This is a genomic window from Sulfitobacter sp. G21635-S1 (assembly GCF_027213915.1).
Classification (GTDB): Bacteria; Pseudomonadota; Alphaproteobacteria; order Rhodobacterales; family Rhodobacteraceae; genus Sulfitobacter.
In genome coordinates this window covers 55333-113003 of sequence record NZ_JAPWGV010000016.1, presented here as the reverse complement: position 1 = coordinate 113003, position 57671 = coordinate 55333, and the positions used below count along the sequence as shown (strand labels likewise).

Below are 57671 nucleotides of genomic sequence, written 5' to 3'. Positions count from 1 at the left end.
AAATGTTCCTCGACCGCCGCACAAAATGCCTGCGCCTGCTTTTCATGCAATGTCTGTTCCTGCCGCGCAGGCAATGTCCCTAAAGGACGCGCCTCGCTCCGGTCGCTCTCAAGATAGATCAGCATCAGACGGATCAGTGTTTCAAGCAAGACCGCGCGCCCGGTCCCGAAGTTGCGCAGGGCCTCGCGCAACTGGCCCATCAGCATGTCTATCACCGCGAAATGGGGGGCATCCGGTTCGGGCAGCACCGCGCCACCGGTATCGGCAAACCGCCGGATCCGCGCGATATTGTCGTCATCCAACAGGGCCAGCCGCAGGCTGATCACATCGCCTTCGATGTCCGGGGGAAACCGGAACCCATGCGCCAGACCCGGCGGGACCACCAGGATCACCGGCCCGGCGCTGCGAAAATCCATATCGCCAAGGCGCGTGAACACACCCGGCGTCTGGAACAGGAAAACCTGCGCAAGCCTAGAGTGGCGGTGCAGCCGGATGTTCCAGTCATGTTTCATGCTGCGTTCTACGATGGTCTCATGATGCACCGGATCCGCGCGGGTACCCGCCAGATATTCACCATAAAGTTCATATGTCGGAACCGTATCTGGCAAGAAAACTACCTTTTCCGGGACGTTTCCGCCCCTATCAGCGCCACTTTGATCGGATAGTACAAAAATTGGTTGGTGCTGTCCATTCGGCGCCCTGCAATTTGCGTTATGATTGGCCGGATAAGGCCGCGCCTGATCGGCTTTTTGATGAAACAACAAAGGCCGCGCGATGACCCGTACCATCAAAACATCCGTCTGTATCATTGGCTCCGGTCCCGCCGGATTGTTGTTGTCGCAGCTGCTGGCCAATGCCGGGATCGACACTGTCGTGCTCGACCGAAAGGACCGCGCCTATATCGAAGGGCGCATCCGCGCCGGCGTGCTGGAACAAGGGACAGTCCAGGCTCTGGAAGAAGCCGGTGCCGCTGAGCGCCTGCACCGCGAAGGGCTGCCGCACGACGGGTTTGAACTGGCCTTTGACGGCGACCGGCACCGGATTGACCTGGCCGGGCTGACGGGCAAGACAGTGATGGTCTATGGCCAGACCGAGATGACCAAGGACCTGTTCGACAAACGCACGGCCGAGGGGCAACAGTTCTTTTTCAATGTCGATGACGTGGTGCCGACCGACCTCAAGTCTGACCGGCCTTCCGTCCATTTCACCCATGACGGCGCAAAAATTGTTGTCGAATGTGACTATATCGCAGGCTGTGACGGATTTCATGGTGTCTCCCGCCAGGCGATCCCGGCTGACGTGCTGAAAACGTTCGAGCGGGTCTATCCCTTTGGCTGGCTCGGCATCCTGGTGGAAAAGCCGCCCCTCGCGCATGAACTGATCTATGCCAACCACGAACGCGGCTTTGCGCTGGCCTCCATGCGGTCCAACACCCGGAGCCGGTACTACATTCAATGCGATGTGAACGACCTTGTGGCGCAATGGTCCGATGACCGCTTCTGGGAGGAATTCGCCACGCGCCTCGGCCCGGAAACTGCAGCCAACCTGCAAACCGGCCCGTCATTCGAGAAAAGCATCGCGCCGCTGCGGTCTTTCGTGGCCGAACCGATGCGCTATGGCAATCTGTTCCTGGCTGGCGATTCCGCCCATATCGTGCCGCCGACCGGGGCCAAGGGCCTGAACCTTGCCGCTGCCGATGTACGCATCCTGCACCGCGCGCTGGTGGCACATTACAAGGACAACAACGACAGTCTCATCGACAGCTACTCCGAGACCGTGCTGCGGCGGGTCTGGAAGGTCGAACGGTTCTCCTGGCAGCTGTCCACGCTGATGCACCAGTTCCCCGAGAATTCGGAATTTGAAAAACGCATGCAGCGGGCCGAGTTCGATTATCTGCGCAGCTCAGAGGCCGCATCACGCGCCATTGCCGAAAACTACGTCGGCCTGCCACTCGACTGATCCAACGGGGCGGGCCGCCACAAGCGCCCCGCCCGGTCTGGCATCTCACATCAAACAGACCCCATGCCGGACCTCCGCCGCGCTGTCCCTGAACCTCCGCGTTCGGGCGCGACGCAAGCAATCCCGTTGCAGGGCTTGGCATCCGTTTCAAGATACGCGAGGTTCGGGCGCATCGCACCGAACATCCTGATCCACGGAAGCACCAATGAACTTTGACGCCCGGATTCACAAACTCGCCGCCATTTTGCAACGCCATGACTGTCCGGCCATTGCGATGGTGCCGGGTCCGAACTTTTTCTACCTGACCGGCGTGCGGCTGGGCCTGATGGAACGGCCCACGATCCTGGTCGTCACGGCGGCAGGCGAGGTTCATGCCGCAATTCCCGCGCTGGAAAAGGACATGTGGACCGCCCGGATGCCGCAGGCCCGGACCGTCTTCTGGCAGGATGCCGACGGCTATGCCGATGCGCTGGCCCAGCTTGCGCGGCAAACCGGGCTGACCCGCCTCGCGGTAGAGGGAAACCGCATGCGCCATTTCGAGGCGGCGGCCCTTGCCCGCGCCTTTGGCACGGCACCGGAAGACGGGACAGACATGTTGCTGCCGCTGCGGCTGAACAAGGACGCCTCGGAAATCGCCGCCATCGAAAAGGCGGTGCAGATCAGCGAAGATGCGCTGGCCGCGACCCTGAAACAGATCGGTGCGGGGCTGACAGAGACGGAAATCCGCGCCAGGCTGCTGATCAACATGCTGGAAAGAGGGGCAGATGGGGCCGCATTCGACCTGATCGTGCTGGCCGGTCCGGCGGCGGCGGATTGCCATGGCGTGCCGTCATCCGACCGCCGGCTGAAGCGCGGTGACACCTTGCTTTTCGACTTCGGCGCGACCCTGAACGGTTACAGCGCGGACATCACCCGCACCTATTTCTGCGAGGAAATCCCGCAGGAACACCGCGCATTCTATGAGGCCGTGCAAGAAGCAAACCGTCTGGGCCGCCATATGACAGCGCCCGGCGTGACCCCGCATGATCTGGACACAGCCGTGCAACAGGCGCTGAGCGACGCGGGTTTCGCGACGGATATCCGGCACAAGCTTGGCCACGGACTGGGACTGGATATCCACGAAGCGCCGCAACTGATGCGGGGCAACCATGCACCGCTGGAGGCCGGTATGGTCATCACCATCGAACCGGGCCTTTATCGCCCCGGCGTGCTGGGTGTCCGTATCGAGGATGACGTACTGGTCACCGAAGACGGCGCCCGGTCCCTCACCCAGTTGCCGCGTGATCCGCAGGTGATCGGCTGACCCTCAGTCCTTCATTGCCCTGGCGCGCAAGGCAAAGCGCTCAACGGGACTGAGGCAAGCAGCGGGTTGCCGCGACGGGCACGGATAGTGTAACCACCCGCCAGCCATCGCCACAAACAGAACGCCCGATCCATGGTGAGGCAAACCGCGTTTCCAACCAAAGGGAAAGGTAACCTGATGGCCAATCCACTCTATGATCGTCTCTTTGGCATCCATGCGGGAAAGGTGACGCCGTTCCTGCATCTTCCGGACGGGCAGACAATCAGCCATCAGCAGTTCCTCGAAACCAGTTCCCGCATTGCACATGTGACCAGGGAAATCGGGCTGAAGCCCGGAGATCGCGTCGCCGCCCAGATCGAGAAATCGCCGGAAGCTCTGGCGCTCTATGCCGCCTGCGCACAGGCGGGGCTGATCTTTCTACCGCTGAACACGGCATATACTGTCGACGAATTGCAGTATTTCATCGAAAACAGCGGCGCGTCGCTGATTGTCTGTGACGGCAGCAATGCGGAAAACCTCGCCCCGATCGCCACCACGCTGGGATCAAGGATCGAAACCCTGAACGGCGATGGCAGCGGCAGTCTGATGGATCGGGCGCGCGAGATGGATACGGTCTTTGCCACGGTGGCGCGGCAGGGCGAGGACCTCGCGGCATTCCTTTATACCTCGGGGACAACCGGGCGTTCCAAGGGCGCAATGCTGACCCAGAACAACCTGCTGTCGAACACCTGGACCCTCATGGAAGAATGGCGGTTCACGGCAAGCGACGTTCTGCTGCATGCCCTGCCGATCTTTCACACCCATGGATTGTTTGTTGCCACCAACATCACGCTGGCCGCTGGCGGCAGCATGATCTTTCTGCCGAAATTCGATCTGGACCAGATGATCGCCTGGATGCCCCGCGCAACCACCATGATGGGTGTTCCGACCTTCTATACCCGCCTGCTGGGGGACGCCCGTTTCACCCATGATCTGGCCGCGCATATGCGCCTGTTCATTTCAGGTTCGGCCCCCCTGCTGGCCGAAACCCATGCAAGGTTCGAAGCCCTCACCGGCCATCGCATCCTTGAACGCTATGGCATGACAGAAACCAACATGAACACATCGAACCCCTACGATGGCGAACGTCGTGCCGGAACGGTGGGTCATCCATTGCCGGGGATCGAACTGAAAATCACCGATCCCCAGACCGGCACGACCCTGCCCGAAGGTGAGATCGGACAGATCGAGGTGCGCGGCCCCAACGTCTTCAAGGGGTATTGGCAGATGCCGGAAAAAACGGCAGAGGAGCTGCGCGCGGATGGATTCTTTATCACCGGTGATCTGGGCAAGGTCGACCAGGACGGATATGTCCATATCGTCGGCCGCAACAAGGACCTGATCATTTCCGGCGGATTCAACGTCTACCCAAAGGAAATCGAACAGCTGCTCGATGATCAGCCCGGCGTGCTGGAAAGCGCAGTAATCGGCGTGCCGCATCCCGATTTTGGCGAAACCGTGCTTGGCGTGATTGTTCCCGCCCCGGGTGCCGCGCCTGACAGGCAGGCCATCATGGACAGTCTTCGCCGGTCCCTTGCCCGTTTCAAGCACCCCCGCGAACTGGTCATCATGGACGAACTGCCGCGCAACACGATGGGCAAGGTTCAAAAGAACATCCTGCGCGATCAATTCAGAGAGATGTTCACATCCGGGGATGTCGGCCAGACGTAGCGATCAGCCGCGAGATACCACCGCCGCTATTACCCCTGTGTCAGGCCCGCATCCTGCAATTCCTCCCGGTCCGGCAGATCGCGCAGGCTTTCCAGCCCAAAGGCCAGCAGGAAGTGTTCCGTGGTGACAAAGGTAAAGGGCGCGCCCCGGCTGGGGCTGCGCGGCCCGGTCCCGATCAGCCCCCGCGCATGCAGCCGCCCGATCAGATCGCGGCTGATCTCCTTGCCGAAAATGTCTTTCAGCATGTCGCGCGTGGCGGGCTGGTAATAGGCAATGGCGGCCAGCACCGCGATATCGAATTCGCTGAGGTCCAGCAGCTGATCGTCCAGATCGGCCGCAGCCCGGATCGCCGGGGCAAAGGCCGTCCGCGACCGCAGCACCCAGCCATCGGCCACCTGCGCCAGTTCGAAGGCGCGCCCCTCAAGGTCCGCGGCAAGATCCCCGATCAGCAGATCGACGGAGGCATCCTGCCCGACCACCCGAGCCAGATCCTGCCTTGGCACCGGGGTGGCGCTGGCAAACAGCACGGCCTCGATCCGCAGCATCCATTCCCGCCAGCGCAGCTCCGGCGGCAGGTCGGCCAATTCGCGGTCAAGCTCTGGTTCAGGTCGGACACCGGCCACGCCTACACCCCGTAAAGGCGAAAGGTGTCGCGCCCGGTCAGCTCGCGCACCGCACCCAGATCGACGAGCCTGTCGCAGAGGCGGCGGGCGGCCCGGTCCGGCATCGGCAAGGCCGAGGGTGCAACGGCATCCCGGCTCAGAAAGACCTCGACCGCGGCGGGCGCTGTCTTGGCCCGCAATTTGGGCGCAACCGTCTTCAACCGCGCCGCCCGCCGCGACAAATCTGCTGCCATGCGCAGGGCCTGCGGGGTCGCGGTGGTCACCGCGCCGTGGCAGGCCAGCCGCAATGCATCGCCACGTCTGGTCAGGTCAACACGTGCCAGACCCGACGCGAACAGGGGCAGGATGTGATCCCATCCCAGCGCCTGCGCCAGGGCCGCATCTGCCAGGATCAATGCAGCCACCTCAGCCCGCGGCATTTCCGTCAGAACGGCTTCCAGTACCTTTGCCACGCGCGTGATGGGCCCCGCCTGCCCTGCGCCGCGTTCCTTTCCGGCACTCAGCCAGGCCGCGATTCGTGTGGCCTCCACCTCGGGCAAGGCACGGTGCAGCGCCTTGACAGAGAGGGGCCGTTCCGCCGCACGCCGCCAGGCCAGATAGGTTTCTCCTGCGGGGCCCGGCAGATCACCGGGACGCAGCAGGTGGATGGCATCCCGCAGCTCCCCTGCCCGTTCGGGCCGCCCGGAAAACAGGATACAGGCCTCCGCCGCCTGCAACGCCAGGCGATCCCGCAACAACGCCTGCGGCACATCACTCTGCTTGATGACCTGATGCAGACAGCTCAGCGCGCCACCGGACAAGAACGCCATATCCTCAAGCGATTCACTGCGGCGGGACGTCACCCAGGACGGCAACAGAAGTTGCATGGCAGGGTCGTCCTGGATGTTCGATAGGGTGAATGTCATGTCCAGAGCTTATCCGACCACCGCAGGCTTCGCCACAAGATGTCTGAGCGCAGCGTAGATTTTAGGATTGAAACATTCGAGGGTTTCCGGATCGCCCTGAATGCAACCCTCATCCATTAATCGCAGATCGACGGCGCATTTTCTCCTTGCGGCGCCTGACATCCCGATGTGGAATGCAGGCATCGTGTGGTATTTAATGGTGATGAACAGATGGCGACCAAGGGGGTTGGCCCGGCGGCATGCCACCGCGACGCATCCCGTGCCCGGTTCAACAATCAACCTCTTGACGGATTTTTATTTTATATATAAAACTATGCAAAAGCATAGAGTGGGATTAAGGGGGCGTCATGCCGTCCATAGGCTACGAAGTCATCGCCGTTTCGAGCGAGACCAAAGATGTTAAACGGATCGAAGTGAAGCCGTCGGCGCCGATCCCCATGGTATGGACCGCGGGCGCACATGTTCGCGTCAGCCTGCGCGACGGCGGTGATCGTTCGTACTCCCTGCTGCGGCTGCCGGGCCTGCAACCCGGACATCTGGCGCTTGGCGTGCTGCGCGAGGCGCAAAGCACGGGCGGGTCGATCTTCATGCATGAGCTCAAGCCCGGTGACAGGGTTCAGATCTCGAACCCGACCAATCATTTTGAACTGGGCGACCATGCCGAACCGGCCGTGCTGATCGCAGGCGGCATCGGCATCACGCCGATCCTGTCCATGGCGGCGGAACTCGCCGCGAAAGGGCGCGCATTCGAGGCCCATTATGCCGGGCGTTCCGAAGGGATGCTCGCCTTTGTGAATGAAATGCAGGAAATCTGCGGCGACCGGCTGCATCTGCATTACGACGATCAGCCCAGCAAGATGGATCTGAACGAAATTCTCGGGCAGGCCCCCGATGGTGCCCATGTCTACTTCTGCGGACCGGCTGGCATGATCGAGGCGGTCAAATCCGTCGCCACCGATCTGGGCTGGCCCGTCGAGCGGGTGCATTACGAGCTGTTTTCGGTTGCAGCCAATACGGCGGAGGACACGGCATTCGACGTCGAAATCCACAGCACCGGCCAGATCGTGCATGTCCCGTCCGACAAGACGATCATCGAGGCGCTGGAAGATGCGGGTCTCGACCCGCTTTACGACTGCCAGCGCGGCGACTGCGGGATCTGCCAATGTGATGTGATCGACGGCATCCCCGACCACCGGGATGTCATCCTGACCGACAGCGAAAAGGCGGCTAACAACGTCATGCAGATCTGTGTATCGCGGTCGAAAACGCCCAAACTTGTCATTGATATCTGATCTTTACTGGAGACTGCCATGGACCGTTATCGCGGAAATTCCCAAGCCATCGCCGATTTGGTCAAAGGCCACGCCGTTCACCGCGACGTCTACGTGAACGCGGAAATCTTCGAGTTGGAAATGGAGCAGCTCTTTCCCAATTCCTGGATCTACATCGGGCATGAAAGCCAGCTGAAGAACACCGGCGACTTCATCACCTCCAAGATCGGAAACCAGCCGGTTCTGGCATCCCGTCACCGAGACGGGCAGGTCTATGTGCTGCACAACCGCTGCCCGCACAAGGGCGTCAAGATTGCGTCCGAGCCTTGCGGCAACACCGGCAAGTTCTTCCGCTGCCCCTATCACGCATGGTCGTTCAAGACCGATGGTTCACTTTTGGCGATCCCGCTGAAGAAGGGCTACGAAGGCACCGGATTTGACGCGGATCAGGCGGCCAAGGGCCTGACGCGGATCGAGAACGTGAAAATCTACCGCGGCCTGATCTTCGTGCGGCTGGCGAAAGAAGGCCTCAGCTTCGAAGAGTTCTTTGGCGAATCCCTGTCCACGATCGATAACATGGCCGACCGCTCGCCCGAGGGTGAGCTTGAGGTGATCAGCCAGCCGATCCGCTACATGCACACCTGCAACTGGAAGATGCTGGTCGAGAACCAGACCGACACCTGCCATCCGATGGTCGCGCATGAAAGCTCTGCCGGGACGGCGGTCAGCGTCTGGGAACGCGAGAAGGACAACTTCACCGAAACCCCCATGGCCGTGCAGCTTTATGCACCTTTCATGAGCCCTTATGAGTTCTATGAAGGGGCGGGCATTCGCGTCTGGCCAAATGGCCACGGCCACACCGGCGTTTCCGGCTCGATCCACCAGGACTACGAAGACGTGGGCGGCTATCAGGACATGATGATCGAGGCCTATGGCAAGGAACGCGCCCAGGAGATCCTGGGCGATATCCGTCACAACACGATCTATTTTCCCAACATCATGGTGAAGGGGCCGGTCGGCATCCTGCGCAACTTCATCCCGCTCGGGGTCGACAAGACCCTGGTGGAAAGCTGGGTATTCAAGCTGAAGGGTGCCCCCGACAAACTCTATGAGCGCGGCTTGATGTATAACCGCTTCATCAACGCGCCGACGTCGATTGTTGGTCATGACGATCTGGAGATGTACGAACGCGCACAGGAAGGTCTGCACTCCAACGGCAACGAATGGGTCAACCTGCGCCGCCTGTGGGAAGATGACGAGCCAGAAGAGACGACCGAAGTCGTCAACGGCACATCCGAACGCCAGATGCGCAATCAGTTCTATGCCTGGCGCAAGTTCATGGTTCAGAACATGGACCAAGCCGTGGAGGCCGCAGAATGAACCGCGATGACCTGATCGATTTTGTCTATGACGAGGCCGCCACGATTGACCAGATGCGCTGGGACGACTGGCTGGCGCTGTTTCACAAGGACGGACGCTACTGGATGCCACTTGAATGGCAGCAGGAAGATCCGATCCTTCAGCCCTCGCTGATGTATGAGGACCGGTTGCTGCTGACCGTCCGGGTGGAGCGTCTGGCAGGTGAGCGCACCTTCAGCCAGAAACCCAAAAGCCGCTGCCATCACCTGATGGAACGGCCGCGCATCCTCTCGATGGGCGAAGACGGGGGCGTGCATAGACTGCGCACATCATTCATATATACCGAAACGCGGGGTGACCTGCTGGAACGCTATTCCGGCTGGGTCAGTCACGAGTTGGTCGAGGTGGACGGGGCATTGCAGATCAAGCTCAAGCGCATTGATCTGATCAACTTCGATGCGCCATTCAGCAACATCCAGCTCTTTATCTGAGGCAGGCATGAACACCGAAACAGTATACACCCGATTCAAGAGCACCGCCGCGATGCAGGGCGATGCCCCCTTTCTGCATGTGCTGGAGGAAACGGCACAGGTCTATGGCATCCCGCAGGGCGACATCAGCTATGACGAGATGGCGCAAAGGGTGGAGGACTGGCGCAACCGGTTCCTGGATGCCGGATATGGCGCGGGCCATCGCGTCGGGCTGCTGTTGGAAAACCGTCCCGTGTTTCTGGAGATCTGGCTGGCGCTGAATGCGCTCGGGGCCTCCGTGGTGCCGATCAATCCGGACCTGCGGCTGGCGGAACTGGAGTATCTGGCCGAACACTCTGAAATGATCCTGGCGATCGTCCTGTCCGACCGGCTGGAAGAGATGAAGACCGCCGTGGAAAACGCCGGCATTCCCACCCTTGTCACACCGCCCGAAGGCGCGTTGCCAAAGGCCATCCGGCCCGCCGCGGCAGAGGCGGCGCCGAACACGGCGACGGAATGTGCCTTGCTCTATACCTCCGGGACCACGGGCAAGCCCAAGGGCTGCATCCTGTCCAACGAATATTACCTCTATTCCGGTGACTGGTACGCCGGCGCCGGCGGCCACATCAGCCTGCGTCAGGGCGCGGAGCGGATGCTGACCCCCCTGCCCGTTTTCCACATGAACGCGATGGCCGTTTCGGTGATGGCCATGATCACGGTGGGCGGCTGCCTGATCATGTTGGACCGGTTCCATCCGCGCAGCTGGTGGGCTTCGGTCCGCAAAAGCGGCGCGACGGTGGTGCATTATCTGGGCGTGATGCCGCCCATGCTGATGCGCGCCGACCCTTCCGAAGACGACCGCAATCACAATGTCCGTTTCGGATTTGGCGCGGGCGTGGACGCCAAGCTGCATGACCCTTTCGAAGAACGCTACGGTTTCCCCCTGATCGAGGCCTGGGCCTGTACCGAGACCGGATCGGGTGGGGTCATCTGCGCCAATGAGGAGCCGCGCAAGACGGGAACCGCCTGCTTTGGGCGGCCTGCCAAGGAGGTTGAAGTTCGCGTCGTCGACGATGCGGGCAAGGACGTGGCACCAGGCGCACCCGGCGAAATGCTCGTGCGCCGCGCCGGGGACAATCCGCGCTACGGCTTCTTCTCGGGCTATCTGAAAAACCGCGAAGCAACCGACGAGCTTTGGGAAGGCGGCTGGCTCCATACCGGTGACGTGGTTCAGCAGGACAAAGACGGATCGCTGCACTTCGTCGACCGCAAGAAGAACGTGATCCGCCGCTCGGGCGAGAACATCTCGGCGGTGGAAGTGGAATCGATCCTGAACCGTCACCCCGAGATCGCCTCCTGCGCCGCCGCTGCCGCCCCGGACGATGTACGCGGCGACGAAGTGGCCGTGTTCATCATTCTGGACGGTGCCGAAGGCAACAGCGCCAAGGCCGAAGAGATCGTGACCTGGGCCCTGGATCAGATGGCATACTACAAGGCCCCCGGCTGGATCGCTTTTGTCGAGGATCTGCCACTGACCGCCACGCAGAAAATCCTCCGGGGTCAGTTGAAAGACCTGCTGGTGAAGACCTTTGAAACAGACGGGTTCATCGACACCCGACACCTGAAGAAACGCACAACCTGATGGCCCGGCAAAAGCCCTATGACGGCGTTGCCGTCTGTGCGCCGGTCACCGTTCCCTATGCGCGGTATTCCGACAAGACCGCGCACTGGTGGACCGGCAGCGCCCTGGCCGCCCTGTCGCGCCAGACCGGGCTGGGGCCAGAAGATTTCGACGGTTTCTGTTTTGCCAGTTTCTCTGCCGGGCCGGACACGGTTGTCGGCATGGTGCAGCATCTGGGGCTCAGCCCGCGCTGGATGGATCACATCCCCACCGGCGGGGCCAGCGGCGTCATGGCCCTGCGGCGCGCGGCCCGTGCGGTTCAGATGGGCGATGCCGACATCGTGGCCTGTGTTGCCGCCGACACCAACCAGATCGACAGCTTCCGCCAGACCTTGCAGGGCTTTTCGCGGTTTTCGCAGGATGCCACCTATCCCTACGGCTTCGGCGGACCCAACGCGACCTTCGCGCTGATCGCCGATAACTTCATGCGGGAATACGGCGTCTCGCGCGATGATTTTGCCAAGCTCTGCGTCGCGCAAAGGGACAATGCGCTGTCCAACCCCTTCGCACTGATGAAAAAGCCCCTGACCCACGACCAATACATGCAGGCGCGGCCCATCTCCGACCCGATCCATCTGTTCGATTGTGTCATGCCCTGCGCCGGGGCCGAGGCCTTTATCGTGACAACCCCCGAAAAGGCGGAACAGCTGGGCCTGTCCACCGCGCGGCTGGCCGCGACGATCGAACGGCACAATGCCTTTCCCGAAGACCCGGTGCAGACGCGCGGCGGCTGGGCGCGCGACATTGACGATCTGTGGTCGGCGGCGGGATGTGGCCCGCAGGATATGGATATGGTCCAGCTTTATGACGACTATCCGGTGATCGTGGCCATGCAACTGGCCGATCTGGGGATTTGCGAAAAGCCGGAGCTTTCCCGGTTCATCGCAGACAACGATTTCACGATTTCTGGCTCTCTGCCGCTCAATACCAACGGCGGGCAACTCTCTGTGGGTCAGGCCGGCGCCGCCGGCGGATTTCAGAACGTCACCGAAGGGTTGCGACAGATCCTGCAGACGCCCCTGGGCGATCAGGTGCCCGACGCCAGACGCGCGCTGATCTCGGGCTTTGGTCTGGTGAATTATGACCGCGGCATCTGCACCGGTGCCGCCGTTCTTGAGCAGGAGGTGCTGCGATGAGTGATCCGCTGACACCGCCAAAACGCAAGGACCCGCTGGTCGTCACTCGTGCGGGCCATGTCCCTCCTGCCCTGCGCAGCCGCGCGGCCACGGCGATGGCGGCGCGCGCCGGTCAGGGGCGCTTTGTGCTGCAGGTCTGTGACGATTGCGCGCGGGCAACCTATCCGCAGCGTGACCGCTGCCCGTTCTGTTGGGGCGAATTGCGCTGGCAGGATCAGCCCGACGGCGCAGTGATCGAGGCGGAGACCACGATACGCAGCTCCATCGACCTCTTCTTCAAGGACCATCTTCCCTGGCGCATAGGTTCCGCCCGGCTGGATGCGGGGCCGATGGCAACCGTGCATCTGCATGGGGATGTGGGTCAGGGTGACCGCGTCAAAATAGAACTGAAGCTTGACAGATCAGGCAATCCGGCACTCTTTGCCATGCCGGAAAAGGAGACGCCACATATGGCTGACGATCCCCAATTGCGGGTCTTTACCGCCGACCCGAAATATCGGCGCGTTCTGGTGACCGATGGCCGGACGGAAACCGGACAGGCGGTGGCCGAAGCCCTGCTCAAGGCGGGCGCAAAGACGGTCTTCCTCGGCAACGCGGACCCCCTGATGCGTTATCCCGGTCAGGACCGGATCGAGGCCACCCCCGGGATCGAACCTGTCCGGCTGGGCCTGACCGACACCCGCAGCATCGAGGCGCTGGCCGGGCAGTTGGGCGGACGCGTGGACATCGTGGTGAATACGGCGCAGTTCGCCCGCCAGGGTGGCGTCGGTTTCGGGGGAAACCTGAACGATCTGCAATCCGGGCTGGATCTGGAAGTGACGGGCCTGATGCGGCTGGCGCAGGGGTTTGCCCCTGCCCTTTCGGGGCGCTCGGACGATGGCGATCGCTCCGCCGCGGCCTTTGTCGATATCGCCTCCATCCACGGGCTGACCGGACGGGCAGGCTTTGCCGGGTCCTCCGCCGCAGCCGCCGCGCGGCTTTCCCTTCTCGCAAGCCTTCGGGGTGAGATGGCCCGGACCGGCATACGTGTGATCTCTGTCCTGACGGGCCCGGTGGATGACGGCTGGCATCAGAACGTTCCGCCCCCCAAAACCGCACCCGCCCAGATCGCGCGCGCCGTCGTGACCGCCCTTCAGCAGGGGCAGGAAACCATCTGTGCCGACGAGGTCGCAAAGGATGTACTGACCCGCTGGCAGGACGATCCGCTTCTGACAATTCGTGAGGAAAACAAATGAGCAAAACCGTACTTGCGGATCTTGCGGTGGCCCTGGCGTCTGGCCAGGTGCGCGTCATCGACCTGACCAACACGCTCAGCCCGGATTTCCCGGTCATCGTGCTGCCGGCCGAGTTTGGCCAATGCGCCCCGTTCCGCATGGAAAAGCTGTCGCGCTACGACGCGGACGGGCCGGCCTGGTACTGGAACAACATTTCGATGAACGAACACACCGGCACGCATTTCGATGCTCCCGCGCATTGGGTGACGGGCAAGGATCTGCCATCGAATACGGTTGACGCCATCCCGGCGCAGAAATTTGTTGCACCTGCCGTGGTGATCGACATCTCGGCGGAATCCGCGGCAGACGCGGATTTTGTCCTGACACGCGATTTCCTCGAAAACTGGGAAACGGAACACGGCACAATCCCCCCCGACCACTGGATCGCCTTGCGCACGGATTGGTACAAACGGGTCGGCACGCCGGAGTACCTGAACCTGCTCGAAGACGGCGCGCATTCGCCCGGGCCGGATGCAGGCGCTGTCGAGTTTCTGGTTCACGACCGCAAATGCGTCGGCCTGGCGGTCGAGACGGTCGGCACCGATGCCGGACAGGCAAGCACATTCAATCCGCCCCTGCCCGCCCATTCGATCCTGCATGGCAACGGCAGGTTCGGCCTGCAATGCCTGACCAACCTGGACAAGCTGCCGACCTTCGGCGCGATCATCGTGGCATGCCCGCTCAAGATCGAGGGCGGTTCGGGCAGCCCCTTGCGCGTGGTCGCCCTCGTCGAAGGAGAAGCCGCGTGAAGACAACTCTGATCACCGGGGGAAACTCCGGCATCGGCGCCGCAATCGGCGATCTGCTGCGCGCGCGGGGCGAAAAGGTCGTGTCGCTGGGGTTGGAAATGCCCGCTGCCGGGCAGGAAAATCTGTATGGCTATACGGTCGATCTGACAGATGCGACGGCCACCGCCAAGGTGGCAGCAGAGATTGCCGCCGATCATGCAGTTGATGCCGTGGTCCACAACGCAGGTGCGATCCTGCCCGCCCTGTTGTCCGATGCAAACCCGAATGACGTTCTGACATTGGCGCAATTGCATCTGGCCGCCCCCATGGCGCTGACACAGGCTGTCCTGCCGGGCATGACGGAACGTCGGTTCGGGCGCATCCTGTTCATCACTTCCCGCGCCTCGATGGGGATGCCGACCCGCTCCGCCTATGCCGCGACAAAGGCCGGTGTGCACGGTTTGATGCGCACCTGGGCGCTTGAACTGGCCCCCAGCGGGATCACGGTCAACGCCATCGCCCCCGGCCCGGTCCTGACCGAGAATTTCTGGGGCATCGTGCCCAGGGACGGCGAGTTGCAGGAAAAAATCGCCAATGGCGTGCCGGTCCGGCGCATCGGCACACCCGAAGACATCGCCAACGCGGCCGGGTTCTTCCTGGATAGAAATGCCAGCTTTGTCACCGGTCAGGTGCTGTATGTCTGTGGCGGCGCAAGTCTTGGCGGGCAGCCCTCCTGACCTGGCCTGAGTGGTTGGCAGGCATTCCGGCCATCCCTTACGCCTGAAACAGCGATGGCCGGGCGAGATTTATGAGGCCGACCGCGACGCATCGTCAATGATGAACTGCCATCCGGCAGCGCCGTAATCACGCAGCACTTCGATGCCGCCGCCGGTGAGGTTCTGCACTTTCCCTTCCGGATCGGTAAGCTCAAGTGTCCAGTGATTGGTCGACAGCGCAATGTCCTGATGGAGGACATGGATGCGGTTGCCGATCTCGATCCTGGGTTTCAACGCCAGAAGCCCCTCGTAATCGCCCCTTGTGGCCGCCTTGCCGTGAAGCGTTGCACCGTCCGGATTGATATAGGTGACATCCTCAGCATAAAGCGCAACCAGACCTTCAAGGTCGCCTGCATTGAATCTTTCCTGCCAGGCGTCATAGACTTTTTCCAACTCGGTGACCGGCGCAGTATCGCCCGTGGTCTGTGCAAAGAGGTCATTTGCAGACAGCCCCGCACCACTGGCCAGAAACCCTGCACCCAGGAGGCGGAGAAAGCGGGCACGGGTCACGCCCTCTGCTGCGGCCTCATCTGTTGCGCGGGGTCCAGGGACGTCGGAGGGTACTTCGCGGCATCCGTTTCTGATCGAATTCAACATCTGTATGGCCTTTCCCAAAGCATATGTAGTCAAAAGGCTAGTGATGCGAAAAATGGCGGTCCATTTCGGATCAGGTTGATTATTGTGCGCTTTCGGCCAGCGTTGATGCCATCGGCCCCCTGCCAGGTTCAATCAGATCATCCCTCCGGCACGTTGACAGCAATTTATTTTATATATAAAATAAATTCAGCCGGTATCTTCGGAAATCCGGCAAGACGCCTTATTGGAGATCCTTCCGAACCGGGCGACGATCCGCAAAGAGAGATATGACCAACCGTATGGGAAAGTTCAGTATCGACCGTCGCGCCTATGACGACGTGGTGATCACGACGCCCGTCAGTCTTCCCTACGTCAGGTTCAGCGAACAATCCGCGCATTGGTGGATCGGACGGGCCTTGCGGGCCCTGGTGGACGGATCGGGCATTGAAGCGCGCGACATCGACGGTTTCTGCCTGTCCAGTTTCACCACAGCGCCCGACACCGCGATTGGCCTGGCCGAACATCTGGGGCTCAGCGTCCGGTGGCTGGACCATGTACCCCTTGGCGGTGCCAGCGGGATCACCGGGGTCCGACGTGCCGCACGCGCCGTCCAATCCGGTGACTGCGATGTCGTGGCCTGCATCGGTGCCGACACCAACCAGCGCGGGTCATTCGGCAATACCTTGGCCAATTTTTCACGGTTCTCGCAGGATGCGGTCTATCCCTATGGCGCGGGTGGCACCAATGCCAGCTTTGCCCTGATCGCCCGCAATTACATGGAACAATTCAATGTAAGCCGCGAGGATCTGGGACGCATTGCCGTGGCACAGCGGTCCAACGCCATGAAGAACCCAAATGCACTGATGAAAGAGCCACTGACGCTCGATCAATACATGAACGCACGGCCAATCGCCGATCCGATCCATCTGTTCGACTGCGTGATGCCCTGCGCCGGGGCCGAGGCGGTGCTGGTCATGCGGCAGGACACGGCCCGGGCCTGCGGCATTGCCGGTGCCAGACTGCGCAGCAGCATCGAACGCCACAACGCACGGTCGATTGATCCCATGCAGACCTCCGGCGGCTGGGTGGAGGACGTGGGCGAACTCTACAGTATGGCCGGTGTCGGACCCGATGACATCGACGTGGTGCAGACCTATGACGATTATCCGGTGATCTGCATGATGCAGATGGAAGATCTGGGCTTTTGCAGGAAGGGTGAAGGGGCGGAATTTGTCCGCAGCCATGATCTGCGGATCGAAGGCGACTTTCCCCATAATACCTCCGGCGGCCAGCTGTCCTGCGGACAGGCCGGCGCAGGGGGGTCCTATGTCGGGTTGACCGAAGCGGTGCGCCAGGTTCTGGGAACGGCAGGCGATACGCAGGTCAAGGGCGCAAACCTTGCCCTGGCGTCCGGCTTCGGGATGATGACCTATACCAGGGGTCTGTCCTCCTGCGCGGTCATTCTGTCGGGGGAGGGCGCATGACCGACCACCCCTCAGATCAGAACCTGCCGCCCTACCCGCCATCCGCCAGCGGCGCATTCTATGATGCGATTGCCGCAGAGGGGCGGTTCGCATTGCAAAGATGCGCGGATTGCGCGCAGTTCCTCTATCCCGCACATGATGTCTGTCCGTCCTGCCTGTCGACCGATCTGCCGCTGGCTGACGCCCCGCCGCAGGGGCAGATCGCCAGCGAAACAACGATCCGGGCCACCACCAACCCCTATTTTCAGGACCGCCTGCCGATCAGGATCGGCCTGGTGATCCTCGACTGCGGACCCTCGATGATCGCCTTTCTGGACGATGGCGCGGGAATGGGCGACCGCATCGGCGTGTCTTTCCGCCCGGATACCTTCGGCCGGGCGATGGCCTGGGCGAAGTGACCCGGAAATCGTCGGCGCAAATTGCAGGTAAATGGCCACGTCGCCCGGGTCTGTCAGGATAATTCCCGCCGCCATATAATATGCTGAGAAATATTTTTACTTGTAAAATACTTTGATGCCGTCATTATCGGTTAACAAGGATTCGCCCGAAGAATGCAAAAAAGCCGGGTCCGGACAGCATGATTTCATGTTGAAGACCGCAGGGCAGCGCAGACGGCATTTCAATTTCATCACTCAAGGGGAGAAAAAATGATGAAGACCAAGACAGTATTTCTGAAAGGCCTCGCCGCGATCATCGCGACGGGCACAATTCTTGCCACGCCACTGGCCGCCGAGGAGGTTACTCTGCGCGGTGTGAGCTGCTTTCCAATCGGCGCCCCTCCCGGCGTGCCCTTCGAAAATCTCGTGACCGAGATCAACGAAAAGGGCAAAGGGATCGTTCAGATCGACCTTCTGGGCGGCGCGCCCGCCATCGGCAGCCCGTTCCAGGTTGTCGAACGCATGGCCCAGGGGGCCTATGACATTGCCGGCTGTCCCGAGGCCTTCTTTGGCAATATCATTCCCGAAGCGCCCGCGCTCCGGCTTCAGGAGAAGACCTTTGCCGAACTGCGTGAGAATGGCGCGATCGACTATTTCCAGGAGATTTCGAACAAGAAGAACGTCCAGTTCGTTGGCCGCCACCATGATGACGGCGCGTTCAACCTGTTCCTCGCCGAGGGCAAGGCCATCGACAAGGCCGACCTGACCGGTCTGAACCTGCGGGTGTCGCCTGTCTACACGGCCTTCTTCAAGGCACTGGGCGCCTCGGTACAGCGGTCCTCCATGCCCGAGGTTTATACCCTGATGGAAAGCGGCGCGGTTGACGGCTACGGCTGGTCGGTGCGCGGCATCTCTCCGTCCTGGTATCCGGTCACGAAATATCGTGTCGAACCCGGCGTCTACCGCGCCTCCATCCATACGGTTGCAAACATGACCAAATGGAATGCGCTCAGCGACGAGGCCCGCGCCGTCATCAACGACGTGGTGATCGGTTGGGAGAACAAGATGGAAGGCACCAGCGACTATGCCAAGCAGCTGGATGCAGAGATGCTCAAGGTGTTCGAGGAAAACGGCATCGAAACCATCACACTTGAGGGCGAAGAAGCCGACAAATGGGTCAGCATGGCGCGTGAAACCGCCTGGGACGAATTCATCGAGCAGAACCCCGAGACCGGGCCAAAGCTGAAAGAGCTTTTCACAGCAGCCCAATAAACCAACCAAACGCAAATTCCGGCAGACCGTCGCCTGATGGTCTGCCGGGCTTGCCTGCCTGCAACACGAGCCGGAGAACGTCATGCCTTCGCTTATCGACAGATTCGAAACCGTCTTTGAGAAATTCAACCTGTTTGTCGCCATCTGCGTGGCCGGGTCGATCGGCGTTTTCGCAATCCTCGTCCCCCTCGATTTTTTCTTGCGCAAACTGGGCCTGCGCGGTCTGGAATGGTTGAACGAAGGCGCTGAATACGGGCTTTACGCAGGGGTGTTCCTGTCGTCGGCCTGGGTGCTCTACAAAGGGGCCCATGTGCGCGTCGACATCATCCTGACCGCAATTCCAGCCTGGCTCGGCGCCAGGGTGGAACGTGCGATTGATCTATTCGGCTCGCTGCTATGCCTCTGCATGGCCTATTTCGGGGCCAACGGCACGCTCAGCAGCTATGCCTTCGGCTCCCTGCCGGACAAGGACCTGCAAATCCCCAACTGGATCGTTCTTGCCGTCTTCACGCTGTCATTCCTCATGCTCGCCATCGAATTCCTGTTCCGGTTTCGACGTGCGGGAATGTCCGACCATAAAATCTCTACAGACATAGGATTCTGATGATGGAATGGTATTCTGCCCTTGTCCTGCTGCTCGGGATCGTCTGCTTCTTTCTATTCCTCGGCCTGCCGGTTGCCTTTGCCTTCATGGCCGCGAACATCATCGGCACCGCCCTGTTCATCGGTGGCCTTGCGACAATGGGGGACTGGACGATTGCCTCCCTGTCGCTTCAGAGCATGCCGATGGAATTTCACGAGGCGATATCCTATTCACTCGCGACCATCGCCCTGTTCCTGCTAATGGGGGAAATCCTGCTTGAGACAGGGGTCGCCTTCAAGGCCATCGGCGCAATCGAGCGCATGATCTCGCGGGTGCCGGGCCGGCTGGCCATCGTGTCCATCGTCGGCGGAACAGTATTTTCCTCCCTCTCCGGATCGACCGTGGCCAACACCGCGATCCTGGGCAAGGTCCTTTTGCCGGACATGCTCAGGCGCGGCTACAAACCTGCCATCGCGATGGGCCCGATCATGGCGGTGGGGGGCATTGCCATGCTGATCCCGCCCTCGTCGCTGGCGGTGCTGCTGGCAAGTATCTCGCAGAAATCCGTGGCCCTGCTTCTGGTCGCCGGTATCATTCCCGGCTTTCTGATGGCGATGAGCTTCTTTGCCTATGTGATCATCCGGTGCACCATCAACCCTGATCTGGCACCCCCTTTCGAAACCGATACCAGCTATCTGGACAAGCCGCTGACCATCACGGTCAACAGCCGGCGCCGCACCCTGTGGTCCTGGACATACCAGGGCCGCTCGCTGCGCATGGTGAACCGTCTCTTGCCGACGATCATCTACATCCTCCCGCTGTTCAGTATCTTCATTGTTGTGGTCGGCAGCATCCTGACGAACTTTGCTTCGCCGACCGAAGCCGCCGCAATGGGCTGCCTCGCTGCATTCGGCGCCTGCCTGTTCTTCCGGCTGTTCAAGAGCACGATCACGATCACCGGCATTGAAGGCGCCGATTTCGGCTGGGCCGAGGTTGGCAAGGCGCTGATGGAAACGGCCAAGGTCAACACCATGATCATTTTCATCATTGCCGGGTCGCTGGTGTTTACCCAGGCGATGGCCGTCTCGGGCGCCACTCAGGGGTTGCTCCAGGCCATGACCGCACTCGATCTTTCGGCGCTCTCGGTGGTGCTGTTCATGATCCTCATCCTGCTCTTTCTCGGGGCCTTCATGGATCAGGTCAGCATGTTGCTGCTCACCCTGCCGTTCTTCCTGCTGGGGCAAACCTCGCTTCAGGCGATCTATGACATTGATCCGATCTGGCTGATGGTGCTGATCCTGATCACGATGGAGATCGGGCTGCTGACGCCACCCTTCGGCCTGCTGCTCTTCGTCATGCGGGGCGTCGCGCCGGAAGGGATCACGATAGGCCAGATCATCAACTCGGCACTGCCCTTCATCCTGATCGAACTGGCGGTGCTTGCGCTTCTGATCTTCGTGCCGTCGGTCGCCACATGGCTTCCCAACCTGATCAAGTAGGACTGCAAACCATGTCTGCAGACACACCGCCCGTCACGCATCCCACCTGCCATGATCGTTACGACGACGTCGTGGACGGATTTGCGCCACAGGACCGGACACTGCGGACAATGCTGCAACGTCAGGCCGACCGCTACGGCGACCGGCCTTTCGTGACCTGCGGCGGCGTCAGCTGGACGTTTGCCCGCACCGCCGAGGTCGCCCGCGACTGGGGCACGCGGCTGGGTGCGGCGGGGATCAGCGCGGGCGACCGCGTGCTGATCCACTGCAGCAACCGCGCCGAATTCCTGCAGGCCTACCTGGGGGCCACCTGGATCGGGGCCATCGCCACCCCGGTCAATACCGCCTTTCGCGGCGCACAGCTTGCCCATGTTCTGGCAAACGCCGGGCCCAAGCTGCTGATCGTGGAAGAGCAGTTTCAGCACGCCTACGACGATCTGGGCGCAGATGCGCAGCTGTCCCCGCTGCTTTGGCCCGTCACGGCGGAGGGCATTCAGACCAGCGGTTCAACGGCGCAAGCGGCGGACATTCTTGCCGTGCAGCCGGGCGATACCGCCGCAATCCTCTACACCTCGGGCACCACCGGCCCGTCAAAGGGCGTCTGCTGCCCGCAGGCGCAATTCTTCTGGTGGGGCATCTATTCGGCCCGCGCACTGGGCGTGCGCGAAGGCGATGTGCTGATGACCGCCCTTCCGGTGTTCCACACCAATGCGCTCAACGCCTTTTACCAGGCGCTGCTGATGGGTTGCGAATATGTGCTGCTGCCGAAATTCTCGGCCTCCGGCTATTGGACGTCCGCGGTGGAATGCCGTGCCACCGTGACCTATCTGCTGGGGGCAATGGCCGCGATCCTGATGGCCCAGCCTGAGCGGCCCGGGGACCGCAAACATGTCATCCGCACCGCCCTGGGTGGCGGTGTGCCCGCCCGGGATCAAGAGACGTTCTTTCACCGTTTCGGCGTTCCGCTGGTCGATGGCTATGCCTCCACCGAAAGCAATTTCCTGTTCTACAACCCCTACCCCTCTCCCCGTCCCGGCAGCATGGGCAAGCTCGCCAAGGGGGCCCATGCCATGGTGGCCGACGAACACGACATGCCGGTCCCCGACGGCACGGCAGGCGAACTGCTGCTGCGCCCGACAGAGCCGCATTCCTTTGCTTCGGGATATTTCGGCATGCCGGAAAAGACGGTCGAGGCCTGGGCCAACCTGTGGTTCCACACCGGTGACCGGGTGGTGCGCAACCCCGATGGCTATTTCAGCTTCATCGACCGGATGAAGGACGCGATCCGCCGCCGGGGCGAGAATGTATCGTCATGGGAGGTCGAACAGGCCATCATGACCCATGACGCGATTGAGGCCTGCGCGGTCTATCCGGTGCCATCGGAACTGGGCGAAGACGAAGTTGCAACGGCAATCCAGCTGAAGGACGGGCAAACCCTGCCCCCGCTGGACCTGATCCAATATCTGGAAACACGCCTGGCCCATTTCGCGGTGCCGCGCTACGTCCGGCAGATGCAGGCGATGCCCCTGACCGAGAACGGCAAGATCAAGAAGGTCGTGCTGCGCGAGGAAGGAATTGTGCCGGACATGTGGGATCTGGAAACCACCGGCTACAAGGTCAAACGCTGACCGCTGCCCGCCTGCGGCCCCTCTCGACCAATAATGTCTATGTAGAACGCGGCCTGGCCCGGGTACAGGTCAGGCCGCGTTCGATCCTGTCTGTTTACAGGTATTTGCCTGACAACAACGCCCCGCAACCCGGCACATGCGGCTTGAGGTTCAGCTTTGTCAGCATCTGATGGGTTGTCGCCACGGCGGCCGACACCACGGGAATCCCGCATTCAACCTCGACCTTCTGGATCGCGGCAAGCGAGGGCATTTGCACACAGGCCGACAGCACCAGCGCGTCGATGTTCTTGAGGTTCGCACGTTTGTAGATCTCGGTCAGGTTCATCGGATCCTGCGCGGCAACCTCAAGGTTGTCGGGAATCTCAAGCGCGATACTGTCGGTCACCTCGATCCCTTCCGCCGTGATGTAATCCGCGACCATATCAGTCAAGGGGCGCATGTAGGGCGTCACGATCGAAACCCGCTTGGCCCCCATCAGGTGCAGCCCGTCGACCAGCGCTCCGGCAGAGCTGACAACCGGCGCGGGGTGGCCGTTGTCCACGGTCACCTGATGCAGGCGCTTCTGGCTTTCGCGGTGATATCCCCGCCCCATCGACATGATCGCAACCAGACAGGCATAGCCCATCACATCGACCGCCGCATCGCTCAGCTCCAGCGCGCAGCGGTCGCTGTCCTTGTCCATCGCGGCCAGCTCTTCCTTGGTCACCTTCTTCATCCGCATCCGGCTGGAGTGGAAGGAAAACCGCTCAGGATAGAGCGTTTCACGCGACCGCAGCATCGCCGGGATTTCACGTTCCATCGTCAGGTTCGATGACGGAACGATCTGCCCGATCTTCAGGGTCTGATGCATGTTTTCCATGTCAGTCCCCGATCTTCACAACCGGATTGCGCAGCACGCCGATGCCATCGACACCGCATTCGATCACGTCACCGGGCCACATCCATTCCTGCGGATCGCGCCCCGCACCCACGCCTGCCGGGGTGCCGGTGGCGATGATATCGCCGGGCTCCAGCGTGATGCCAGACGAAATATCGGCAATCAGCGTCGGGATATCGAACAACAAATGCTTGGTGTTGGACCGCTGCTTTTCCTCGCCGTTCTTTTTCAGCCAAAGCGTCAGGTCATGCGGGTCCGCAATATCCTCCGCAGTCACGATCGCGGGGCCAAAGGGGCAATAGCTGTCCTGCCCTTTCGAGAAAATCCACTGCCCCGCGCGGCGGTTGTCGCGGGCCGAAACATCGTTGATCACCGAATAGCCAAAGACATGGCTCATCGCGTCATCCTTGGAAATCCGCGTCGCGCGCTTGCCGATGATCACCGCCAGCTCCACCTCCCAATCCAGCATTTGCGTCATCGACGCATTGTGCTGGATCGGCTCACCGGTTGCGATCACGCTGGTTGGCGGTTTCGAGAACACCACCGGTTCCTTGGGCAGATCCTTGGAGGTGTCCAGCGACTTGGCGCTTTCCGCGACATGTTCGACATAGTTCAGACCGATGCCAAAGATGTTCTTGCGCGGACGCGGGATCGGCGCCAGCAGGCGCACGTTTTCCTCCGGCACCGCAATCCCTGCGGGCCGCGCATCCGCCGTATCCGACAGGGCCTGCTTGATCGCCCGAAGCGCATCGGGACCAAGGTCGATCAAGGTCAGCATGTCAGCGGGCAGCGCCGCGCCAACCGCCTCGCCCAGATATTCAACGTCGATGACAAGGCCGTCCTGCACGACGCCAAGACGCCCTTCGCCTGCGACGCCGTCGCGATAGGTAACTAGTTTCATTTTGGTATCCTGTATTTATCCGCTGACGACCTGATGGCCGCCGTTGTCTTCCAAAGCCTGTTCCGCGTAGAAGCCGAGCTTTCGCATGGTCGGCAGATCGTGGAACGAGAACAGGCAGGCATCCTCGCCGCTTTGCGTGTTGCAATGCTCGTGCCACATCCAGGGCGGCACGCAGAAGATGTCCTTTTCCTTCCAGTCGAACCGCTTTCCGTTGATCACGGAATAGCCTTCGCCCTTGGCCACCTGATAGATGATGTTGCCGGTATGGCGGTGCGCCTTGGTGTGCTCGGACGGGCGCAACAGTTGCATGTTGGCACCCATGGTCAGCATCGGATCCGCCCCGGTCTTGGGGTTGATGTAGCGCATGATCACCCCGTCATAGGGCGACCCGTCAGTCACCTTGGCGTAGTTCTGCAACGCCTCATAGGTCTGGTCCCAGCGGAATTTCAGCAGCGGCGAATAGGGCTGGTCCCATTTGTCCAGCTCGGGCATCAGCGCGGGGGAACCATAGGTCGCCGGGCTGTCGTCCAGCGGCAGGTTGCTGGCCTGATAATCCTCCGGATGCACCTCGTAGAAGTTCGCTTCAAGCGCGTTGGTCAGCGGAATGTCCAGCCCGTCCTGCCACAGGCAGGTGCTGCCGTCTTCCTCGATCCCGTGCTCATGCCATGTGCTGTTGGGCGTCAGCACGAAATCCTTCGCGCCAAGGCTCATCTTGTGGCCCTCGACAATCGTATAGGCGCCGGTACCTTCCATGATGAACCGCAAGGCCGAGGCCGCGTGGCGGTGGGCGCCTGCGCGTTCGCCCGCTTTCATCGTCTGGATGCCCGAGAACAGCCAGCCGCAGGCGGCGCTGACCTCGCGCCGCTTGGGGTTGCGCAGATAGACAACACGCCGGCCCGCATCCTCGGGGCGCACCAGATCAATGGCGCGCAGAACCTGCGGACGCAGGTCGTCCCAGCGCCACAACACGGGATCGGACGTCGGCGTCGGCTCCCAGGGCTCGATCGAGTTGGCAACGGTCCAGAGCGCGCCGGTGTCCTGCTTTGCCAGATCCTCGTAATAGGCCTCCAGCTCCGGCGTGTCGCGCACCCGTGCGCGGCCCAGAACGTCGTCTTTATCGGCAGTATCAGTCATGGTTTCCTCCAGTCTTGATTGGATTAGGATTCTTCGCTGTCGTCCGGCATCGGCACAGCGTTCAGGTCCGGCGCGGGGGCCGGGCCGGTTTTCAGATTGACGGCAGCCTGCGGCACCTGATTGACCCGCAGGTCGAAAATATCGAACCGGTTATAATGGCCGGTGATGTCATGCATCTGCTTGGGCTGGATGCATTTGCCCAGGTCGATCTCGGCATAGACGATGCCTTCGTCGTCGATCAGGCCGGGGACAACCTCGCGCCCGTCGGGGCCGATGATCCCGGAATAGGCACTGGATTTGCGCTCCAGCATATCGCGGGCATCCGGTCGGATCTCTTCCATCGCCGTGATGATCTCGTCCGAGACCGTCGAGGTAGCAGTCACCGTAAAGACCTTGCCTTCAAAGCTGTGCGACATGCTGCGCAGCTTGATCGCCTCGGCCATGTCGTAATCCTTCGGTGCCACCGGCAGCGAGATATAGCTGGCGGTATGTACCAGTTCGCCCTGCGCCAGCAGGGTGAACCGCGCCAGCGTATTGGTGTTCTCACCACAGGCGAGCCCGCCCAGCGGGCCAATTTCCGTGTCATAGACCCTGAGGCTGGACCCATCCCCGCCCGTCCAGGTCAGTTTCTCCGCCCAGGTGGGCACCAGCTTGCGGTGCTTGCCCAGGATCGCGCCATCCGGCCCGATGAACAGCAATGTATTGTAAAGCGCGCCCAGCGACACGGGGCTGCGTTCGTTCAGCCCCATCACCACATAGCAATTGTTCGCCCTGGCGGCGGCCTGAACCTTCGCCACTTCGGGACCATCGGCAAAGACCGAGGCCCGCACAAGTTTCTCGAACCACGCGCTGCCCGTCACCGGATCGGTGATCCAGTTCCAATAGGGGTATCCGGGGATGAACACCTCCGGAAACACCACAAGCCGCGCGCCGTTTCCGGCGGCCTCGCCAATCAGGCTTACGGCCTTTTCCACGGTCTTGCCCGCATCCAGAAACACAGGGCTCGCCTGAACCGCCGCAGCCGTGAACTTCGGAAAGTCATTCAATGGCAACATTTCGTCTTCACCTTCCAGATTGGATTGCGCCGACATGCGCAAGGGCGCGGGAATCGGCATCAAGGATGTTCGTGTCCGGGCCCGTCCGCCTGCGCGCCGCCCGACTGAGCGGGCAAGTGGCACGACTCACCTGACCCCGTGAATCGATCATGAAGGACAACGCCGCAGCTGACGAGGTCATCTTGACACCTCTGGCGTTATCCACATGATTCTGAATTGTTTTTTTCCTCATATTCGATTTATTCGCTCGAAGTAGAAAACTGATCGTTGACTTATTTTACATATAAATCTATTCATTACCATACTTTTTTTGGAGAGATGATGATGGCTGAACGATCCTTTGCGAAAGAAGTCGAAGACCTGAAGCTTGGAGAGGGCGACCTGTTCCGCGGTGAGGGCATTCTGGCGATCACAAAGGCCCTGCTGCAATCCGGTGTCGCCTATGTCGGCGGCTATCAGGGATCGCCGATTTCGCACCTGATGGACGTGCTGGCAGATGCCAATGACATCCTCGACGACCTCGGCGTGGTCTTTCAAAGCTCGGCCAGCGAAGCAACCGCAGGCGCGATGCTCTCGGCTTCCGTCATGTATCCCCTGCGCGGTGCTGTGGCGTGGAAATCCACCGTCGGCACCAATGTCGCCTCCGACGCCCTGTCAAACCTTGCATCCGGCGGCGTCACCGGCGGCGCGATGGTGATCGTCGGCGAAGACTACGGCGAAGGCTCCTCCATCATGCAGGAGCGCACCCACGCCTTTGCAATGAAATCCCAGATGTGGCTGCTGGACCCGCGCCCCGATCAGGCCTGCATGGTCAATCTGATCGAAAAGGGTTTCCAGTTGTCGGAAGCCTCCAACACCCCGGTGATGCTGCAGGTGCGGGTGCGGTCCTGTCACATGACAGGCGAATTTGAATGCAAGGACAACAAGCGCCCCGAATTCACCCTGCGTGACGCGATGAACAATCCCGAACGCGATCTGGGCCGCATCGTTCTGCCGCCCGCCGCCTATGAGCATGAGGTCGAAAAGATCAAGGTGCGCATGCCCGCCGCCATCGACTTTATCCGCGACCAGAAGCTGAACGAATTCTTCGGCCCCACCGGCAAGGAAAAGACCGGCAAGACCGGGCTCATCGTCGTCGGTGGCATGTACAACAGCACCATCCGCGCGCTGCAGTTCCTCGGGCTCTGTGATGCCTACGGCAATTCGCGCGTGCCGATCTACGTGATGAACGTGGCCTATCCGACCATCAAGTCCGAAGTCGACGCATTCTGCGAGGGTCTGGATGCCGTCCTGATGATCGAGGAAGGGCAGCCCGAATATATCGAACAATCCATCTCGACGGTTCTGGCGCGCACGAAAAGCCCGACAGAGGTCCATGGCAAGGATTACCTGCCGATGGGTGGCGATTATACCGCCGCCGTCCTGACCGAAGGGATCGGCCGTTTCCTTGAGGATCATGAGCCAAAACAGCTCGGCAACCGCGCCCCGGTGCCCGATCCCGTCCCGATCCTGACCAACCCGGTGATCGAACGGCTGGGCGAGGTTGTTCCGGCACGACCGCCGGGCCTGTGTACCGGCTGCCCCGAACGGCCGATCTTTGCCGCCATGAAAATGGTCTTCGAGGAAACCGGCACACACCATGTCTCGGCGGACATCGGCTGTCACCTCTTCTCGATCCTGCCGCCCTTCAATCTGGGTGCCACCACCATGGGCTTTGGCCTTGGCCCGGCCTCGGCGGCGGCGTTCAACGTCAAGGGCGCCAAACGCTCGATCTCGATCATGGGCGACGGCGGGTTCTGGCACAACGGGCTGACCAGCGGCATCGGCAATGCGGTGTTCAACAAGCACGACGGCGTCTTTGTCATTGTCGACAACTTCTATTCCTCGGCCACCGGCGGTCAGGACATCCTGTCGTCCCGCGCGCTGAACAAGCGCCGCAACACCAACAATTCCATCGTGGATGCGGTCAAGGGGATCGGTGCCAAATGGGTCCGTCAGGTCGATCACACCTATGACGTGACCAGGATGCGCGATGTGCTGAACGAGGCGCTGACCACCGATGCCGAGGGGCCCAAGATCATCGTGGCGTCGTCGGAATGCATGCTGAACAAGCAGCGCCGCGAAAAGCCGAAGGTCGCCAAGGCGATCAAGGGCGGCCAGCGGGTGATCAAAGAGAAATTCGGTGTCGACGAAGATGTCTGCACCGGCGATCACGCCTGCATGCGGCTGTCGGGCTGCCCCTCGCTGTCGATCAAGGAACTGGACGATCCGCTGCGCGACGATCCCGTTGCCTCCATCGACGATACCTGCGTGGCCTGCGGCAACTGCGGCGAAGTGGCGGATGCCGCCGTGCTCTGCCCCTCCTTCTTCCGCGCCGAGGTTACCCATAACCCGACTGGCTGGGACAGGTTCCGGGCCAGGTTCTCCGGCTCCGTGATCCGCTACCTGCAAGACCGCCGCGAAAAGCGCGCGGTCAGCTTTGAGGCATAGAAAGATGAAAGATGACACCGTCAAACTGGGCCTGAAGCCCGCTGGCCCCGCAACAGAGCGGCCGATTTCCATCGCCATTGTCGCGATGGGCGGTCAGGGCGGCGGCGTTCTGACTGGCTGGATCGTGGCGCTTGCAGAAGCCCACGGCTGGGTGGCGCAATCCACCTCCGTTCCCGGCGTGGCCCAACGCACCGGGGCCACCATCTATTACGTCGAGATGATGCGCCCAGGCGCGGGTGGACAAAAACCGGTGCTGGCGCAGATGCCCACGCCCGGCGATGTCGATGTGGTGATCGCATCGGAATTCATGGAAGCCGGCCGCTCGATCCTGCGCGGTATCGTGACACCCGACCGAACCACCCTGATTGCCTCCAGCCACCGGTCGCTTGCGATCAGCGAAAAGATGGCCCCCGGCGACAGCATCGCGGACAGCAGCGCCGTCAGTGATGCCATCGGTGTGGTCGCCAAACAGGAAATCGTCTTCGACATGAACGCGATGGCGGTCAGGAACGGCTCTGTCATCTCCTCCGCCATGTTCGGCAGCCTTGCCGCGTCAGGCACCCTGCCTTTTGAGCGGGAGGCCTATTACGATGTGATCCGCAAGGGCGGCAAGGGCATCGAGGCCAGCATCCGCGCCTTTGACGCCGCCTATGACCGGACCACAAACGGCGCAGAACCGGAGCCGACCGATGCGGCAGACACCGCCACCCCCGTTGCCGCACTGCCTGACAGCTTGCGCGACAAACGGGCCAACGCCCTGCTCACCCGCCTGCGTGCGGAACTTCCCGAACAGGCCCATGCCATGGCCTATCTGGGTCTGCAAAAGGTCGTCGATTTTCAGGATGCCGCCTATGGCGCTGAATATCTCGATATCCTGCGTGATCTCACCAAGTCGGACAGCGCGGCAAATGGCGCGGAACACGACTTTGCCTTCACCGCAACAGCCGCCAAATACCTCGCCAATGCGATGGCGTATGACGATGTCATCCGCGTCGCCCGCATCAAGACGCAAAGCGCGCGGCGCCAGCGCGTGGCAGATGAGGTCGGCCTGCAGGACGGTCAGGTTCTTAACACCACCGAATTCATGCACCCCCGCATGGAAGAAGCCGCATCAACCCTGCCCGCCGGGCTGGCCACCTGGCTGAAATCGCGCAAATCCCTTTATGCCTGGCTGGACCGCCGCATCAACAAGGGCCGCCGCGTGCAGACCTACCGCCTGACCGGGTTCCTGCCGCTGCATTTTGTCGGTGCGCTCAAGGTGATACGCCGCAAATCCCTGCGCCACAAGACAGAGGTCGCCCACCGCGATGCCTGGCTGGCCGATGCCTCGCAGGCGCTGGCGCGCAACTATGATCTCGGCATCGCGATGCTCACCTTCCGCCGCCTGATCAAGGGCTATTCAGACACCCATGTCCGGGGGCATTCCAAGTTCGACAAGGTCATGCAGACCACAAAGTCCATCGCGTCCCGCGATGACGCAGCGGAATGGGCGCAACGTCTTTTGACTTCTGCGATCAAGGATCCGTCCAGCAAGGATCTGGACGGCACGATCATGACAATTGAAAGTTTTTCGAGCACATGAACAAGATCGACAAACCCGCGCCGTTTCCCCGTCCTCTGGATCGTGCGGATATCCCGTTTCCCGGCTGGAGCTACAAGCACATATTCCGCCACGGCCAATGCGACCCTGCGGGCATTGTCTATACGCCAGAATTCTTCAACGTGTTCAACCACGCCATCGAAGCATGGTTTTCCGACTGCCTTGGCCTTTCCTATTATGATTTCCTCGGCCCCCGCCGCACCGGGCTGGGCTATGTCAACGCCCATGCCGAATTCTTCTCGCCGGTCAAAATGGGCGAGGAAGTCGAATATTTCATCCGTGTCTCCAGGATCGGCAGCAAGTCTTACGCGCTGGAACTGAACGCGATGCTTGGCGAGACGGAGGCCCTGCGCGGGCTCTTTACAACCGTGACCACCTGCCTGGACACGCATTCATCCATCGACATACCAGTCGACCTGAGAGGTGCATTGAACCAATATGTATTCTCGGATAATGCCTAGTATGTAAAAATATGGAAATGCAGATAGATCGATGATGGCCCGTGACCCGGCTCAGGATAGTTCAAAACACCGCAAGGACGACACCCGGCTCTGGCTCAGCGTGCTGGATGTCTATAATTTCGTCTATCCCGAAGTGAACCGGCAGCTCAAGGAGCAGACGGGCATCAGCGTTTCGAAATTCGATGTGCTTGCACAATTGGCCCGCTACCCCGACGGTCTGAGCATGGGCGAGCTTTCGGCCAGGCTCAAGGTCAGCAACGGCAATGTCTCCGGCCTGGTCAACAGGCTGCGCAAGGACGAGCTGGTGGACAAATCCATGTCGGCTGACGACAGGCGCTCCTTTGTCGCCGTGCTGACACCCGCAGGTCGCCAGCGGTTCGAGGAAGCAGCGGCCGTTCACGCCGACGTCCTGGCAAAATGTTTCCTGCATCTCGACGCCAAGAACCTTGCGGAAACCACCGCCATGCTGAAATCGATCATCAAGAAACCAGGCGGCAAGGCTCCGACGGACAATGACTAAGAAAAGTGATGACCTCGGCTTTCCCTTCAAAACGCCGGAACAACTGTCGCAATACCTGCCCTATCTCATGACGCGGCTGACGAACCGCTGGCAGGTCAAACAGGATGCCGACCTCAAGAACATTGGTATCCAGGGTGCGACGATGCGGATCATGGCCTGCCTCGCCGCGTATAAGCAACTTACGGTAAACGAAGTCTCCGTGCTGTCGGTGACAGAACAATCCACTGTCAGCAGGCTGGTCGAACAGCTTGTCACAGCCGGCCTGGCGCAGCGCGAAATCGACGCATCCGACCAGCGTGTGCGCCGCGTTTCACTGACCGCCAAGGGCCGCAAAAAGCTCAGGGAAACGGCGCCGCTGGTCAACGCGAACTATCATCACATGACCGATGGCATTGACCCGGCGCAGCTGGCCGTCTGTGTTGAAGTGATGCAGGCAATGCTGAAGAAAATCCGCGTTCACGACCTCTGAAAGGTCGCTCAGGAAAACCGCGCCGATTGTGATACGCCGCGGTCAGCATGTTGTCAGATCATGGGTGCCACAGGCCCCGCCCACCCATTGTGAACGGGACCTGAGCCGCCTCAGCTATAGGCAACACAGACCGATTTGGTCTCAAGGTAGTTGTCCAGGGCGCCTGTTCCGTGCTCCCGCCCGATGCCTGATTGCTTGAATCCGCCAAAAGGCATGTTCTGATCGGGGATGTTGTGGCTGTTGACCCAGACCGTCCCGGCCTGCACCTGCGGCACCAGCTTCATCACCCGGTTGATGTCGCGGGTCCAAAGCGACGCGCCAAGCCCGTAGCGGGTGTCATTGGCCATCGCGATGGCCTCTTCCTCAGTCTCGAAGGGGGTAATCGTCGCCACCGGGCCAAAGACCTCGTCCTGCATGATCGCGGTGTCTGAACGCGCATCCGCAAAAAGCTGTGGTGCCACGTAGTACCCCTGCCCCGGTGCGGCGATGTCCAGCAGGGGCGTTGCCCCGTCAGCGATACCCCGGGCAATCATCCCCTTCACATGATCAAAATGTTTGGCCGACACCACCGGGTTGATCTGGTTGGCGGGATTCATCCCATCCCCGATTGGCAGCGACGATGTAATCGCCTTGAGCGTCGCCACAGCTTCCTCATAAATGCCCTTCTGCACATAGATGCGCGCCCCGGCACAGCAGGTCTGGCCCGAGTTGAAGAACATCCCGATGCCTGTCGCGGGCCCCAGCAGGTTCAGGTCCATATCGTCAAAGAACACCATCGGGGCCTTGCCGCCAAGTTCCAGCGTCACCGGCTTGACGGTCTCCATCGCCTTGGTGCCGATCTTCTTGCCGACCTCGGTCGACCCGGTAAAGGTGATCTTGTCCACACCGGGATGCTGCACCAGCGCGGCCCCCGTGGCCCCGTCCCCGGTAATGACGTTGACCACCCCATCGGGAAAGCCCGCCTCGCGCGCCAATTCCGCAAACCGCAGCGATGTCAGCGGCGTCTCCTCCGCCGGTTTCAGCACCACGGCACAGCCCGCCGCCAGCGCCGGGGCCACTTTCCACACACACATGTTCAGCGGGAAGTTCCAAGGCGTGATCGCCGCGACAACACCAACCGGCTCCTTGCGGGTATAGGCGGTGTAACGCGTCCCCGGCGGCACGGCGATTGAGACGTCAAAGGTCTCGCCCCGGATCTTGGTGGCCCAACCGGCCATGTACCGCAGATATTCAGCCGAGGACGCCACTTCGACCAGACGCGACAGCATGATCGACTTGCCGTTTTCCAGCGTTTCAAGCTGTGCCAGTTCCTCGCCGTTCTCCTCGATCAGATCGGCAAGCCTCAGCATCAGCCTTGTCCGCTCCGCACCCGGCATCCCGCCCCAGGCGCCTGCCATCGCCGCCCTGGCGGCCAGCACGGCGCGGTCCACATCGGCTTCCGATGCCGTCGGAACCTGTGCCAGAACCGATCCGTCAGCGGGGTTGAAGACATCAAAGCCGGGCGCCTCACCGCCAACGCTTTGCCCGTTGATCAGCATCTTCGGAGCCTTGAGAAAGGCTGTCACATCGGGGCTGATGCCACTGGGGGCCTGATCCGGAATTCCGATACGCATGAAATATCTCCTCGTGATGGGCCTGTTTCAGGCCTTGTTCTGGTGGGGTTTGTTGGATTCTTCGTGCCGCGCGTGCAGATCACGGATCGAGGTCCGGAGGCTTTGGCCAACGATGACAATGATGGTGAGCACCAGCAGGGCCGCGATAGGGCGGTTGACGAAATCAAGCAGAGAGTCGATCCGACCCATCGAGGCGCGCAGTTTGACCTCCATGATCCCGCCCAGAACCATGCCGAGGATGATCGGCACCGTGGGCAGGTTCAGACGTTTCAGGATCAGGCCGAACACCCCGAACCCCGCCGCAATCATGCAGTCCATCGCGGAGTTGCGCAGCGAATAGACGCCGACAAAGCTGAGCACCAGGATCGCCATCCCCAGAAAGCGCGTGGGGATGCGGATGATCCGGATCAGCAGATTGGACGACACCACCATCCAGAGGATCACGATCACATTGAGCAGGAGCAGCGACAGATAGAGGGCATAGACAAAGTCCATCTGGTTCTGGAACAGCCCCGGCCCCGGCACGACATTGTGCACATAGAAGACCGACAGCATCATCGCCGTCAGCGCCTCGCCCGGAATGCCGAGGGCCAGCAGCGGGATCATCGCCGCGGCAGGCACCGCGTTGTTCGCGGATTCAGAGGCAACCAGCCCCTCCGGGCTGCCGCGCCCGAACATTTCCGGCGTCTTGGACCGTTTGCGCGCGGCGGTGTAGCTGAGGAATTGCGCGGTAAATTCGCCCACCCCCGGAATGATCCCCATCAGAACGCCAAACCCGCCACCCGTCGCCGCCGTGCGCCGGTATTTCCATATCTCGCACATGGCCCTGAACATGGACCCAGACACAGGCTGCGCATCCGGCGCGCTGTCAGGTTCGACAATCAGTTGAAAGGCCTGGCTGAGGGCAAAGAGCCCAAGCACGACAACAATCAGATCCAGCCCCGAGGTCAGCCAGTCCAGGCCGAAGGTATAGCGCATGGTATAATTGACCGGCTCCATCCCGACCGATTGCAACAGGATGCCAAGACCGGCGAGCATCCCGGCCGCCGCCATCTGCCCCTTGTGCGCGATGATCACCAGAATGATGCCCAGGAGCGCCGCCAGGAAAATCTCGCGCGAGCCGAACATCGGCGCGACCTTGGCCAGCACCGGCGACAGCAGGATCAGAATGAGGATCGACAGGACCGCCCCGAAAAAGGACGCGCCATAAGCCAGCCCAAGCGCGCGCAGCGCCTCGCCCCGCCTGGTCATCGGGTAGCCGTCATAGGTGGTCAGCGCATTCACCGCCGTGCCCGGTGTGTTGATCAGGATCGCGGGCAGCGAACCGCCATACATGGACGAGCCATAGATCCCCAGCAGCAGCGTCAGGCCGACAAGCGGTTCCATCGAGAATGTCGCGGGCAAGAGGATGGCAATCGCCACCGCCGGCCCGACACCGGGGATGGCGCCGATCACAACGCCTCCAATCGACCCGATCAGAAGCGCCACAAGAACCGGCCAGCTGAACATCAGCTCAACGGCCTGAATAATCGTCTCCATGACGCGCTCCTAGAAGTTGACCATGACGAAAGACCGGATGCCGTCCGGCAGATACTGATAGACCGCACCGGCAGGCAGCTTCACGCCCAGCCCGGTCTTGAAGACAAGCACCGTCACCAGCGCCAGCCCCGCCGCCGCGCCCAGCATCTGCAGGGACCGGTATCCGGCCCGAAGCGTCAAAAGCAGCGCGAACAGCAGCGTCGCGGGCAGGTAGCCGATCACCGGCACGGCGGCGACATAGACAATGAACCAGACCACGAATTCGAGGGACCGCGCCCAGACGATGACCTCTTTCAACCGCCCCGGCAGCCGGGGCGCATTCCAGGTGCAGACAAAGTGGATGGCACCAAAAACCACCATCATGACAACACCAACCGTCGGCCAGAACCCCGGTTCCTCCACCAGAGATTTCTTGCCCAGAAACTGCGCCTGCCAGGGCACCGCCACCAGACAGGCCAGCGCAAGAACAAGAAAGCCGGCCGCAAAGATCAGATCACCCGGCTTGCGCTCACGACGAAACAGGGCGAGGAAATTCAGAACCCGCTGCATTGCATGTCTCCGCAATATGATCGGGCCGACACCTCAGTGCCGGCCCCGCTTGCCTTACTCTCCGAGGAAATCCGCAATCCGCTGCATCGTGGCCGCGTCTTTTTCCATCTGCTCATTGGAGGCATCGAAGCCAAGCCAATAGATTTCGGCCCCGGTGTCTTCCGCCACCTTCTTGGCAGCATCCGACGCCAGCACCTCCTGCGCCACCCCGGCGATGACATCACGCACCTCCTGCGGGGTATCCTCGTGCACGAACAGGCCGTTCCAGGTCGAGAACCCCAGTTCGGGATAGATTTCGGCAGCGGTCGGCACCTCGGGCAACAGCGGGATGCGCGCATTCGTGACGCTCATCAGGATCTTCAGCTCATCCAGGCAGGGCCGGATCAGCTGCAACGTGGTGTTGATCACATCCACATCGCCGGAGGCCAGCGTGTTGCAATCCAGCGCATCGAAAGCAGTGTCCGCCGAATAGGAAAAATCCAGCGCCTTGGCCATTGCCAGAGTATGCCGCGCCGGGCTGGTGACATCGCCGAAATGGCCCAGCGTCACATCGTTTTCACGGGCGTAGGCGGCCAGTTCTTCCATCGTGGAATAGGGCGCATCACCAGATGCCGCCAGGACAAAGGGATAGCTGAGGAAAATGCCCACCGGCTCAAACGGGTTGCCCTCCAGCGGCGGGATGCCGATGTAGGGCCCCACCATCGGAACGTCGATCACGAAAGACCCGATGGTGTAACCATCCGCCGGGGCCAGCGCCACTTCGACCGCGCCGGGAAACGGGCCACCGCCACCACCGGGCTTGTTCACCACGGCCGCAGGCACATCGTATTTCTTCTGCAACCCATCCGCGATCATCCGGGTCAGGATGTCTTCAAGATCACCGGGCGGCCAGGGCACGATGAATTCCACCGGCTTTTCGGGGTATTCCGCCGCAGCTGCAAAGGGCAGCGCCGATACAAGAGCGGCCAGGCTGATTTGTACAAATTTGTTCATGTTCTGGTTTCCCTGTTGTTTGTTTCTCCCGATGCTGGGAGTTTTTCTTCTGGTCTTCGACTTCGGTTTCTTGCCTCACCCCCGTTCCCGACCCGATAGGAACACGGGCCGGGATCGGGGAGAAGGATCGTCAGGATGGCCGGGCCATCGCAGTCATTTCTCTGCCTCAAAGCGGGCGCAGGCCTTGGTCAGCGCCTCTGTGATGATGTCGATCTCCGCCTCTTCGATGACCAGCGGCGGCGACAGGATGATGACATTGCCCGCAGGGCGGACCATCGCGCCCTCTTCGCGCGCGAATGTCGCGATGCGTTCGACCACCCCGGTGCCGGGGTCCATCGGCGTGCGCGCCTCCTTGTCGGATACGAAATCAAGCCCCACCATCAGGCCCTTGCCGCGCACTTCACCAACGATTGAAGATGTCTCTGCCAGGGGCCGCAAACCCTCGATCAGCCGCTTGCCCATGCGGGCCGCATTGCCCGGCAGATCCTCTTTCTCGACAATGTCCAGACAGGCCAGCGCGGCGGCACAGGCAACCGGATGACCGGAAGAGGTGAACCCGTGCATGATCATGCCTTCCGGGCTGAACTCCTTGTACCAGGCATCCGCCACCCGCTTGTTGAGGGTCGTGGCACCCAAAGGCACGTAGCCCGATGAGATCCCCTTGGCCAGACACATGATATCGGGCTTCACGCCCCAGCCCCGCGCCCCGAACATCGAACCGGAACGGCCAAAGCCGGTGACCACCTCGTCGGAAATCAGCAGGATTTCGTATTTGTCGCAAAGCGCACGCAGCGCCGGCCAGAACGACGCGGGCGGCACGATGACGCCCCCTGCCCCCTGCACCGGTTCCGCGATAAAGGCAGCAATGGTATGCGCGCCCTGGAACATGATCGTGCGCTCAATCTGGGTGATGATTGCCGCGCACAGCGTTTCGGGATCTTCGGAATAGGGATTGCGATAGGTCCAGGGGCTGTCGATGTGAAAGCAGCCCGCCAGCAGCGGCTCATAGGCACTGCGGTAATAGGAATTGCCGTTCACCGACATCCCGCCGAAATGCACACCGTGATACCCCTGTTTCAGGGACAAGAACTTGGTCCGCTGAGGTTGCCCCTCAAGCTGCCAGTACTGGCGCGCCAGCTTCAGCGCGGTCTCCACCGCATCGGACCCGTTGGCGGAAAACATCACCTTGGAGACATCTTCCGCCGCCGCCATCTCGCAGACCTTGGCCGACAGCTCGATCGAGGGCGGCGTGGCGGTCCCTGCAAAGGAGGAATAATAGCTGATCTTGTCCATCTGTTCGGTGATGGCGGCTTTCACCTCCGCCCGGTTATGGCCGACATTCACGTTCCACAACCCGCCCAGACCATCGACCAGACGTGTGCCGTCGATATCCGTGACATAGCAGCCATCGCCATGGGTGATGATCTGCGGCGGATGCTCTGCGCTCATGATCGGATGGGTCATCGGATGAAACTGATGCCGTGTGTTCTGCTCGCGCAGGAAGTTCTCATTGTCGCGCATCGCGCCTTCTCCCAGTCTGTGCACCGCGGCGCCGCACCTGTGTGGCCGCTTCGGTCTATTGGCTCCCGCTCTTCGGGGTCGAGAAACAGACTGGCGGCATGGGATGCGACGATCCATTGCGTTAAACGCCAGAAATCTGATAATATGCGCCAAACCTGAAAGTCTGGCCCGATGAAACGTGAAACCCTTCCGCCGACTGCGCGGTTCTCCTCGGTCCGCGCCTCTTTCCTGACGGCGCTGGTCTCCCGGTTCGAGGCCACGGGCACCAAGGCCCAGCCCCTGTTGAACCGGACCGGCATCACCCTTGCGCAGCTGAACGACCCTTACGGCGCTATTCCCCTGCCGCAATTCGTCGAATTTCTGGAAGCTGCCGCACTTGAGACAAGGAACGACAATATCGGCGCGCGCATCGGCGCGCAGCTGACGGCCAGTGACATGGGGCCCGTCGGCATCGTCCTGTCCCTGTCGGAAAACATCGAAACCGGCATCACCCGCTTTGCAAGTTACGCCAATGCCCTGCAGGACGGCGCCGAGACCCAATGGATTCAGCAGGGCGACTCCTGGGTCTTTACCTACCGCCTGAAGGATCCGAACATCTGGCCCCGGCGCCAGGATGCGGAATGTTCGCTGGTGTCGCTGGTGCAGGTCGTGCGCGACAACTTCAAATCCAGATGGGCACCGCAGGAGGTTCATTTCGAACACGGCAGCCCCGCTGATCCGCGCCCGCTGGAACGGTTCTTTCGCTGCCCGGTGCGGTTTTCCCAACCCTTCAACCGTTTCATTGTCGACAGGGGCGCATGCCTGACCAACGTGCGCACCGAAGACCAGGCCCTGCTGGCCGCGCTGGAACGCCATGTGGAAGAGATCATCGGCGCGGTCGCACCGGTGCAGAACATCAGTGAATCCGTCACCGCCGTGATCCACGCAAGCCTTGGCATTTCCCCTGTCACGGTGGATCACGCTGCCCGCGCATTGTCGACCACGCCCCGCAGTTTGCAACGGCACCTGAAAGAAGCAGGCACAAGTTTCCGCACCCTGCTGGAAACCACGCGCCGCGAACGGGCGCAGATGCTGCTGTCACAACCGCAGGCAAAGGTCGCGCAGGTCGCTGACGCCCTGGGCTACGCCGATGCAACCGCCTTCTGGCGCGCCTGGCACAAATGGACCGGAACCGCACCTTCTGCGCACAGACACCCGCGCCGATAGGCAGGCATCTGGTCTGCCCGGCAATGCTAGGTCGTGTTGACATTCATTGTCGCCCACTCGCGCGAGACGGATTTTGCCGCTGGCGCCCTGATGTGAGCGCAGCAATGTGATCATTGGAAGCGAACATCCGGGATGGCAGAGGCAAAATCCGCCGCGCCCCGCAGGGGTTTCGCCAAAATTGCCCATTTCCGCGTTACGGCGTCCCGCCTTTACTTTAAGGCAAATCACATCGCCAATGTCCCGAGAGCGCGTAGCGCGGCAGGGTATTGGCGCTTCAATTTCAAGGCGGGGCGCGCAAAGAGAGCTTGAAATAGCTGGCTATTCCTGCGCTCTCTTGCCTGGAACTGAGCAATTTTGGACTGAAACGGGTGGGCGACAATGAATGTCAACACGACCTAGGGGCCGCCATCAACCCCCGCCCCCTGCGCCGCCGCAACCAGTTCGCGGGTGTAGGGATGCAGCGGGTTTGAAAAGACCTCCTCGACCGGCCCCTGCTCCACGATCTCGCCCTTGCACATCACCAATGTCCGGTCACAGACATGCCGGACAACGGCCAGGTCATGCGAAACCAGAAGCAGCGAAAACCCTGCCTCCCGGCGCAGCGCCCGCAACAGCTCCAGGATCTGCGCCTGTACCGATACATCCAGCCCCGAAACGATCTCATCCGCGATCAGCAGACGCGGGTTGGAACACAGCGCCCGCGCGATGTTCACCCGCTGCTTCTGCCCGCCTGACAATTGATCCGGAAACCGCCCGGCCACGTCGGGCGGCAGCATCACCTTGCCCAGCAGCTCCGTCACCAGCGCCTTTTGATCCGCTTTCGACAAGGCATGCGCCCGCCCCTCCAGCGCCTGGGTGACAAGGCCTGCAATCCTGCGGCGCGGGTTGAGCGCCGATTGCGGGTCCTGAAAGACCAGTTGAACCTTGTCGAAGAACGCCGCGCGCGGCGCGGTGGCCCGGTCCAGACCCGCCACTTCCAGCACACCGCTGGTCACGTCTTCCAGCCCCACGATCATCTTGGTCAGGCTGCTTTTCCCCGACCCGCTCTCGCCCACGATCCCGACAAACTCGCCTTCCCGAATTTCGAAATCCAGGTTCCGCAGCGCCTGCACTTCGCGCACCCGGCCAAGCCAGTCGTGCTGGCGATAGGCCTTGCCAAGCCCCTTTGCCCGCAGCACCGGGGCACTGCCCAGGGCAAAACCCTCCGCCGCATCCGCTGCCTTCGGCACGGCAACCGTTCCGGTGCGTTCCGGCCAGTGACAGGCCGACCAGTGACCGGGCGCGATCTCTGCCAGTGGGGGTCTGGCGGTCCGACAAAGACCTTCCGCAATCGGGCAGCGGGTGGCAAATTCGCAGCCCTTCATCCCGGTCCGTTCCACCGGCCCCGGCATCGTCCCGGGCAGGATCATCAGCCGCGCCATGCGCCCCTTCAGGTTTGGCGTCGCCAAGTTGAGACAACGGGAATAGGGATGCCGCGGCGCGTTGATGATGCGCCGCGCGGCACCCGTCTCGACAATCCGCCCGGCATAGAGCACCGAAACATCGTCACAGATCTCGGCCGCAAGTTGCAGATCATGGGTGATGAACAGCACCGAAGTATTATGCGCCTCCCGCGTGCGGGCAATCAGCTCGACCACCTTTTTCTGGATCGTCACATCCAGCGCCGTCGTCGGCTCATCCGCAATCACCAGACGCGGGTTCGATGCAAAGGCCATCGCGATCAGGACCCGCTGCAGCATCCCCCCCGACAGCTGATGCGGATAATTGTCCAGCAGCGCCTGCGGCCGGTCCAGCCCGACTTCGGCAAACAGCTCAACCGCCCGGTCCCTGCGCACCTTTGCGGTTCGCAGGCCGATCCTGGCAAGGTGGTGACAGATCTGATGGCCGATGGTCAGGCTGGGGTTCAGCGCGCTCATCGGCTCCTGCGGGATAAACCCGATGTCGCGGCCCAACAGGCTGCGACGGGTCCGGGCAGTCATATCCGTCAGGGTCAGCCCGTCAAATTCGATCGACCCCCCGGAAATGCCCAGCCCCCGTGGCAGGGTATCGGCGATGGCACTGCCGATCATCGACTTGCCCGCACCGGATTCCCCGATCACCCCCAGAATCCGCCCCGGCTGAATCCCCAGCTCCACACCGTTCAGGATCCGCTGCCCGGTCCTGAGTGCGATTTCGAGGTGCCGGATACGAAGAACCTGTCGTTCCGTCATCTGTCAGGCCCCCCGCTCGGCGCTCTGGCGCGGATCAAGCCTGCGCCGCAGACCGTCGCCCAGAAGATTGAAACTCAACACCGTGAGGAAGATGGCAAAGATCGGCACGGCAAGCCCCCAGGGCGCGTAATACATGTCAATCCGCGCATCCGCGATCATCTGCCCCCAGGCCGGCACATCCGATGGCACCCCCATGGCGACAAAGGACAGGATCGCCTCCACCACCACCGAAATGCCCATTTGCAGGCTCAGCAGGGTGATCAGCATCGGCAATGTCGCCGGAAAGATCTCCTTCATGATGACACGCGGGTGCGACAGGCCGATCAGCCGTGCAAAGGCGACATAATCCTGCCCCCGCACCACCTGCACCTCGCTGCGCAACACGCGGCAGAACCGGGTCCAGTCCACCAGCACGATGGCAAGGATCACCTTGTCGATCCCGATGCCAAGCCCCGTGATCAGCAGCATCGACAGGACCACCGGCGGGAAAGACAGCCAGACCTCGACCGTTCGGCTGATGATCCAATCGACCCAGCCGCCGAAATACCCCGCCAGATGGGCAAAGAAGGCCCCCAGCAGCATCGCACCAAAGGAGGCGGCAACCGCCACGGTCATCGCGGTACGCGCACCATAGATCAGCCGCGACAGGGTATCGCGCCCCAGACTGTCGGTGCCAAACAGATGTTCCGCCGTCCCACCTTCTGCCCAGACCGGGGGCGCAAGGATGTACAGCAGTTCCTGATCGTTCGGATGATAGGGCGTGATCCAGGGCGCAAATATCCCGCAGATCAGCACCAGCGCGGCAAAGCTGCCGCCGATGAATAGGCCCAGATCGGCAAAGCGGTAATTCCGGCCCATCATCCGTTCCTCAATCGCGGATTCAGCAGATAGGCCAGGGCATCCGCGACAGAGTTGAAGATCAGCGTGGTGGCGCAATAGATCAGCGCAATGGCCATGATCACCGACAGGTCAGCCAGCTGCATCGCCTTGACCATCAGATTGCCCAGCCCGGGGAAGGAAAAGATCATCTCGACCAGCAGCGTGCCGCCAAACAACCCGCCGAACTGCGTGCCGACCAGAATGACAACCGGCAGAATGGCATTCTTGAGGGCCTGACCAAACAGGATCTCGCGGCCATTCAAGCCCCGCAGACGGGCCTGCAGGATATAGCTTTGCTGATAGGTGTTGATCAGGCTGGCGTGCAGCACCCGCACAATGGTCGGGGAAAATGCCAGCCCCAGGGCCATGACCGGCAGGGCGATATGCTCAACGGCGCTGATGAATATGCTGAAATCCCCGGTCAGCATCGCATCAATCAGCAGGAATCCGGTATGCGATGGCACCTGCATGCCCGGGTCCAATCGTCCGTTCACCGGAAAGATCGGGATCAGAACGCCAAAAAGCAGGATGAAAAGCAGCGCCAGCAGGAAATCGGGCAGGGCCATGACCGCCGAGGTAACAACCAGCCCGACCGATTCAAAGACCGTCCCGCGCGCGGTGAAAATCAGCAACCCGCCCGCCATGCCCACGCAGACCGCAAAGATCAGCGCGCTGACCACCAGTTCGATGGTCGCGGGCAGACGTTCCAGAACCACATCGACGGTCGACATGCGGTATTGCGAGGATTCGCCCAGATCGCCTGCCACCGCACCTTTGGCCCAGATCGCATATTGCTCCCAGACGGGGCGGTTCAGCCCCATCGCCTCGCGTTTGGCCTCCACCTGTTCGATGGTCGCCGACGGCGGCAAAGACATCTGTGCCGGATCAACCGGCAAGATCCGCAGCGCGCCGAAAATCAACACCGTCACAACCGCAAAGACCGGCACAATCGCCAAAAGCCTGCGGCCAATGACACGTAGAATAGCCAGGATCAAAACCGCCCCTCCTTACTCATGCAGGCGCGCCATCGCCGGTGCCGACGATGACGCGCCTGCAATCGGCCCGCATCATGTCGTCGTGATCGCTTCCGGCCGGATCAGACCATTGGCCCAGGGCGTGATCCCGATATCCTTGCGGTATCCGATGGTCTGGATCGCCTGCAAAAGCGGGATCATCGCCCCTTCCTCGATCAGGAACCTGTTGAATGCCTCATAGCCCTTGATGCGCTTGTCATAATCCGGCTCTCTCAGCAGCGGCTTGATCATCGCCGTCACCTCATCGGTGCGGTAGGTGGCAAAGGGCAGGTCCGCGTCAAACATGTTCCCCGCGAAAAGCTCCGGGTCACCGGTGCCGTTCTCCCAGACAAACATCGACGCAGCCGGCAGCTTGCCAGAGGCATTCAGCTCGTACCATTGCGACTCGGTGATCACGGTCAGATTGGCCTTGATGCCGACCTTCTCCCACATCGTCACCACCGCGCGGGCAATGTCATAATCGCCGGGAAACTGGCCGTTCGTGGTGGCAAAATCCAGGGTGACAGGATTGTCCGGCCCAAAGCCCGAGGCCGCCAGCAGCTCCCGCGCCTTGTCGGGGTCATGGTCAAAATGGAAATCGGGCAGGAAGCTCGGCATGCCGGGGATTGTCGGCTGGTCGATGGTCACCGCATCCCCGCCGAAGAAAGCCTTGGACAGCAGTGCCTTGTCCACTGCGTGATGCGCGGCCAGTCGGATATTGCGATCCGCAAAGACGCCATCCTCGCGGATGGTGATATAGATGATGCGCGCAATCGGATTGGTGACGGCATTGAAGGCACCGCCCTGCTGCAGACGTTTGACGTCACGGATCGAAAGCTCGGTCGCGATATCAACCGTCCCGGATTCCAGCGCGGCCAGCCGGGCCGTGGGATCTGGAATGATCTCGATGGTGATCTGCTTTGCCGAGGGCAATTCCCCCCAGTAATCATCGCGCCGGGTCAGCACGATCCGGCTGTCGCGCTGGTATTCCGTCAGCACATAGGGGCCGGTCCCGACCGGATCGGTCTTCATCCCCTCGATCCCCACCTTTTCGGCATGGGCCCTGGAGACGATGTAGCTCGCGCTGAAACTCAGCCATTGTGCCACGATCGGGAAGGGTTTGGCGAAATGCATCACCGCTTCGGTGGACGATAGCACCTCGATGTCCGTCACATTCCCGAACCCCACCGCAAGGTCGATCTCCTGCCCCTGCTGGATGCGTTCAAAGAAGGTATAGCGGAAATCATCAGCGGTCAGTTTCGTCCCGTCCGAAAAGGTCACGTCATCGCGCAGCGTGACCTGCATGCTCATCGCATCATCCGCCAGCTTCCAGTCCGTCAACAGGCCCGGTGCCAGCTTCAGATCGCTGGTCATGTCGATGGGCTGGTCAAAGACCATCTTCAGAATGGTCTGCGGATCGGGGGATAGCCGCTGGTTCGGGTCCCAGCTCGCGGTATCCGTTGTCCAGGCAATGGAAAGATTGTCGATCTCCCCCGCAAAGGCAAAATCCGGCTTCACCAGCAGCGCACCACCACTGGCCGCTGCAAGCTGCATGAAAAGACGCCTGTCTATTGTTTTCATCTGGTATCCCCTGTTGGTTTACTGTTGATCCGGCGCTGCCTTTGGCAGTTCGTTTTTGGTTTCTGACCCGCCCGGCCAAGCCAGTCCTTCAACACCTGACAGCAGGCCGCCATCCCGCCCGCGTTTCCCGCGGCTTGAAACAAGATTATGGTGCGCCCCCGCTGCGGTCTATGTCGGCAAAGGCCGTTAATTGTGCAGATCAGGTCATTTCCCACCCGTTTTCGCCCTGGTTCGGTGAAATCGGAAAAATATGCTATAGCATTCTTTCATAGATAAAGTAGAATCGGGAAAGGAGGATTTTCATGCATCCACAGCATGCAGACCGCGATATGGAAAACCCCGGACACCGCAAGGCTTCCGCGCCTCACGATGCCACCCTGCGGCAGTTTTTCCTCGATCAGATCATCAACGAGATGCGCGGCAACAAGCCGCAGAACCGGCGTGCCCTGGCGAAATTCAACCTCAAGGCCGGCAAGTCGCAGAACCCCTATTCGACCTATCCGCTCAAGGCCTATGCCGCCTTTTTCGAAGAGGCAGCCAAAGTGCTCGACCGGCCCTTTCTCGGCCTCGAACTGGGCCAGAACTTCCGCCTGTGGGAGATCGGCCCTGTCTACCCGCTTCTGGCCACCGCGCCGACCCTGCGCGAGGCGCTTGCCGTTTTCCTGCGGTTCCAGGCCAGTTGGCAAAGCCACACCACCAGCAGCGTCCATCAGGAATTCGGGGAAACCAGATACGGCTATGCCATCAATGACATGGCGATCTGGCCCCGGGTTCAGGACGCCGAGAATTCAACCGCCGGCCTCTGCGCGCTGATCCGGCAATTGTTCTCCGAACGCTGGAGCCCGGTGGAAATCTGCTTTGAACATGACATCACCGGGCGCGAAGAACCGCTGAAGCGCTACTTTCGCTGTCCGGTCCGGGGCAATGCCGCCGCAAACATCATCGTGATCCGTGACGCCGAACTTGACCGCCCCATGCAGGCCTGGGTCAATTCAAACGCCCCGGCCCGCGCCGTGGTCGAAATGCATCTTTTCGATCTGATGCGCCCCCCCGAAGACGATTTCCGCCCGGTCCCCGAACGCCTGTCGCAACTCGTTGACCAGCGGCTGGGCCGCGAAAGCGTTGATCTGGAAACGCTGGCAGACATCCTCGGGATCGCGCCGCGCACGCTGCGCCGACAGCTCAGCACCTTCGGCACCAGCTTCAGCGAGATCCTCAACCGCGAACGCCGCAAAAAGGCGGAGATGTTGCTGAGCACCGGCAGCATCAAGCTGAGCCAGCTTGCGGCACATCTGGGCTACGCCAATCAATCCGCATTCTCCCGCGCCTTCCGGGAATGGACGGGGGAACCCCCCCTTGCCGCCCTGCGCCGCGCCCGCCACGCCATCGGCACCGCCAATGCGCCGCGGGCCGGGGAGAACGAGACGGCTCAGCCGTAAACAGGATCCTGCAGCCGCATGCAGACCGCGCGCGGCTCCGTATAGGCATGGATCACCTCGGTGCCGAACTCCCGGCCAAGCCCCGACAGCTTGTTGCCGCCAAAGGGCATGGCAAGGTCCAGCACGTTATGGGTATTGATCCAGACCGTCCCGCAATCCAGTTCTGCTGCCAGCAAATGCGCCTTGTTGATGTCCCGGGTCCAGATGCTGGCCCCCAGACCATAGGCGGTATCATTTGCCAATGCCCTGATCTCCTGCGGGTCCTGCACCGCCATCGCCAGAACCACCGGGCCAAACACCTCTTCCTGCGCGATCCGCATATCGGCGCGGCCGCCGCTCAGCACGGTGGGCTGATAAAAGTATCCGGTGTCGGCTGCCCGCCCGGCACCACAGATCGGCTCGGCCCCCTCCTCGATGCCCTGCGCAACCAGCCCCGACACCCGTTCCAGCTGCCGGGAGGACACCAGCGGCCCCAGTTGAACCGCAGGGTCGAAACCGCTGCCCAGTTTCAGGCCCCGCCCGATCTCGGCCACGCCCTGAATAACCTCATCATAGATCGAGGCATCCACCAGCAACCGTGACCCGGCGGTACAGATCTGCCCGGAATTCGGAAAGATGGCATTGGCCGCGCCCGGGATTGCAAGGTTCAGATCCGCATCGGCAAGCACGATGGTCGGGGATTTCCCGCCAAGCTCCAGCGTCACCCGTTTCATCGTCCGGGCCGAAGACGCCAGGATCTTCTGCCCCGTTGCCGTCGACCCGGTAAAGGCGATCTTGCGCACCAGCGGATGATCGACCAATGCCTGCCCGGCGTCATGACCATAGCCGGTCACGACATTGACCGTGCCTTCCGGGAACCCCGCTTCAAGGATCAGTTCACCCAGCCGCAGCGTCGTGAGCGATGCCTCTTCCGAGGGCTTCAGCACCACGGTGCAGCCAAAGGCAATGGCCGGTGCCATTTTCTGCACCGCCTGCCCCAGCGGGAAGTTCCAGGGCGTGATCCCGCCCACAACACCCACCGGCTTGCGCTCCGTATAGGCGCGGTAAGTGCCGCCGTCGTCCCCGAGGGGCGACAGCTGGATGTATTCGCCCGCCATCTTGGAACTCCACCCGCCGTAATAGCGCAGGGCATCAATGGCGAATTTCAGGTCCACGTTTCGCGACACGGCATAGGGTTTGCCATTGTCCAGGGTTTCCAGCCGCGCGAGGTCTTCGGCATCGCGTTCGACCAGCAGCGCCAGCTTTTCAAGCAGCCTGCCCCGGTCCAGGGGCCGCATCTTCTGCCATGCCCGGCTTTCAAAGGCACGATGTGCCGCCAGCACGGCGCGGTCCACATCTGTCACCGATGCCGCCACGACCTCCGCAATCTTTTCTTCGGTTGCCGGATCATGCACGGCAATCGCCCGCCCCGCGTCGCCCTCGCACCATTCCCCGTTGATCAGCATCCGGGCCGCCGGAATTCGCACAGCCGCGCCACCTGCACGTTCAATCATCGCATTCATTTTCTTCAGCCTCCCGCGTCGGATCGGCCTTGGCGCGATCCTGGATTGGTGATGTGCAGCGCCTGCCGTCCGGCGATCAAAGCCGGTCAAGCCGGTAGGGCGCAGGATCGACAATGGGCGTGCTCTCCGTGATCAGGTCCGCCGCCAGTTGCCCCGCGGCGGGGGCGGTGCCGAACCCGTGGCCGGAAAAGCCCGAGGCCAGCGTCAGCCCCGGCAGCGCCGCAACCGGCGAGATCACGGGCATGGAATCCGGGGTCACGTCGATCATCCCGGCCCAGCTTTGCCTGACCTCCACCTTGTTGAAGACCGGCCAGGCTTTGCACAGGTTCCTCAGCGCCTCGGCGTTCAAACCGTGGTTCACCGCCGGATCCATCGTGCGCAGCTGCTCCATCGGCGAGCGCGCATCGCCTTTCCAGCGCCGCGGCATGGCAAGGTCGCGCAGAAAATCCCGGCCGAAAGACAGGCGCACGTTCTTCCATTCCGCCTTCAGGACCGGAAGGTAGCGATGCCCGAGCAACAGGTGATCCAGCATCAGCGGCGCAAAGAGCGCGCCGCGCTGGGTGATCGTATAGCCCCCGTCGCGCCGTTTCCGGAATGAGAAATCGGCAGCCCCGACGGCAGTCTCGGTCGGCCCCTCCATTGCCGCCGTGCGGAAAACCGAGGCGACAAGCGGCAGGGTCGGAAATGCCACGCCATGATTGCCCAGAAAACGCCGTGACCAGATGCCACCCGCCAGCAACACCTTCTCGCAACGGATTTCACCGCGCTCGGTGATCACACCGCTCACCCGCCCCGCCGAGGTCACCAGCCTGCGCACCGCGCAATTCTCCACCACGATCGCGCCCTTTGCGATGGCCGCATTCGCGATCGCACTGCTGGCCAGGGTCGGCTCCGCCCGCCCATCCGATGGCGTGTGAATGCCGCCGTACCAGCGTTCCGCACCGCCCGGCACCAGCCGGTCGATTTCATCTGCGCTGAGCAACCGTGAATCCAGCGCCCGCCCCCCGGCGGACCCGATCCAGGTTTCGTGCTTTGCCATCTCGGCTTCGCTGCGCGCCACATACATGATGCCCGCATCGCGGTATCCGACATCCGCGCCGACCCGCTGCGGCATCTCGGCCCAAAGCCTGTCGGATTCCACCGACAGCGGCAGATCGTGAATGTTGCGGCCCGTCTTGCGCACCCATCCCAGATTGCGCGAGGATTGCTCCCCCGCCAGACGCCCTTTCTCCAGGACGACAACGGGAATCCCCCGCTCCGCCAGCGACAGCGCAGCTGTCAGCCCGACGATGCCGCCCCCGATCACGACAACGCTGGTCGCGGCCGGGATCTCCGGCGCGGTCTCTACAGGCATGATCACCGGAGCCAAGGCGCTGATCCTCCGGTGTCCGACTTGATGGTGTCAGGCGTGATAAAGCGGCGCGGCATCGTCATGGCGTGATGACCATTTCCTTGACCTCGGCCTTCGAAGCACCGCGATAGGCGGTCACGTCGATCTCGACCTTGTACTGCGTCGACCCAAGCGGCGGACAGGTCATGGTAAGCGTCGGCCTGATCCCCCGCATCCGCTCACCATAGGCGGTCATGATCGTGTCGATATCCTGGGTGAACTGCACAAAGACACGCGCCCGCACCACATCTTCCAGGCAAGAGCCCACGGCCTTCAGCGCGGTTTCGATATTGGCAAGCACCTGCAGCGTCTGCTCGGCCAGATCCTCCGGGATCAGTTTGGTTTCCGGATTACGCCCCGCCGTGTTCGACACGAAAATCAGGTTGTCCACCGCGACAAGGCGCGAATAGCTGCCATGTTCCTCGAACCTGGAGCCCGTCGTCAGTTTGATGATTTCAGTCATTGTTTTACCTTGTTCAGAAATTGATGTCCCGGCCCCGCGCGGGGGCCCGCAAGTCAGCGCAGCACGGGCGAATCCCACAGGGTCAGCGAAACGCCGATGCCCTTCTCCAGGGCGTTGCGGTAAACCACCGTGCCCCAGGCCACATCCTCGACCGGCAAGCCGCCGACCGACATGATGATGATCTCCTCCTCATCCCGCCGCCCCGCCGCCTCGCCCGCAACGATCTGCCCAAGGTCTTCCAGCTGTTCCGGCGCGATCCGGCCTTCGTCCACCAGATCCAGCCAGCGTATGCCGACCGCGGGAATATGGTTGTGCACCGGCTTCGGGTTCTCCTCGAACCAGGCATGATAAAGACCCGGATTATCCAGAACCTTGCGGATCTCGGGCGCTTCCATCGCCTCGTCGATGTTGCAAAGCGCAGGCATCGCCAGAAAGGTGCCGGGGCTGATCCACTCCCGCCGGACCATGGGATAGGTCGACGGATCGCCCGTCGCCCCCGACCCGCAGAAGGTGACGATGTCCGATCCCCGCACCACCTCTTCCACGCTGTCGACGACGCGCACGCTGGTGATCTGCGGAAAGGTCTCGGACAACCACGCAAGGAAGGCATCCAGGTTCTTCTGGCCGCGCCCCTTGACCTTGACCGTATCAATCCCCGGACGCACCGCCATGAAGGCCGAAAGCGATGTCTTGGCCATCACCCCCGGCCCCAGGATCCCCACGGTCCTTGCATCCTTGCGCGCCAGATGCCGCGCGCCCACCCCGGGCACCGCCCCGGTGCGATAGGCCGACAACAGATTGGCCGACATCAGCGCCAAAGGCGCGCCGGTATCCGCATCATTGAGGATGAACATCAGGATCGAACGCGGCAACCCCTTGTCGCGGTTCGCAATGTTGGAGCCATACCACTTCATCCCCGCGGTCCCGAAACGCCCCCCCAGATAGGCGGGCATCGCCATGAAGCGGCGGTCCGGCGTCGGCTTCGGCATCGTCGGAAAGGGCGAGATTTCAGGGAATACCACGACAGAGCCGTGGGAATTGTTGTTGACCCCGGCCATGCGGTAATCGCCGTGGTAAAGCATGCCGAACATCTCTTCCATCGTGTCCACGCAGGCCGCCATATCGGTGACACCGGCGCGCACCATGTCCTGTTCGGACAGGTAGATAAAATCGATCCGCGTCGATGCCGCGGTGTCGCTCGGGCTTTGGTCGCGGGTGTTCTGACGCATCGAAACTACTCTTTTCGTTCATTGATGCGTCAAAGGTGTCATGAAGGCTGCGCTCGGGAAATGACCGGATCGGCCAATAAATGTGCGGATCAGGCCAGATGCGCGGACGGCGGTAGGAGGAAGCAGCAAAATGGCATCACCCGCCCGGGTGCCAGGCGGGCATCGCCGTGCCGGGGAACGGCCCTTCATGTCGAAGACATGCCTCTGGCAAGATGCGCGTCGGCCTGCGGCCTTGATTCCGCGCCTGGGGAAAGCGATCAAAGCGGACAATACTGTCCGCGATCAATCACGCAAAAGCCCGGAACCAGCCGATGGCGCCGGGCCTGCAACCTGACACAGGCTGATCTTGCCTGTGCCCGGCTCATAAAGATGGATGTGGTCGAAAGGCACCAAAGCCCTTCGACCAGCAGCTTGTCTCAGAACGGGCTGTCTTCGTAGTAGAAGTCAGCAGCGTTGTCCTTGGTGATCAGAACCGATCCGATGGTGAAGGTTCCCGAAACCGGCGCGGTCGAGGTCATGCCGACAGCGGTCAGTTCGATCGCCGTGGCAATCATCGACGGCGGATAGGTCACATCGGCAGGGATCATCGCATCCCCATCGCGCACCTTGGCCACCATTTCCTTCATGCCGGCACCACCCAGCACGAACTTGATGTCGTCGCGGCCGGATTGTTCGATGGCCGCCAGCACGCCGATGGCCATATCGTCATCCGATGCCCATACCGCGTCGATCTTGTCGTATTTCGACAGGAAATCCTGCATCACGGTAAAGCTGTCGTCGCGGTTCCAGTTGCCATGCTCCATCGCCAGGATGTTGATGCCCGACCCTTCGATTGCAGCCTGGAACCCTTCGACGCGCTCATTGTCGATGGTTGTGGGAATGCCCCGGAACACAACGATGTCGCCGCCGTCCGGCATGGCCGAGGCCATATATTCACCCGACACTTTGCCAAAGCCGGGGTTGTCACCCGCGACATAAAGGTCCTCGATGCCGGGAATGGCAAGGCCACGGTCAACCACCGTCACCCAGGCGCCGCTGTCCGCGACCGCCTTGACCGGGCTTGTCAGCGGCTCGGATTCGAACGGCAGTACCACCAGCGCGCTGATGTTGCGGGTGGCCAGCATGTCCTCGATGTCGTTGACCTGCTTGGCCGGGTCCGATGCCGTTGCCAGCACGAAATCCAGTTGCGGATAGACTTCCTCCAGCCGGTTCACCGCCTGCTGCGCATGAAAGTTCATGCCGCCCGCCCAGCCGTGCGTTGCCGCCGGAATGGACACCCCGATCACCTTCGTATCCTGGGCCTGTACCGGCAGTGCCAGTGTCGCGGCCAGCGCGGCCGCCGTGATTGTCGTAAATTTCATGGCTTTTCTCCTCTGTTTACCATGGTATTCCGGAGCGCCTCCTCAGCTCTCCGCTTTCTTGTCGCGCTGCAGGATGACGGCCAGGATGATGATCACACCCTGTATTGCCCCGTTCAGATAGGGCGATACGCCATCCGTCAGATTCAGAATATTGTCGATCAGCGACAGGATCAGCACGCCGATCACCGTGCCCCAGACCCGGCCAAACCCGCCTTTGAGCATGGTCCCCCCGATGATCACCGCCGCAATGGCCTCCAGCTCCCAGAGCACCCCGGTGCTGGGCGAGGCCGAGCCAAGGCGCGGCACATACATGATCGTCGCCACCCCCACGAGGATGCCCAGAAAGACGTAGGTCAGCATCCGCACGCGATTGACGTTCACCGAAGAATAGCGCGCCACCTGATCATTGGAGCCGACCGCAGCCGCGTGCCGGCCAAAGGCCGCGCGCCGCATCACCAGCTCGCCACTGATCGCCACCAGCGCAAAGACGATGATCGGCCAGCTGATCCCCAGGATACCGTCGAAATAGATCGGCCGGATCACCGACCGCATCCCGAAATCCAGCGAGAGCGTGCCGCCATCGGCCAGCCAGGTGACCAGGCTGCGGTAGATGCCCATGGTGCCCAGCGTCACGATGAATGCCTCGATCCGCATCGTCGTGATCAGGAAACCATTGACGAAACCGGCCAGCGTGCCCGCCACCATCGCCGTCAGCATCCCGACAAAGACCAGCGGCCACCCCGGCCCCATCACCGGCAGCATCGCGTTCATCACCAGGATCATCAGCCCCGCGATGAAGGCCGCCATGGAGCCGACCGACAGGTCCAGCCCGCCGGCCGTGATGACAAAGGTCATGCCCACCGCGATAATCCCGATAAAGGCGGACCGCGACAGGACGTTGGTGATATTGGCCGCGCTCAGGAAATTCCCGTTCAGCGCCGCGCCGACGATCACCAGCACGACCAGCGCCAGGATCGGACCCAGCACTTTCAGGTTCACGCCTCTGGTTGCCCGTGAGGGCTGTGTTTCGGTGGCTGTCATCAAATTGCCTCTTGCCTTGTCGCGCCCAGGCCCATGGCCAGCCGCACGATCTTGTCTTCTGTCATGTCATCTCCGCTGACTTCGCCCGCGATGGTCCCCAGCCGCATGACCAGCACCCGATCCGCAAGGCCAATGACCTCCTGCATCTCGGAACTGACCACGATGATGGATTTGCCCGCCGCCGACAGCGCATGGATGAATTCGTAAATCTGTTGCTTGGTGCCGATGTCGATGCCCCGCGTCGGCTCGTCGATGATGACGATATCCGGCTCGGTCAGCATGATCTTGGCGATCAGCAGCTTTTGCTGGTTGCCCCCCGACAGGTTGCCCACCAGCACCTCGCGGGTCGGACAGCGGATGTCGAAATCGGCAATCGCCCGTGTCAGCGCCGCGTCTTCCGCCTTGTGATCTATCAGCCAGTTGGTGAACTCCGGCAGCGCCTGCAGGGTCAGGTTTTCCCGCATCCCCTTTTGCAGCAGTAACCCCCGGCCCTTGCGGTCCTCGGTCAGGTAGCACAGCCCCGCCGCCTGCGCCTGTTGCGGCGACCGCAGGGTGACGGGCTTGCCATTGATGCGCACATCGCCCTGCGCGCTGCGCAGCCCCGTCAGCCCCTCCATCGCCTCGGTTCGGCCCGAGCCGATCAGCCCGGAAATCCCCAGTATCTCGCCCTTGCGCAGGGTAAAGCTGATGTCACGGGCATAGCCCGGCACATTCAGCCCTTTGACCTCCAGCGCCGGCTCATCGCCCACCGCGACAGAACGCACCGGATAGAGCGAGGACACATCGCGCCCCACCATCGCCTCGGCCATCTGGTCCTCGTTGAACTCCGTCGTCATCCCCTGCGCCACCACATGCCCGTCGCGCAGCACCGTGATCCGGTCCGAGATCCGCTTCACCTCATCCAGCTTGTGCGACGTGAACAGGATCGCCACCCCCTCGGCCTTCAGCCGCTCCACCTGCTCGAACAGCACCTCCGCCTCGCGCTCGGTCAGCACGGCGGTGGGCTCATCCATGATCAACACCTGCGCGCGCCGCGACAGCGCCTTGGCGATCTCGACCATCTGCTTGTCCGCATTGGAAATGTCGCGCACCCGCGCGGTGGGCGACACCTTGCAGTTCAGCCGGTCCAGCAGCCTGCGCGTCTCCGCCTGCATCCACCCTTTGTCCAGGAACAGACCACGCCGTTTCTCGTGCCCCAGAAAGATGTTCTGCTCCACGCTCAGCTGATCCGCCAGGTTGAACTCCTGATGGATCAGCACAACCCCCTGCACCTCGGCCTCCTGCGAAGAGGCAAAGCGCACCGGCGCCTCGTCCAGCTTCACCTGCCCCTTCGTCGGCTCCAGATAGCCCGACATGATCTTCATCGCCGTCGATTTGCCCGCCCCGTTCTCTCCGATCAGGGCATGCACCTCTCCGGGCCGCAGCGTCAGGCTGATGTCATGCAACACCTGCACCGGCCCGAAACTCCGGCAGACATCAGCCAGCGTGAGGGCGCGGGTTTCGCTCATAGCCTGACCCATGCCGCATCGCGCTTCGACGACCGCACGCAAGCGTCGATAAAGGCAACACCCTCCAGCCCGTCCTGCACCGTCGGCAACAGGTGATCCGGCGTCTTGCCATCCCGCGCCGCGACGATCAGGTCCGCCGCCTCGTTGTAGATATTGGCAAAGCCTTCAAGATAGCCCTCGGGGTGTCCCGGCGGAATGCGCGAGGCCCCTTGATTGCCCGCAGTCGCGCCAGCCCCGTTGCGGGTCAGCAAACGCTTTGGCGCGCCGAAGGGCGTGAACCACAGATAATTCGGATCTTCCTGCGCCCATTCCAGCCCGCCCTTGTCCCCGTATACACGCAGCCGCAGACCGTTCTCATTGCCCGGCGCCACCTGCGACGACCACAACATGCCCCTGGCCCCGCCCTCGAAACGCAGCATCACATGCACGTTGTCATCCAGCCGCCGCCCTTCGACAAAGGTGCTCAGGTCCGCCGCAAGGCTGTTCAGCTGCAACCCGGTGACAAAGCGCGCCAGATTATAGGCGTGCGTGCCGATATCGCCCACACAGCCCCCCGCGCCGGAACGTTCCGGGTCGGTGCGCCATTCCGCCTGCTTGCTGCCATCGGCTTCCACCGCATCGGTCAGCCAATCCTGCGGATACTCAACCTGCACAACGCGTAGATTGCCAATGTCGCCCTGCCGGACCATCTCACGGGCCTGCCGCACCATCGGATAGCCGGTGTAATTATGCGTCAGCACAAACAGCGCGTCCGATTTCTCCGCCGCCGCGACCAGCTTTTTCGCATCCGCCAGGGTCGAGGTCAGCGGCTTGTCACAGATCACGTGAATGCCGCGTTTCAGGAATTCGCGCGCCGCCGGATAATGCACGTGGTTCGGCGTGACAATCGCCACCGCCTCCACGCCATCCTTCAGCCGCGCCTCGCGTTTCGCCATCTCGGTGAAATCGCCATAGCAACGGTCCTCTGCCAGCCCCAGCGCCGCACCCGAGGCTTTGGATTTCTCCGCCGTCGAAGATAGCGCCCCCGCAACCAGCTGAAACCGCCCGTCGATGCGCGAGGCGATGCGATGCACCCCGCCGATGAAGGCGTCATTGCCGCCGCCGATCATGCCCAGTCTGATAGGTTTCATCGGGATACTCCATCTATCTTAATAGTGCTGTAGATAATGGACGCACTCGGGCGCATCCTGATGCCCCAACTGCGGTTCTTCCGAAGGAAGCTGATTGCTTCATTTTCCGTCTCGAAAGAGTGACTGTCCCGCGCGTTGTTTGACGAGCTTGGGAAACACCGAAACCCTTTGGTTCGGCCATCTGCTCCCGGTTTACGACCCTTTACGTAATATGCCTCCTGCGCAGAGCCGTCTTCTGCTTCACCAGTTATCCGTGCCATCACGAAAGCCCCAACATCTTGGCGTTCAGCGTGTCATCCGCACCGCCATCCGCAAAATCGTCAAAGGCGCGTTCGGTCACGCGAATGATATGATCCTTGACGAATTGCGCCCCCTCGCGCGCACCATCCTCGGGATGTTTCAGCGCGCATTCCCATTCCACCACGGCCCAGCCGTCAAAGTCATTGGCCGCCATCTTGGAAAACACCGCGCCGAAATCCACCTGGCCATCCCCCAGGCTGCGGAACCGGCCTGCGCGGTCGACCCAGGACTGATAGCCGCCATAGACACCCTGCCGCCCGGTCGGATTGAACTCCGCATCCTTGACGTGGAACATGCGGATGCGGTCGCGGTAGATGTCGATATTGTCGAGGTAATCCAGACACTGCAGCACGTAATGCGACGGGTCGTACAACATGTTGGCCCTTGGGTGATTGCCGGTGCGCTCCAGGAACATCTCAAAGGACACTCCGTCGTGCAGGTCTTCACCCGGATGGATTTCATAGCAGACATCAACGCCGCAATCCTCCGCATGGTTCAGGATCGGCGTCCAGCGTTTCGCCAATTCGTCAAAGGCCTGTTCAACCAGCCCCACAGGCCGCTGCGGCCAGGGATAGACATAGGGCCAGGCCAGCGCGCCCGAAAATGTCGCATGCGCCCCGATGCCCAGATGGGCCGAGGCCGTCAGCGCCTTTTTAACCTGATCAACCGCCCAGGCCTGCCGCGCCTTGGGGTTGCCCCGCACGCTTTCGGCGGCAAAGCCGTCAAAGACATCGTCATAGGCCGGATGCACCGCAACCAGCTGGCCTTGCAGATGCGTCGAAAGCTCGGTCACCGCCACGCCATTGGCCTCGGCCTGCCCGGCCCACTCCTGGCAATAATCCTTTGATGTCGCGGCCTGTTCCAGGTCGATCAACCGCGCATCCCAGCTTGGCACCTGAACCCCCTTGTAGCCGCAGTCGGCGGCCCATTTGGTGATCGCATCCCAGGAATTGAAGGGCGCTTCATCGCCTGCAAATTGCGCCAGAAAAAGCGCCGGACCCTTTATTGTTTTCATGTCGTTCCTCCCTTTTGTCAGACGTAGCGGTTGACGATATTCTCAAGTTTCTCCTGCCCGCCGGAAAC

52 protein-coding genes (2 of these 52 only partly in view) are annotated in these 57671 nt (G+C 61.6%); 24 read left to right on the top strand and 28 right to left on the bottom strand.

Features of this window, described 5'->3' with window-relative positions; genetic code table 11:
• A protein-coding gene (locus tag O4H53_RS16090; protein ID WP_269365367.1) for a helix-turn-helix domain-containing protein crosses the window boundary here: on the bottom strand, nt 1-608 show its 5' portion. The gene continues 280 nt to the left of window position 1, outside the view; only the first 608 of its 888 coding nucleotides appear in the window; its start codon is at nt 606-608; its stop codon lies off the left edge, out of view.
• 166 nt (nt 609-774) lie between these two features.
• On the opposite strand from O4H53_RS16090, the gene pobA reads away from it, so the two are divergent.
• The 3 genes from pobA (at nt 775) to O4H53_RS16075 (ending at nt 4972) form a co-directional block, all read left to right on the top strand.
• The gene (gene pobA / locus O4H53_RS16085; protein WP_269365365.1) at nt 775-1959 is read left to right on the top strand and encodes a 4-hydroxybenzoate 3-monooxygenase; all 1185 of its coding nucleotides are present in this window, start codon (nt 775-777) and stop codon (nt 1957-1959) included.
• 205 nt (nt 1960-2164) lie between these two features.
• Nucleotides 2165-3262, top strand: coding sequence for a M24 family metallopeptidase (locus tag O4H53_RS16080; protein WP_269365363.1), 1098 nt, complete (start codon nt 2165-2167; stop codon nt 3260-3262).
• Nucleotides 3263-3439: 177 nt separating this feature from the next.
• Nucleotides 3440-4972 carry a malonate--CoA ligase gene (locus tag O4H53_RS16075; RefSeq protein WP_269365361.1) on the top strand — a complete coding sequence of 511 codons (1533 nt, stop codon included), beginning with the start codon at nt 3440-3442 and terminating at the stop codon, nt 4970-4972.
• 29 nt (nt 4973-5001) lie between these two features.
• Here O4H53_RS16075 and scpB read toward each other — a convergent pair whose 3' ends face one another.
• Genes scpB through O4H53_RS16060 form a run of 3 tightly spaced genes read right to left on the bottom strand, consistent with a single transcriptional unit; the run spans nt 5002 to nt 6779 of the window.
• Nucleotides 5002-5595, bottom strand: coding sequence for an SMC-Scp complex subunit ScpB (gene scpB / locus O4H53_RS16070; RefSeq protein WP_269365360.1), 594 nt, complete (start codon nt 5593-5595; stop codon nt 5002-5004).
• Between the two features lie 2 nt (nt 5596-5597).
• Entirely contained in the window at nt 5598-6500 is a 903-nt protein-coding gene (locus O4H53_RS16065) for a DUF1403 family protein (RefSeq protein WP_269365358.1), read from the bottom strand.
• 9 nt (nt 6501-6509) lie between these two features.
• Nucleotides 6510-6779, bottom strand: a complete 270-nt coding sequence (locus O4H53_RS16060; protein ID WP_269365356.1) for a hypothetical protein — start codon at nt 6777-6779, stop codon at nt 6510-6512.
• 68 nt (nt 6780-6847) lie between these two features.
• Between O4H53_RS16060 and O4H53_RS16055 the strand changes: the two genes are divergently transcribed.
• From O4H53_RS16055 to O4H53_RS16020, 8 genes are read left to right on the top strand one after another with little or no spacing between them, the layout of a single operon-like run.
• On the top strand, nt 6848-7792 hold the full coding sequence (locus tag O4H53_RS16055) for a PDR/VanB family oxidoreductase (protein ID WP_269365354.1): 945 nt from the start codon (nt 6848-6850) through the stop codon (nt 7790-7792).
• Nucleotides 7793-7810: 18 nt separating this feature from the next.
• Nucleotides 7811-9151, top strand: coding sequence for an aromatic ring-hydroxylating dioxygenase subunit alpha (locus O4H53_RS16050; RefSeq protein ID WP_269365352.1), 1341 nt, complete (start codon nt 7811-7813; stop codon nt 9149-9151).
• Nucleotides 9148-9621 carry an aromatic-ring-hydroxylating dioxygenase subunit beta gene (locus tag O4H53_RS16045; RefSeq protein ID WP_114272927.1) on the top strand — a complete coding sequence of 158 codons (474 nt, stop codon included), beginning with the start codon at nt 9148-9150 and terminating at the stop codon, nt 9619-9621. Before O4H53_RS16050 ends, O4H53_RS16045 begins: the two co-directional genes overlap by 4 nt.
• A 7-nt stretch (nt 9622-9628) precedes the next feature.
• The gene (locus tag O4H53_RS16040; RefSeq protein ID WP_269365350.1) at nt 9629-11242 is read left to right on the top strand and encodes an AMP-binding protein; all 1614 of its coding nucleotides are present in this window, start codon (nt 9629-9631) and stop codon (nt 11240-11242) included.
• Complete coding sequence (locus tag O4H53_RS16035; protein WP_269365349.1) at nt 11242-12417, top strand: thiolase family protein; 1176 nt, start codon at nt 11242-11244, stop codon at nt 12415-12417. The genes O4H53_RS16040 and O4H53_RS16035 overlap by 1 nt, the downstream gene beginning before the upstream one ends.
• Entirely contained in the window at nt 12414-13652 is a 1239-nt protein-coding gene (locus tag O4H53_RS16030; protein WP_269365348.1) for an SDR family NAD(P)-dependent oxidoreductase, read from the top strand. Before O4H53_RS16035 ends, O4H53_RS16030 begins: the two co-directional genes overlap by 4 nt.
• Nucleotides 13649-14440 (top strand): cyclase family protein, encoded by a 792-nt coding sequence (locus O4H53_RS16025; RefSeq protein ID WP_269365346.1) that lies wholly within the window; start codon nt 13649-13651, stop codon nt 14438-14440. Before O4H53_RS16030 ends, O4H53_RS16025 begins: the two co-directional genes overlap by 4 nt.
• Nucleotides 14437-15156 carry an SDR family NAD(P)-dependent oxidoreductase gene (locus tag O4H53_RS16020; RefSeq protein ID WP_269365344.1) on the top strand — a complete coding sequence of 240 codons (720 nt, stop codon included), beginning with the start codon at nt 14437-14439 and terminating at the stop codon, nt 15154-15156. The genes O4H53_RS16025 and O4H53_RS16020 overlap by 4 nt, the downstream gene beginning before the upstream one ends.
• 69 nt (nt 15157-15225) lie before the next feature.
• Here the strand turns inward: O4H53_RS16020 and O4H53_RS16015 are convergent, their stop codons facing one another.
• Entirely contained in the window at nt 15226-15792 is a 567-nt protein-coding gene (locus O4H53_RS16015; RefSeq protein ID WP_269365343.1) for a YybH family protein, read from the bottom strand.
• 266 nt (nt 15793-16058) lie between these two features.
• On the opposite strand from O4H53_RS16015, the gene O4H53_RS16010 reads away from it, so the two are divergent.
• From O4H53_RS16010 to O4H53_RS15985, 6 genes are all read left to right on the top strand, one after another.
• On the top strand, nt 16059-17255 hold the full coding sequence (locus O4H53_RS16010; RefSeq protein ID WP_269365342.1) for a thiolase family protein: 1197 nt from the start codon (nt 16059-16061) through the stop codon (nt 17253-17255).
• Nucleotides 17252-17653, top strand: coding sequence for a Zn-ribbon domain-containing OB-fold protein (locus tag O4H53_RS16005; protein WP_269365340.1), 402 nt, complete (start codon nt 17252-17254; stop codon nt 17651-17653). The genes O4H53_RS16010 and O4H53_RS16005 overlap by 4 nt, the downstream gene beginning before the upstream one ends.
• Before the next feature lie 252 nt (nt 17654-17905).
• Nucleotides 17906-18904 (top strand): TRAP transporter substrate-binding protein DctP, encoded by a 999-nt coding sequence (gene dctP, locus O4H53_RS16000; RefSeq protein WP_269365338.1) that lies wholly within the window; start codon nt 17906-17908, stop codon nt 18902-18904.
• Nucleotides 18905-18986: 82 nt separating this feature from the next.
• Nucleotides 18987-19508: a TRAP transporter small permease gene (locus O4H53_RS15995; RefSeq protein ID WP_269365336.1), complete on the top strand. Its 522-nt coding sequence runs from the start codon at nt 18987-18989 to the stop codon at nt 19506-19508.
• 2 nt (nt 19509-19510) lie between these two features.
• Entirely contained in the window at nt 19511-20986 is a 1476-nt protein-coding gene (locus tag O4H53_RS15990) for a TRAP transporter large permease (protein WP_269365335.1), read from the top strand.
• Between the two features lie 11 nt (nt 20987-20997).
• Nucleotides 20998-22614, top strand: coding sequence for an ATP-dependent acyl-CoA ligase (locus O4H53_RS15985; protein WP_269365334.1), 1617 nt, complete (start codon nt 20998-21000; stop codon nt 22612-22614).
• 94 nt (nt 22615-22708) lie between these two features.
• On the opposite strand, the gene O4H53_RS15980 is transcribed toward O4H53_RS15985, so the two are convergent.
• From O4H53_RS15980 to O4H53_RS15965, 4 genes are read right to left on the bottom strand one after another with little or no spacing between them, the layout of a single operon-like run.
• Nucleotides 22709-23464, bottom strand: a complete 756-nt coding sequence (locus O4H53_RS15980; RefSeq protein WP_269365394.1) for a maleate cis-trans isomerase family protein — start codon at nt 23462-23464, stop codon at nt 22709-22711.
• 10 nt (nt 23465-23474) lie between these two features.
• Nucleotides 23475-24392 carry a fumarylacetoacetate hydrolase family protein gene (locus O4H53_RS15975; protein ID WP_269365332.1) on the bottom strand — a complete coding sequence of 306 codons (918 nt, stop codon included), beginning with the start codon at nt 24390-24392 and terminating at the stop codon, nt 23475-23477.
• Between the two features lie 15 nt (nt 24393-24407).
• Nucleotides 24408-25526, bottom strand: coding sequence for a cupin domain-containing protein (locus tag O4H53_RS15970; protein WP_269365330.1), 1119 nt, complete (start codon nt 25524-25526; stop codon nt 24408-24410).
• A gap of 23 nt (nt 25527-25549) precedes the next feature.
• On the bottom strand, nt 25550-26617 hold the full coding sequence (locus tag O4H53_RS15965; protein ID WP_269365329.1) for a carbon-nitrogen hydrolase family protein: 1068 nt from the start codon (nt 26615-26617) through the stop codon (nt 25550-25552).
• 288 nt (nt 26618-26905) lie between these two features.
• On the opposite strand from O4H53_RS15965, the gene O4H53_RS15960 reads away from it, so the two are divergent.
• The 5 genes from O4H53_RS15960 to O4H53_RS15940 are packed head-to-tail and all read left to right on the top strand — an operon-like array spanning nt 26906 to nt 32121.
• A complete protein-coding gene (locus O4H53_RS15960; protein WP_269365327.1) occupies nt 26906-29071 on the top strand; it encodes an indolepyruvate ferredoxin oxidoreductase subunit alpha in 2166 nt (721 codons plus the stop codon).
• Nucleotides 29072-29075: 4 nt separating this feature from the next.
• The gene (locus O4H53_RS15955; protein WP_269365325.1) at nt 29076-30653 is read left to right on the top strand and encodes an indolepyruvate oxidoreductase subunit beta family protein; all 1578 of its coding nucleotides are present in this window, start codon (nt 29076-29078) and stop codon (nt 30651-30653) included.
• Complete coding sequence (locus O4H53_RS15950) at nt 30650-31132, top strand: acyl-CoA thioesterase (RefSeq protein ID WP_269365324.1); 483 nt, start codon at nt 30650-30652, stop codon at nt 31130-31132. Before O4H53_RS15955 ends, O4H53_RS15950 begins: the two co-directional genes overlap by 4 nt.
• Nucleotides 31133-31166: 34 nt before the next feature.
• A complete protein-coding gene (locus tag O4H53_RS15945; RefSeq protein ID WP_269365322.1) occupies nt 31167-31652 on the top strand; it encodes a MarR family winged helix-turn-helix transcriptional regulator in 486 nt (161 codons plus the stop codon).
• The gene (locus tag O4H53_RS15940) at nt 31645-32121 is read left to right on the top strand and encodes a MarR family winged helix-turn-helix transcriptional regulator (RefSeq protein ID WP_269365320.1); all 477 of its coding nucleotides are present in this window, start codon (nt 31645-31647) and stop codon (nt 32119-32121) included. The genes O4H53_RS15945 and O4H53_RS15940 overlap by 8 nt, the downstream gene beginning before the upstream one ends.
• A gap of 110 nt (nt 32122-32231) precedes the next feature.
• Here the strand turns inward: O4H53_RS15940 and O4H53_RS15935 are convergent, their stop codons facing one another.
• The 5 genes from O4H53_RS15935 to O4H53_RS15915 form a co-directional block, all read right to left on the bottom strand.
• Nucleotides 32232-33734 (bottom strand): aldehyde dehydrogenase family protein, encoded by a 1503-nt coding sequence (locus tag O4H53_RS15935; RefSeq protein ID WP_269365318.1) that lies wholly within the window; start codon nt 33732-33734, stop codon nt 32232-32234.
• Between the two features lie 27 nt (nt 33735-33761).
• Nucleotides 33762-35273 carry a tripartite tricarboxylate transporter permease gene (locus tag O4H53_RS15930; protein WP_269365316.1) on the bottom strand — a complete coding sequence of 504 codons (1512 nt, stop codon included), beginning with the start codon at nt 35271-35273 and terminating at the stop codon, nt 33762-33764.
• 9 nt (nt 35274-35282) lie between these two features.
• Entirely contained in the window at nt 35283-35822 is a 540-nt protein-coding gene (locus O4H53_RS15925; protein WP_269365314.1) for a tripartite tricarboxylate transporter TctB family protein, read from the bottom strand.
• Between the two features lie 54 nt (nt 35823-35876).
• Nucleotides 35877-36815 carry a tripartite tricarboxylate transporter substrate binding protein gene (locus tag O4H53_RS15920; RefSeq protein WP_269365312.1) on the bottom strand — a complete coding sequence of 313 codons (939 nt, stop codon included), beginning with the start codon at nt 36813-36815 and terminating at the stop codon, nt 35877-35879.
• A 153-nt stretch (nt 36816-36968) separates the two neighbouring features.
• Nucleotides 36969-38336, bottom strand: coding sequence for an aminotransferase class III-fold pyridoxal phosphate-dependent enzyme (locus O4H53_RS15915; protein ID WP_269365310.1), 1368 nt, complete (start codon nt 38334-38336; stop codon nt 36969-36971).
• Between the two features lie 171 nt (nt 38337-38507).
• Between O4H53_RS15915 and O4H53_RS15910 the strand changes: the two genes are divergently transcribed.
• The gene (locus O4H53_RS15910; RefSeq protein ID WP_269365308.1) at nt 38508-39542 is read left to right on the top strand and encodes an AraC family transcriptional regulator; all 1035 of its coding nucleotides are present in this window, start codon (nt 38508-38510) and stop codon (nt 39540-39542) included.
• A gap of 395 nt (nt 39543-39937) precedes the next feature.
• Here the strand turns inward: O4H53_RS15910 and O4H53_RS15905 are convergent, their stop codons facing one another.
• The 4 genes from O4H53_RS15905 to O4H53_RS15890 form a co-directional block, all read right to left on the bottom strand.
• Complete coding sequence (locus O4H53_RS15905) at nt 39938-41752, bottom strand: dipeptide ABC transporter ATP-binding protein (RefSeq protein ID WP_269365307.1); 1815 nt, start codon at nt 41750-41752, stop codon at nt 39938-39940.
• Nucleotides 41753-41755: 3 nt separating this feature from the next.
• Entirely contained in the window at nt 41756-42610 is an 855-nt protein-coding gene (locus tag O4H53_RS15900; RefSeq protein WP_269365306.1) for an ABC transporter permease, read from the bottom strand.
• Entirely contained in the window at nt 42610-43626 is a 1017-nt protein-coding gene (locus O4H53_RS15895; RefSeq protein ID WP_269365304.1) for an ABC transporter permease, read from the bottom strand. The genes O4H53_RS15900 and O4H53_RS15895 overlap by 1 nt, the downstream gene beginning before the upstream one ends.
• Before the next feature lie 72 nt (nt 43627-43698).
• A complete protein-coding gene (locus O4H53_RS15890) occupies nt 43699-45225 on the bottom strand; it encodes an ABC transporter substrate-binding protein (protein ID WP_269365303.1) in 1527 nt (508 codons plus the stop codon).
• Nucleotides 45226-45527: 302 nt separating this feature from the next.
• On the opposite strand from O4H53_RS15890, the gene O4H53_RS15885 reads away from it, so the two are divergent.
• Nucleotides 45528-46664 (top strand): AraC family transcriptional regulator, encoded by a 1137-nt coding sequence (locus O4H53_RS15885; protein WP_269365301.1) that lies wholly within the window; start codon nt 45528-45530, stop codon nt 46662-46664.
• Here O4H53_RS15885 and O4H53_RS15880 read toward each other — a convergent pair.
• From O4H53_RS15880 to xylA, 10 genes are all read right to left on the bottom strand, one after another.
• Nucleotides 46655-48166: an aldehyde dehydrogenase family protein gene (locus tag O4H53_RS15880; RefSeq protein WP_269365299.1), complete on the bottom strand. Its 1512-nt coding sequence runs from the start codon at nt 48164-48166 to the stop codon at nt 46655-46657. The two genes, O4H53_RS15885 and O4H53_RS15880, sit on opposite strands and share 10 nt — an antisense overlap.
• Before the next feature lie 76 nt (nt 48167-48242).
• Nucleotides 48243-49520: an NAD(P)/FAD-dependent oxidoreductase gene (locus tag O4H53_RS15875; RefSeq protein ID WP_269365297.1), complete on the bottom strand. Its 1278-nt coding sequence runs from the start codon at nt 49518-49520 to the stop codon at nt 48243-48245.
• Nucleotides 49521-49596: 76 nt separating this feature from the next.
• On the bottom strand, nt 49597-50019 hold the full coding sequence (locus O4H53_RS15870; RefSeq protein WP_269365295.1) for a Rid family hydrolase: 423 nt from the start codon (nt 50017-50019) through the stop codon (nt 49597-49599).
• Nucleotides 50020-50072: 53 nt separating this feature from the next.
• Complete coding sequence (locus O4H53_RS15865; protein ID WP_269365293.1) at nt 50073-51248, bottom strand: tyramine oxidase subunit B; 1176 nt, start codon at nt 51246-51248, stop codon at nt 50073-50075.
• 416 nt (nt 51249-51664) lie between these two features.
• The gene (locus O4H53_RS15860; protein WP_269365291.1) at nt 51665-52609 is read right to left on the bottom strand and encodes an ABC transporter substrate-binding protein; all 945 of its coding nucleotides are present in this window, start codon (nt 52607-52609) and stop codon (nt 51665-51667) included.
• 42 nt (nt 52610-52651) lie between these two features.
• Complete coding sequence (locus O4H53_RS15855) at nt 52652-53650, bottom strand: ABC transporter permease (protein ID WP_114272902.1); 999 nt, start codon at nt 53648-53650, stop codon at nt 52652-52654.
• The gene (locus O4H53_RS15850) at nt 53650-55158 is read right to left on the bottom strand and encodes a sugar ABC transporter ATP-binding protein (protein ID WP_269365289.1); all 1509 of its coding nucleotides are present in this window, start codon (nt 55156-55158) and stop codon (nt 53650-53652) included. The genes O4H53_RS15855 and O4H53_RS15850 overlap by 1 nt, the downstream gene beginning before the upstream one ends.
• Entirely contained in the window at nt 55155-56288 is a 1134-nt protein-coding gene (locus tag O4H53_RS15845) for a Gfo/Idh/MocA family protein (RefSeq protein WP_269365287.1), read from the bottom strand. The genes O4H53_RS15850 and O4H53_RS15845 overlap by 4 nt, the downstream gene beginning before the upstream one ends.
• Nucleotides 56289-56547: 259 nt before the next feature.
• The gene (locus O4H53_RS15840) at nt 56548-57603 is read right to left on the bottom strand and encodes a sugar phosphate isomerase/epimerase family protein (protein WP_269365285.1); all 1056 of its coding nucleotides are present in this window, start codon (nt 57601-57603) and stop codon (nt 56548-56550) included.
• Nucleotides 57604-57620: 17 nt separating this feature from the next.
• On the bottom strand, nt 57621-57671 hold the 3' portion of the coding sequence (gene xylA / locus O4H53_RS15835) for a xylose isomerase (RefSeq protein WP_269365283.1). It continues 1260 nt past the right edge of the window; only the last 51 of its 1311 coding nucleotides appear in the window; its start codon lies beyond the right edge, outside the window; it ends in the stop codon at nt 57621-57623.

Excerpts from the sequence above, each read along its gene's own strand:
- O4H53_RS15990 (WP_269365335.1), top strand. The coding sequence starts at position 19,511 with ATGGAATGGTATTCTGCCCTTGTCCTGCTGCTCGGGATCGTCTGCTTC.
- O4H53_RS15920 (WP_269365312.1), bottom strand. The coding sequence starts at position 36,815 with ATGAACAAATTTGTACAAATCAGCCTGGCCGCTCTTGTATCGGCGCTG.
- O4H53_RS15850 (WP_269365289.1), bottom strand. The coding sequence starts at position 55,158 with ATGAGCGAAACCCGCGCCCTCACGCTGGCTGATGTCTGCCGGAGTTTC.
- O4H53_RS16035 (WP_269365349.1), top strand. The coding sequence starts at position 11,242 with ATGGCCCGGCAAAAGCCCTATGACGGCGTTGCCGTCTGTGCGCCGGTC.
- O4H53_RS15915 (WP_269365310.1), bottom strand. The coding sequence starts at position 38,336 with ATGCGCGACAATGAGAACTTCCTGCGCGAGCAGAACACACGGCATCAG.
- O4H53_RS16025 (WP_269365346.1), top strand. The coding sequence starts at position 13,649 with ATGAGCAAAACCGTACTTGCGGATCTTGCGGTGGCCCTGGCGTCTGGC.
- O4H53_RS16030 (WP_269365348.1), top strand. The coding sequence starts at position 12,414 with ATGAGTGATCCGCTGACACCGCCAAAACGCAAGGACCCGCTGGTCGTC.
- O4H53_RS15975 (WP_269365332.1), bottom strand. The coding sequence starts at position 24,392 with ATGAAACTAGTTACCTATCGCGACGGCGTCGCAGGCGAAGGGCGTCTT.
- pobA (WP_269365365.1), top strand. The coding sequence starts at position 775 with ATGACCCGTACCATCAAAACATCCGTCTGTATCATTGGCTCCGGTCCC.
- O4H53_RS16050 (WP_269365352.1), top strand. The coding sequence starts at position 7,811 with ATGGACCGTTATCGCGGAAATTCCCAAGCCATCGCCGATTTGGTCAAA.
- O4H53_RS15905 (WP_269365307.1), bottom strand. The coding sequence starts at position 41,752 with ATGACGGAACGACAGGTTCTTCGTATCCGGCACCTCGAAATCGCACTC.
- O4H53_RS15885 (WP_269365301.1), top strand. The coding sequence starts at position 45,528 with ATGCATCCACAGCATGCAGACCGCGATATGGAAAACCCCGGACACCGC.
- O4H53_RS16080 (WP_269365363.1), top strand. The coding sequence starts at position 2,165 with ATGAACTTTGACGCCCGGATTCACAAACTCGCCGCCATTTTGCAACGC.
- O4H53_RS16005 (WP_269365340.1), top strand. The coding sequence starts at position 17,252 with ATGACCGACCACCCCTCAGATCAGAACCTGCCGCCCTACCCGCCATCC.
- O4H53_RS15940 (WP_269365320.1), top strand. The coding sequence starts at position 31,645 with ATGACTAAGAAAAGTGATGACCTCGGCTTTCCCTTCAAAACGCCGGAA.
- O4H53_RS15955 (WP_269365325.1), top strand. The coding sequence starts at position 29,076 with ATGAAAGATGACACCGTCAAACTGGGCCTGAAGCCCGCTGGCCCCGCA.
- O4H53_RS15860 (WP_269365291.1), bottom strand. The coding sequence starts at position 52,609 with ATGAAATTTACGACAATCACGGCGGCCGCGCTGGCCGCGACACTGGCA.
- O4H53_RS16045 (WP_114272927.1), top strand. The coding sequence starts at position 9,148 with ATGAACCGCGATGACCTGATCGATTTTGTCTATGACGAGGCCGCCACG.
- O4H53_RS16010 (WP_269365342.1), top strand. The coding sequence starts at position 16,059 with ATGACCAACCGTATGGGAAAGTTCAGTATCGACCGTCGCGCCTATGAC.
- O4H53_RS15865 (WP_269365293.1), bottom strand. The coding sequence starts at position 51,248 with ATGCGTCAGAACACCCGCGACCAAAGCCCGAGCGACACCGCGGCATCG.
- O4H53_RS15945 (WP_269365322.1), top strand. The coding sequence starts at position 31,167 with ATGGCCCGTGACCCGGCTCAGGATAGTTCAAAACACCGCAAGGACGAC.
- O4H53_RS16075 (WP_269365361.1), top strand. The coding sequence starts at position 3,440 with ATGGCCAATCCACTCTATGATCGTCTCTTTGGCATCCATGCGGGAAAG.
- O4H53_RS15910 (WP_269365308.1), top strand. The coding sequence starts at position 38,508 with ATGAAACGTGAAACCCTTCCGCCGACTGCGCGGTTCTCCTCGGTCCGC.
- O4H53_RS16015 (WP_269365343.1), bottom strand. The coding sequence starts at position 15,792 with ATGTTGAATTCGATCAGAAACGGATGCCGCGAAGTACCCTCCGACGTC.
- O4H53_RS15880 (WP_269365299.1), bottom strand. The coding sequence starts at position 48,166 with ATGAATGCGATGATTGAACGTGCAGGTGGCGCGGCTGTGCGAATTCCG.
- O4H53_RS16040 (WP_269365350.1), top strand. The coding sequence starts at position 9,629 with ATGAACACCGAAACAGTATACACCCGATTCAAGAGCACCGCCGCGATG.
- O4H53_RS15875 (WP_269365297.1), bottom strand. The coding sequence starts at position 49,520 with ATGCCTGTAGAGACCGCGCCGGAGATCCCGGCCGCGACCAGCGTTGTC.
- O4H53_RS15840 (WP_269365285.1), bottom strand. The coding sequence starts at position 57,603 with ATGAAAACAATAAAGGGTCCGGCGCTTTTTCTGGCGCAATTTGCAGGC.
- O4H53_RS15935 (WP_269365318.1), bottom strand. The coding sequence starts at position 33,734 with ATGCGTATCGGAATTCCGGATCAGGCCCCCAGTGGCATCAGCCCCGAT.
- O4H53_RS15985 (WP_269365334.1), top strand. The coding sequence starts at position 20,998 with ATGTCTGCAGACACACCGCCCGTCACGCATCCCACCTGCCATGATCGT.
- O4H53_RS15890 (WP_269365303.1), bottom strand. The coding sequence starts at position 45,225 with ATGAAAACAATAGACAGGCGTCTTTTCATGCAGCTTGCAGCGGCCAGT.
- O4H53_RS15970 (WP_269365330.1), bottom strand. The coding sequence starts at position 25,526 with ATGACTGATACTGCCGATAAAGACGACGTTCTGGGCCGCGCACGGGTG.
- O4H53_RS16065 (WP_269365358.1), bottom strand. The coding sequence starts at position 6,500 with ATGACATTCACCCTATCGAACATCCAGGACGACCCTGCCATGCAACTT.
- O4H53_RS15925 (WP_269365314.1), bottom strand. The coding sequence starts at position 35,822 with ATGCAGCGGGTTCTGAATTTCCTCGCCCTGTTTCGTCGTGAGCGCAAG.
- O4H53_RS15960 (WP_269365327.1), top strand. The coding sequence starts at position 26,906 with ATGGCTGAACGATCCTTTGCGAAAGAAGTCGAAGACCTGAAGCTTGGA.
- O4H53_RS16055 (WP_269365354.1), top strand. The coding sequence starts at position 6,848 with ATGCCGTCCATAGGCTACGAAGTCATCGCCGTTTCGAGCGAGACCAAA.
- O4H53_RS15870 (WP_269365295.1), bottom strand. The coding sequence starts at position 50,019 with ATGACTGAAATCATCAAACTGACGACGGGCTCCAGGTTCGAGGAACAT.
- dctP (WP_269365338.1), top strand. The coding sequence starts at position 17,906 with ATGAAGACCAAGACAGTATTTCTGAAAGGCCTCGCCGCGATCATCGCG.
- O4H53_RS15980 (WP_269365394.1), bottom strand. The coding sequence starts at position 23,464 with ATGCATCAGACCCTGAAGATCGGGCAGATCGTTCCGTCATCGAACCTG.
- O4H53_RS15995 (WP_269365336.1), top strand. The coding sequence starts at position 18,987 with ATGCCTTCGCTTATCGACAGATTCGAAACCGTCTTTGAGAAATTCAAC.
- O4H53_RS15845 (WP_269365287.1), bottom strand. The coding sequence starts at position 56,288 with ATGAAACCTATCAGACTGGGCATGATCGGCGGCGGCAATGACGCCTTC.
- O4H53_RS15965 (WP_269365329.1), bottom strand. The coding sequence starts at position 26,617 with ATGTCGGCGCAATCCAATCTGGAAGGTGAAGACGAAATGTTGCCATTG.
- O4H53_RS15855 (WP_114272902.1), bottom strand. The coding sequence starts at position 53,650 with ATGACAGCCACCGAAACACAGCCCTCACGGGCAACCAGAGGCGTGAAC.
- O4H53_RS15950 (WP_269365324.1), top strand. The coding sequence starts at position 30,650 with ATGAACAAGATCGACAAACCCGCGCCGTTTCCCCGTCCTCTGGATCGT.
- O4H53_RS15900 (WP_269365306.1), bottom strand. The coding sequence starts at position 42,610 with ATGGGCCGGAATTACCGCTTTGCCGATCTGGGCCTATTCATCGGCGGC.
- O4H53_RS15930 (WP_269365316.1), bottom strand. The coding sequence starts at position 35,273 with ATGGAGACGATTATTCAGGCCGTTGAGCTGATGTTCAGCTGGCCGGTT.